The sequence below is a fragment of the Cobetia sp. PDI-12MA genome, assembly GCF_059507695.1.
In genome coordinates, this window is the sequence record NZ_CM183351.1 from 1 (window position 1) to 56,950 (window position 56,950).

At 63.4% G+C, this 56,950-nt stretch carries 49 protein-coding genes and 1 other RNA gene; 32 read left to right on the forward strand and 18 right to left on the reverse strand.

Annotated elements, in window-relative coordinates; translation table 11 throughout:
• From dnaA to gyrB, 4 genes are all read left to right on the forward strand, one after another.
• On the forward strand, window positions 1-1,488 hold the full coding sequence (dnaA, locus tag AC5WNI_RS00005; RefSeq protein ID WP_175088924.1) for a chromosomal replication initiator protein DnaA: 1,488 nt from the start codon (window positions 1-3) through the stop codon (window positions 1,486-1,488).
• A gap of 145 nt (window positions 1,489-1,633) precedes the next feature.
• Window positions 1,634-2,737, forward strand: coding sequence for a DNA polymerase III subunit beta (dnaN, locus tag AC5WNI_RS00010; protein ID WP_175088925.1), 1,104 nt, complete (start codon window positions 1,634-1,636; stop codon window positions 2,735-2,737).
• Between the two features lie 175 nt (window positions 2,738-2,912).
• Window positions 2,913-3,998, forward strand: a complete 1,086-nt coding sequence (gene recF / locus AC5WNI_RS00015; protein WP_153636738.1) for a DNA replication/repair protein RecF — start codon at window positions 2,913-2,915, stop codon at window positions 3,996-3,998.
• A 19-nt stretch (window positions 3,999-4,017) separates the two neighbouring features.
• Window positions 4,018-6,435, forward strand: a complete 2,418-nt coding sequence (gene gyrB, locus AC5WNI_RS00020) for a DNA topoisomerase (ATP-hydrolyzing) subunit B (protein ID WP_175088926.1) — start codon at window positions 4,018-4,020, stop codon at window positions 6,433-6,435.
• 146 nt (window positions 6,436-6,581) lie between these two features.
• On the opposite strand, the gene AC5WNI_RS00025 is transcribed toward gyrB, so the two are convergent.
• The 5 genes from AC5WNI_RS00025 to glyQ all read right to left on the reverse strand — a co-directional run bounded on the left by AC5WNI_RS00025 (window position 6,582) and on the right by glyQ (window position 12,351).
• On the reverse strand, window positions 6,582-7,511 hold the full coding sequence (locus AC5WNI_RS00025; RefSeq protein WP_175088927.1) for an alpha/beta hydrolase: 930 nt from the start codon (window positions 7,509-7,511) through the stop codon (window positions 6,582-6,584).
• A gap of 155 nt (window positions 7,512-7,666) precedes the next feature.
• A complete protein-coding gene (gene luxS, locus AC5WNI_RS00030; protein ID WP_175088928.1) occupies window positions 7,667-8,179 on the reverse strand; it encodes an S-ribosylhomocysteine lyase in 513 nt (170 codons plus the stop codon).
• Window positions 8,180-8,316: 137 nt separating this feature from the next.
• A complete protein-coding gene (gene gmhB, locus AC5WNI_RS00035; RefSeq protein ID WP_175088929.1) occupies window positions 8,317-8,946 on the reverse strand; it encodes a D-glycero-beta-D-manno-heptose 1,7-bisphosphate 7-phosphatase in 630 nt (209 codons plus the stop codon).
• Window positions 8,947-9,322: 376 nt separating this feature from the next.
• Window positions 9,323-11,392 (reverse strand): glycine--tRNA ligase subunit beta, encoded by a 2,070-nt coding sequence (glyS, locus tag AC5WNI_RS00040; protein ID WP_175088930.1) that lies wholly within the window; start codon window positions 11,390-11,392, stop codon window positions 9,323-9,325.
• A 2-nt stretch (window positions 11,393-11,394) separates the two neighbouring features.
• Window positions 11,395-12,351 carry a glycine--tRNA ligase subunit alpha gene (gene glyQ / locus AC5WNI_RS00045; protein WP_107335756.1) on the reverse strand — a complete coding sequence of 319 codons (957 nt, stop codon included), beginning with the start codon at window positions 12,349-12,351 and terminating at the stop codon, window positions 11,395-11,397.
• A gap of 169 nt (window positions 12,352-12,520) precedes the next feature.
• On the opposite strand from glyQ, the gene rfaD reads away from it, so the two are divergent.
• The 3 genes from rfaD to AC5WNI_RS00060 all read left to right on the forward strand — a co-directional run bounded on the left by rfaD (window position 12,521) and on the right by AC5WNI_RS00060 (window position 15,522).
• Complete coding sequence (rfaD, locus tag AC5WNI_RS00050; RefSeq protein WP_175088931.1) at window positions 12,521-13,477, forward strand: ADP-glyceromanno-heptose 6-epimerase; 957 nt, start codon at window positions 12,521-12,523, stop codon at window positions 13,475-13,477.
• Between the two features lie 117 nt (window positions 13,478-13,594).
• The gene (waaF, locus tag AC5WNI_RS00055; RefSeq protein ID WP_175088932.1) at window positions 13,595-14,614 is read left to right on the forward strand and encodes a lipopolysaccharide heptosyltransferase II; all 1,020 of its coding nucleotides are present in this window, start codon (window positions 13,595-13,597) and stop codon (window positions 14,612-14,614) included.
• On the forward strand, window positions 14,611-15,522 hold the full coding sequence (locus AC5WNI_RS00060) for a hypothetical protein (RefSeq protein WP_175088933.1): 912 nt from the start codon (window positions 14,611-14,613) through the stop codon (window positions 15,520-15,522). The genes waaF and AC5WNI_RS00060 overlap by 4 nt, the downstream gene beginning before the upstream one ends.
• 148 nt (window positions 15,523-15,670) lie before the next feature.
• On the opposite strand, the gene AC5WNI_RS00065 is transcribed toward AC5WNI_RS00060, so the two are convergent.
• The 3 genes from AC5WNI_RS00065 to AC5WNI_RS00075 form a co-directional block, all read right to left on the reverse strand.
• Window positions 15,671-16,804, reverse strand: a complete 1,134-nt coding sequence (locus AC5WNI_RS00065; protein WP_175088934.1) for a glycosyltransferase family 4 protein — start codon at window positions 16,802-16,804, stop codon at window positions 15,671-15,673.
• A gap of 2 nt (window positions 16,805-16,806) precedes the next feature.
• Window positions 16,807-17,652, reverse strand: a complete 846-nt coding sequence (locus tag AC5WNI_RS00070) for a glycosyltransferase family 2 protein (RefSeq protein ID WP_175088935.1) — start codon at window positions 17,650-17,652, stop codon at window positions 16,807-16,809.
• 202 nt (window positions 17,653-17,854) lie between these two features.
• Window positions 17,855-18,643: a 3-deoxy-D-manno-octulosonic acid kinase gene (locus AC5WNI_RS00075; protein ID WP_175088936.1), complete on the reverse strand. Its 789-nt coding sequence runs from the start codon at window positions 18,641-18,643 to the stop codon at window positions 17,855-17,857.
• Here AC5WNI_RS00075 and AC5WNI_RS00080 point away from each other — a divergent pair.
• The 3 genes from AC5WNI_RS00080 to waaA are packed head-to-tail and all read left to right on the forward strand — an operon-like array spanning window position 18,642 to window position 22,560.
• Window positions 18,642-19,805, forward strand: a complete 1,164-nt coding sequence (locus AC5WNI_RS00080) for a glycosyltransferase family 9 protein (protein WP_175088937.1) — start codon at window positions 18,642-18,644, stop codon at window positions 19,803-19,805. The two genes, AC5WNI_RS00075 and AC5WNI_RS00080, sit on opposite strands and share 2 nt — an antisense overlap.
• Window positions 19,805-21,235, forward strand: coding sequence for a bifunctional D-glycero-beta-D-manno-heptose-7-phosphate kinase/D-glycero-beta-D-manno-heptose 1-phosphate adenylyltransferase HldE (gene hldE / locus AC5WNI_RS00085; RefSeq protein ID WP_175088938.1), 1,431 nt, complete (start codon window positions 19,805-19,807; stop codon window positions 21,233-21,235). Before AC5WNI_RS00080 ends, hldE begins: the two co-directional genes overlap by 1 nt.
• Before the next feature lie 2 nt (window positions 21,236-21,237).
• The gene (waaA, locus tag AC5WNI_RS00090) at window positions 21,238-22,560 is read left to right on the forward strand and encodes a lipid IV(A) 3-deoxy-D-manno-octulosonic acid transferase (protein ID WP_175088939.1); all 1,323 of its coding nucleotides are present in this window, start codon (window positions 21,238-21,240) and stop codon (window positions 22,558-22,560) included.
• Window positions 22,561-22,709: 149 nt separating this feature from the next.
• Here waaA and AC5WNI_RS00095 read toward each other — a convergent pair whose 3' ends face one another.
• Window positions 22,710-23,486: a DeoR/GlpR family DNA-binding transcription regulator gene (locus tag AC5WNI_RS00095; protein WP_175088940.1), complete on the reverse strand. Its 777-nt coding sequence runs from the start codon at window positions 23,484-23,486 to the stop codon at window positions 22,710-22,712.
• A 319-nt stretch (window positions 23,487-23,805) separates the two neighbouring features.
• Here AC5WNI_RS00095 and AC5WNI_RS00100 point away from each other — a divergent pair, with 319 nt between their 5' ends.
• Window positions 23,806-25,074, forward strand: coding sequence for a NupC/NupG family nucleoside CNT transporter (locus AC5WNI_RS00100; RefSeq protein ID WP_043331634.1), 1,269 nt, complete (start codon window positions 23,806-23,808; stop codon window positions 25,072-25,074).
• Window positions 25,075-25,422: 348 nt separating this feature from the next.
• Window positions 25,423-26,292, forward strand: a complete 870-nt coding sequence (locus AC5WNI_RS00105; RefSeq protein WP_175088941.1) for an outer membrane protein OmpK — start codon at window positions 25,423-25,425, stop codon at window positions 26,290-26,292.
• A gap of 103 nt (window positions 26,293-26,395) precedes the next feature.
• Here the strand turns inward: AC5WNI_RS00105 and AC5WNI_RS00110 are convergent, their stop codons facing one another.
• A complete protein-coding gene (locus tag AC5WNI_RS00110; protein WP_175088942.1) occupies window positions 26,396-27,121 on the reverse strand; it encodes a DUF3157 family protein in 726 nt (241 codons plus the stop codon).
• Window positions 27,122-27,130: 9 nt separating this feature from the next.
• Window positions 27,131-27,802, reverse strand: a complete 672-nt coding sequence (gene rpiA / locus AC5WNI_RS00115) for a ribose-5-phosphate isomerase RpiA (RefSeq protein ID WP_175088943.1) — start codon at window positions 27,800-27,802, stop codon at window positions 27,131-27,133.
• Window positions 27,803-28,038: 236 nt separating this feature from the next.
• Here rpiA and ilvA point away from each other — a divergent pair, with 236 nt between their 5' ends.
• Window positions 28,039-29,562, forward strand: coding sequence for a threonine ammonia-lyase, biosynthetic (gene ilvA / locus AC5WNI_RS00120; protein ID WP_279878201.1), 1,524 nt, complete (start codon window positions 28,039-28,041; stop codon window positions 29,560-29,562).
• Window positions 29,563-30,327: 765 nt separating this feature from the next.
• Here ilvA and AC5WNI_RS00125 read toward each other — a convergent pair.
• The 3 genes from AC5WNI_RS00125 to AC5WNI_RS00135 form a co-directional block, all read right to left on the reverse strand.
• Entirely contained in the window at window positions 30,328-31,044 is a 717-nt protein-coding gene (locus tag AC5WNI_RS00125) for a 5-formyltetrahydrofolate cyclo-ligase (RefSeq protein WP_175088945.1), read from the reverse strand.
• A gap of 22 nt (window positions 31,045-31,066) precedes the next feature.
• A non-coding RNA gene (gene ssrS / locus AC5WNI_RS00130) (6S RNA) lies at window positions 31,067-31,249 on the reverse strand.
• Window positions 31,250-31,322: 73 nt separating this feature from the next.
• Complete coding sequence (locus AC5WNI_RS00135; protein ID WP_175088946.1) at window positions 31,323-31,700, reverse strand: cell division protein ZapA; 378 nt, start codon at window positions 31,698-31,700, stop codon at window positions 31,323-31,325.
• A 260-nt stretch (window positions 31,701-31,960) separates the two neighbouring features.
• On the opposite strand from AC5WNI_RS00135, the gene AC5WNI_RS00140 reads away from it, so the two are divergent.
• The 4 genes from AC5WNI_RS00140 to AC5WNI_RS00155 all read left to right on the forward strand — a co-directional run bounded on the left by AC5WNI_RS00140 (window position 31,961) and on the right by AC5WNI_RS00155 (window position 36,971).
• Complete coding sequence (locus AC5WNI_RS00140) at window positions 31,961-32,602, forward strand: UPF0149 family protein (protein WP_064503223.1); 642 nt, start codon at window positions 31,961-31,963, stop codon at window positions 32,600-32,602.
• Window positions 32,603-32,778: 176 nt separating this feature from the next.
• Entirely contained in the window at window positions 32,779-34,122 is a 1,344-nt protein-coding gene (gene pepP, locus AC5WNI_RS00145; protein ID WP_175088947.1) for a Xaa-Pro aminopeptidase, read from the forward strand.
• 4 nt (window positions 34,123-34,126) lie between these two features.
• Window positions 34,127-35,389, forward strand: a complete 1,263-nt coding sequence (gene ubiH, locus AC5WNI_RS00150) for a 2-octaprenyl-6-methoxyphenyl hydroxylase (RefSeq protein ID WP_175088948.1) — start codon at window positions 34,127-34,129, stop codon at window positions 35,387-35,389.
• A gap of 256 nt (window positions 35,390-35,645) precedes the next feature.
• Window positions 35,646-36,971 carry a UbiH/UbiF/VisC/COQ6 family ubiquinone biosynthesis hydroxylase gene (locus AC5WNI_RS00155; RefSeq protein ID WP_175088949.1) on the forward strand — a complete coding sequence of 442 codons (1,326 nt, stop codon included), beginning with the start codon at window positions 35,646-35,648 and terminating at the stop codon, window positions 36,969-36,971.
• Between the two features lie 210 nt (window positions 36,972-37,181).
• Here AC5WNI_RS00155 and AC5WNI_RS00160 read toward each other — a convergent pair whose 3' ends face one another.
• The 3 genes from AC5WNI_RS00160 to gpmI all read right to left on the reverse strand — a co-directional run bounded on the left by AC5WNI_RS00160 (window position 37,182) and on the right by gpmI (window position 41,653).
• Window positions 37,182-38,567, reverse strand: a complete 1,386-nt coding sequence (locus tag AC5WNI_RS00160) for a S41 family peptidase (RefSeq protein ID WP_175089067.1) — start codon at window positions 38,565-38,567, stop codon at window positions 37,182-37,184.
• 235 nt (window positions 38,568-38,802) lie between these two features.
• Window positions 38,803-39,972, reverse strand: a complete 1,170-nt coding sequence (locus AC5WNI_RS00165; protein WP_175088950.1) for a murein hydrolase activator EnvC family protein — start codon at window positions 39,970-39,972, stop codon at window positions 38,803-38,805.
• A gap of 118 nt (window positions 39,973-40,090) precedes the next feature.
• On the reverse strand, window positions 40,091-41,653 hold the full coding sequence (gene gpmI / locus AC5WNI_RS00170; RefSeq protein WP_175088951.1) for a 2,3-bisphosphoglycerate-independent phosphoglycerate mutase: 1,563 nt from the start codon (window positions 41,651-41,653) through the stop codon (window positions 40,091-40,093).
• A gap of 444 nt (window positions 41,654-42,097) precedes the next feature.
• Here gpmI and AC5WNI_RS00175 point away from each other — a divergent pair, with 444 nt between their 5' ends.
• The 11 genes from AC5WNI_RS00175 (at window position 42,098) to AC5WNI_RS00225 (ending at window position 50,710) form a co-directional block, all read left to right on the forward strand.
• Complete coding sequence (locus tag AC5WNI_RS00175) at window positions 42,098-42,517, forward strand: rhodanese-like domain-containing protein (protein WP_043331622.1); 420 nt, start codon at window positions 42,098-42,100, stop codon at window positions 42,515-42,517.
• 126 nt (window positions 42,518-42,643) lie between these two features.
• A complete protein-coding gene (secB, locus tag AC5WNI_RS00180) occupies window positions 42,644-43,147 on the forward strand; it encodes a protein-export chaperone SecB (RefSeq protein ID WP_043331620.1) in 504 nt (167 codons plus the stop codon).
• Between the two features lie 165 nt (window positions 43,148-43,312).
• Window positions 43,313-44,059, forward strand: a complete 747-nt coding sequence (locus AC5WNI_RS00185; protein WP_495928564.1) for a 16S rRNA (uracil(1498)-N(3))-methyltransferase — start codon at window positions 43,313-43,315, stop codon at window positions 44,057-44,059.
• Window positions 44,060-44,271: 212 nt separating this feature from the next.
• Window positions 44,272-45,243 carry a glutathione synthase gene (gene gshB / locus AC5WNI_RS00190; protein ID WP_495928565.1) on the forward strand — a complete coding sequence of 324 codons (972 nt, stop codon included), beginning with the start codon at window positions 44,272-44,274 and terminating at the stop codon, window positions 45,241-45,243.
• A gap of 107 nt (window positions 45,244-45,350) precedes the next feature.
• Window positions 45,351-46,265, forward strand: coding sequence for an energy transducer TonB (locus AC5WNI_RS00195; protein WP_175088954.1), 915 nt, complete (start codon window positions 45,351-45,353; stop codon window positions 46,263-46,265).
• Between the two features lie 15 nt (window positions 46,266-46,280).
• The gene (locus AC5WNI_RS00200; protein WP_043331610.1) at window positions 46,281-46,838 is read left to right on the forward strand and encodes a YqgE/AlgH family protein; all 558 of its coding nucleotides are present in this window, start codon (window positions 46,281-46,283) and stop codon (window positions 46,836-46,838) included.
• Window positions 46,831-47,286: a Holliday junction resolvase RuvX gene (gene ruvX / locus AC5WNI_RS00205; RefSeq protein WP_175088955.1), complete on the forward strand. Its 456-nt coding sequence runs from the start codon at window positions 46,831-46,833 to the stop codon at window positions 47,284-47,286. The genes AC5WNI_RS00200 and ruvX overlap by 8 nt, the downstream gene beginning before the upstream one ends.
• A 98-nt stretch (window positions 47,287-47,384) precedes the next feature.
• Window positions 47,385-47,918, forward strand: a complete 534-nt coding sequence (pyrR, locus tag AC5WNI_RS00210) for a bifunctional pyr operon transcriptional regulator/uracil phosphoribosyltransferase PyrR (RefSeq protein ID WP_175088956.1) — start codon at window positions 47,385-47,387, stop codon at window positions 47,916-47,918.
• Entirely contained in the window at window positions 47,915-48,967 is a 1,053-nt protein-coding gene (locus AC5WNI_RS00215; protein WP_175088957.1) for an aspartate carbamoyltransferase catalytic subunit, read from the forward strand. The genes pyrR and AC5WNI_RS00215 overlap by 4 nt, the downstream gene beginning before the upstream one ends.
• Complete coding sequence (locus AC5WNI_RS00220; RefSeq protein WP_175088958.1) at window positions 48,964-50,229, forward strand: dihydroorotase; 1,266 nt, start codon at window positions 48,964-48,966, stop codon at window positions 50,227-50,229. Before AC5WNI_RS00215 ends, AC5WNI_RS00220 begins: the two co-directional genes overlap by 4 nt.
• A 295-nt stretch (window positions 50,230-50,524) precedes the next feature.
• Window positions 50,525-50,710: a tautomerase family protein gene (locus AC5WNI_RS00225; protein WP_043331603.1), complete on the forward strand. Its 186-nt coding sequence runs from the start codon at window positions 50,525-50,527 to the stop codon at window positions 50,708-50,710.
• Window positions 50,711-50,998: 288 nt separating this feature from the next.
• On the opposite strand, the gene serA is transcribed toward AC5WNI_RS00225, so the two are convergent.
• Window positions 50,999-52,249, reverse strand: coding sequence for a phosphoglycerate dehydrogenase (gene serA / locus AC5WNI_RS00230; RefSeq protein ID WP_043331602.1), 1,251 nt, complete (start codon window positions 52,247-52,249; stop codon window positions 50,999-51,001).
• A gap of 321 nt (window positions 52,250-52,570) precedes the next feature.
• On the opposite strand from serA, the gene xseB reads away from it, so the two are divergent.
• From xseB to AC5WNI_RS00250, 4 genes are all read left to right on the forward strand, one after another.
• On the forward strand, window positions 52,571-52,855 hold the full coding sequence (gene xseB, locus AC5WNI_RS00235) for an exodeoxyribonuclease VII small subunit (protein WP_175088959.1): 285 nt from the start codon (window positions 52,571-52,573) through the stop codon (window positions 52,853-52,855).
• Entirely contained in the window at window positions 52,855-53,787 is a 933-nt protein-coding gene (locus tag AC5WNI_RS00240; RefSeq protein WP_487885833.1) for a polyprenyl synthetase family protein, read from the forward strand. Before xseB ends, AC5WNI_RS00240 begins: the two co-directional genes overlap by 1 nt.
• A 12-nt stretch (window positions 53,788-53,799) precedes the next feature.
• Window positions 53,800-55,722, forward strand: coding sequence for a 1-deoxy-D-xylulose-5-phosphate synthase (gene dxs, locus AC5WNI_RS00245; RefSeq protein WP_175088961.1), 1,923 nt, complete (start codon window positions 53,800-53,802; stop codon window positions 55,720-55,722).
• 239 nt (window positions 55,723-55,961) lie between these two features.
• Window positions 55,962-56,591 (forward strand): glutathione S-transferase family protein, encoded by a 630-nt coding sequence (locus tag AC5WNI_RS00250; protein ID WP_175088962.1) that lies wholly within the window; start codon window positions 55,962-55,964, stop codon window positions 56,589-56,591.
• The last annotated feature ends 359 nt before the right edge of the window (window positions 56,592-56,950 follow it).

The window sequence follows — 56,950 nt, forward strand, 5'->3', positions numbered from 1 at the left end:
GTGTCGCTCGCACTTTGGCAACAATGTCTTGACGCCCTGCAAGACGAGCTGAATTCACAGCAGTTCAATACCTGGGTTCGTCCCCTGCAGGCCGAGGAAGGCGACAGCGGAGAGCTGTGCCTGCTCGCCCCCAACCGCTTCGTGCGTGATTGGGTCAATGACAAGTACCTCAAACGAATCCACGAGCTGCTGCGTGAGCTGGCACCGGGCAAGCCGCCCAAGGTCGAGCTGAGCGTCGGTAGCCGTCGGACCGTCTCGAACCCGCGTCCGGAAGGCGCGGCTGCGTCGCCGGTATCTGCCCAGGCGCCGGCGCCGGGTCAGATGCCGAGCCCGCGTGCCCCTTCCGTGCATACGCCACCGCGAGGCAATTTTGCGGAAGAGCGTGAGATGGCCGGCGATGGCGCCCAGGAACAGGCACCGCGTCGCAACACGCGCCAGGTGCAGGTAGAAGGTAGCCTCAAGCATTCCAGTGGCCTGAATCCGAACTTCACCTTCGAAACCTTTGTCGAAGGCAAGTCCAACCAGCTGGCTCGCGCGGCTTCGCGCCAGGTCTCCGAGAATCCCGGCGGCGCCTACAACCCGCTGTTCCTGTATGGCGGCGTGGGTCTGGGCAAGACCCACCTGATGCACGCGGTGGGCAATCATCTGGCCAAGCAGGGCGGCGAGAATGCCAAGGTTGTCTACCTGCACTCCGAGCGCTTCGTGGCGGACATGGTCAAGGCGCTGCAGCTCAATGCCATCAATGACTTCAAGCGTTTCTACCGTTCGGTGGATGCGCTGCTGATCGATGACATCCAGTTCTTCGCTGGCAAGGAGCGCTCCCAGGAGGAGTTCTTCCACACCTTCAATGCGTTGCTCGAGGGCGGGCAGCAGATGATTCTGACCTCGGACCGCTATCCGAAGGAGATCAATGGGGTCGAGGAGCGTCTCAAGTCACGCTTCGGCTGGGGGCTGACAGTGGCCATCGAGCCGCCGGAGCTCGAGACGCGCGTCGCGATCCTGATGAAGAAGGCCGATCAGGCCAAGGTCGATCTGCCTCACGATGCTGCCTTCTTCATCGCGCAGAAGATCCGCTCCAACGTTCGCGAGCTGGAAGGTGCCTTGAAGAAGGTCATCGCCGACTCCCACTTCATGGGGCGCGCGATCAATCAGGACTTCATCCGTGAATCCCTGAAGGATCTACTGGCACTGCAGGACAAGCAGGTGGGGGTGGACAACATCCAGCGCACCGTGGCCGAGTACTACAAGATCAAGATTTCCGATCTTCACTCCAAGCGTCGCTCGCGCTCCGTCGCCCGACCGCGTCAGGTCGCGATGGCGCTCGCCAAGGAGCTGACCAACCACAGCCTGCCGGAAATCGGCGATGCCTTCGGTGGACGAGACCACACCACCGTGCTGCATGCCTGTCGCAAGGTGGCCTCGCTGCGAGAAGAGAATGCCGATATCCGCGAGGACTACAAGAACCTGCTGCGTCTGTTGACCAGCTGATCGAATTGCAGCGGCAGGTCGGGTTGGCGACAATCACGCTATCGACCTGCTGTGCTCCGGGCTTGCCTGTCGCGGCCCCGAATTTCTTTTGCGTGCGCGCTGCCTGTCAGCGAGCATTGCCCCGTTTCCAGAGAGTGGAGTCTCCATGAAATTTTCCATTTCGCGTGAAGCCCTGCTGCGCCCGCTGTCCCTGGTGGCGGGTGTCGTCGAGCGTCGCCAGACACTGCCTGTGCTGTCCAATGTGCTGCTTGAGGTGTCCGATCAGCAGCTGTCGCTGACCGGGACTGACCTTGAGGTCGAGCTGATCGGGCGTGTCGAGCCCAGCCGTGTCGATGAGCCGGGTTCCGCGACGGTACCGGCACGCAAGCTGATGGATATCTGCAAGTCACTGCCCGAAGGCAGCGAGATCATTCTCGCGCTGGAAGAAGGGCGTGCCATTCTGCGCAGCGGCCGCTCACGCTTCACCCTGTCGACCTTGCCGGTGGCCGAGTTCCCGAACATCGATGATGGTCAGGGCGATATCACCGTCAGCCTGCCGCGCGGTACCCTCAAGCATCTGATCGACGCGACCTCCTTCGCGATGGCGCAGCAGGATGTCCGTTATTACCTCAACGGCATGCTGCTGGAACTGACCAGCAACCTGGTGCGTACCGTGGCGACCGATGGTCACCGCCTGGCCGTCTGCGAGCAGGCCGCTGACATCAGCGTGCCGGAAGCGCAGAAGCTGATCATTCCGCGCAAGGGTATCCTCGAGCTGACGCGCCTGCTCGACGGCAGCAACGAGCTGATGACATTGACGGTCAGCGGGACGCACGTGCGCGCCCAGACCGGCGACTTCACCTTTACCTCCAAGCTGGTGGACGGCAAGTTCCCGGATTACGAGCGCGTTGTCCCGCGTGGCGGTGACAAGGTCATCGTGGCCGAGCGTGCCGAGCTGCGTCAGGTACTGTCGCGCACCGCGATCCTCTCCAATGAGAAGTACCGTGGCGTGCGCCTCTATCTGGAGGCAGGCAACTTGCGCGTGCTGGCCAACAACCCCGAGCAGGAAGAAGCCGAAGAGAATATTGCCCTTGATTATCAAGGGGCTGGCCTCGAGATCGGCTTCAATGTCGGTTACCTGATCGATGTGCTGGGAGTGCTGGATGCCGATCGCGTGCAGCTGACGCTTTCCGATGCCAACAGCTCAGCGCTGCTGGAAGAGCCGGGCGGAGGTGATGCACGTTACGTAGTGATGCCGATGCGTCTGTAATATCGTAATTGTAAGAAAATCAGAAACTTGAATCGTAATTGCGGTGCAGTTGATGCACGCAATCGCAGAATGAGCCTCGACAACACCCGCCATTTTCACTCCTGAATGGCGGGTGTTGTCGTATTTGAGCCCCGAAGGCGGCCATGGCTCTTTCTCTCTATCGAATGAGGCCGTCATGGCGCTTGAACGACTCCAATTCCAGAATCTGCGTAACCTGGCGACAGTCGATATGGCGCCAGGAAAAGGAGTGAATCTGGTCAGTGGTGCCAATGGCAGTGGCAAGTCGAGCCTGCTGGAAGGTATCCATGTGCTGGGGCTGGCGCGCTCTTTTCGCACGCACAAGCTCAAGCATGCCATTGCGCATGACACGGCGGGAATGACGCTGTTTGGCCGCCTGGCAGGCGATCCGCCGCGCCCCTTGGGGGTAAGGCGCGATCAGGCCGCAGATGGGCTGGAGATGCGGCTGGATGGCGAGAAGGTCGAGCGAGTCGCCCAGCTGGCTCAGGCCTTGCCATTGCAGCTGATCAACCCTGATGCCTTCCGTTTGCTGGAAGGTTCGCCCTCTGCCCGACGTGAGTTCCTCGACTGGGGTGTGTTTCACGTGAAACACGACTTCTTCGACGTCTGGCGTCGCGTGCGTCGGGCGCTCAAACATCGGAACGCACTGCTCAGGCATGGTAAGATGGACGTTCAGGCACTTAACGTCTGGGATCGAGAGTTTGCTCACTGGAGCGAGCGTCTTGATGCCCTGCGCATGGAATATATGCAGGCGCTGGCGCCTTTGTTTCAAGCCACGCTTGCCGAGCTGATTGATTTACCCGAGCTGACTCTGCGCTATCAGCGCGGTTGGGATGCCAAACGCCCTCTGGGCGACGTGCTGGCAGCAGGGCGCGACAGTGATAGCCATATGGGCTTTACCCAGACCGGCCCACAACGCGCCGACCTGCGTATTCGCCTGGGGCGACGCCCTGCAGTCGAGGTGTTGTCTCGCGGCCAGCAGAAGCTGGTGGTCAGCGCTCTCAAGCTGGCTCAGGGTCGCTTGCTTGAAGAAATGAACGGACGTACCTGTGTCTACCTGATCGACGATCTGCCGGCGGAACTGGATGGCGAGCATCGCCGTCTGTTCTGCCAGCTGTTGGCAGGCCTCGAGTGCCAGGTCTTCGTGACCTGCGTCGAACCCGAAACATTGGATCGGGTATGGTTGCCGAACACTGATGTCAGGATGTTTCACGTGGAACACGGGCGACTGCACACGGAATGATTTCACGACGGAGAAGCCAATGAGCGAACAGGCTTACGACTCATCAAGCATCAAGGTCCTCAAGGGCCTGGATGCCGTACGCAAGCGCCCCGGCATGTATATCGGTGATACCGATGACGGCACGGGGCTGCATCATATGGTGTTCGAGCTGGTGGATAACTCCATCGACGAGGCGCTGGCCGGTCACTGTAGCGAAGTCCGGGTCGTTATTCATGCCGACGAGTCAGTTTCCGTCAGCGACAACGGTCGTGGTGTGCCGACCGAGATCCATGAAGAGGAAGGCGTCAGCGCAGCGGAAGTCATCATGACCGTGCTGCACGCAGGCGGTAAGTTCGATGACAACTCCTACAAGGTCTCCGGCGGTCTGCACGGTGTGGGTGTCTCGGTCGTCAACGCGCTATCCGAAGAGCTCAAGCTGACCATCTGGCGTCAAGGCAATGTCCACGAGCAGATCTATCGCCATGGCGAGCCGCAGTCGCCGCTGGGCATCGTGGGCCAGACCGAGAAGACTGGTACCCTGGTACGCTTCAAGCCTTCGCCGCTGACCTTTGCCAATATCGAATTCCACTACGAGGTGCTGGCCAAGCGCCTGCGCGAGCTGTCCTTCCTGAATTCCGGTGTCGCCATCCGTTTGATTGATGAGCGCAGCGGCAAGGAAGAGCTGTTCCATTACGAAGGTGGCCTCAAGGCGTTTGTTGACCATATCAACACCAACAAGGCGCCCTTGAATCCGGTGTTCCATTTCGAGATGGAGCGTGAGGATGGCATTGCCGTCGAAGTGGCGATGCAGTGGAATGAAGGCTTCGCCGAGAATATCTTCTGCTACACCAACAATATTCCTCAGCGTGATGGCGGGACTCACCTGGCCGGCTTCCGTGCGGCACTGACGCGTACGCTCAACAGCTATATCGAGGCGGAAGGTCTGCTCAAGAAATCCAAGGTCGGTACGACCGGGGATGATGCCCGTGAAGGTTTGACTGCGATCATCTCGGTCAAGGTGCCGGACCCGAAGTTCTCCTCGCAGACCAAGGACAAACTGGTCTCTTCCGAGGTCAAGACAGCGGTCGAGCAGGAGATGGGCCGGTTGTTCTCCGAGTACCTGATCGAGAAGCCCAACGAAGCCAAGGCCATCGTCAACAAGATGCTGGATGCGGCTCGCGCACGTGAAGCCGCCCGCAAGGCGCGTGACATGACGCGACGCAAGGGGGCCCTGGATATCGCAGGCCTGCCGGGCAAGCTGGCTGACTGTCAGGAGAAGGACCCGAGCCTCTCCGAACTGTATCTGGTCGAGGGTGATTCCGCCGGTGGTTCCGCCAAGCAGGGCCGTGATCGTCGTACTCAGGCGATCCTGCCGCTGAAGGGCAAGATCCTCAACGTCGAGAAGGCGCGCTTCGACAAGATGCTGTCGTCTGCCGAGGTCGGCACGCTGATCACCGCGCTGGGGTGCGGTATCGGTCGTGAAGAGTTCAACCCTGACAAGCTGCGCTATCACTCCGTTATCATCATGACGGATGCCGACGTCGATGGTTCGCACATCCGTACGCTGCTGCTGACCTTCTTCTTCCGCCAGATGCCGGAACTGATCGAGCGCGGTCATATCTTCATTGCCCAGCCGCCGCTCTACAAGATCAAGCGTGGCAAGCATGAGCAGTATCTGAAGGACGAGCAGGCGCTGCAGGACTATCTGACCGCCACAGCGCTGGACGGCGGCAAGCTGCACGTCAACGCCGATGCCCCGGGCATCGCGGGCGCTCAGCTGGAAGCACTGGTCAACCAGTATCGTGGCGTGATGAAGCGCATCGATCGTCTGGCGCGTGTCTATCCATCTGCCGTGCTGCGCAAGATCGTGCATGCTCCGCATCTGGATGAGGCCGCACTCGCGGACCAGTCTCAGGCGCAAGGCTGGATCGACGGTCTCCAGAAGGAAATGGATGACCTGATCGCCTATGAGGGTGGCCCGCACTACAGCTTCACTCTCAGCCACGACGGCGAGCGCAATCTCTATCTCCCAGCAGTGACGCTGACGGCACATGGTGTCAGCAGTGATTACCTGTGGGATGTCGATTTCTTCAAGTCCGCCGATTACCGCGAGATGAGTGAGCTGGGCAGCATGCTGGAAGGCCTGCTGGAAGCTGGCAGCTACGTCTCGCGCGGTGAGCGCAAGAAGGAAGTCGTTACCTTCTACGAAGCCCTCGACTGGCTGATGAAGGAAGCGGCACGTGGCTTCAGTATCCAGCGCTACAAGGGGCTGGGCGAGATGAACCCGGATCAGCTGTGGGAAACCACCATGGATCCGGAGTCCCGTCGCATGCTGCGTGTGACCGTCGAGGATGCGATCGGTGCCGATCAGATGTTCAACACCCTGATGGGTGACGAAGTCGAACCGCGCCGTGACTTCATCGAGCGCTTCGCGCTGGTGGCCAACCTCGACGTATGATGGCGTTGAGCTAGCGCTTGGCGGATGTCTTGCCAAGTCAAGCCAGAAAAACGGCCCCTGATCTTCGATCAGGCGCCGTTTTTGCATGTGCGTGTTGCTGCAATCATTAACAAGGATGACAGTGCGGGACAGGGCTTGGCTCAGTCTCAGCCGGCGCGTTGCTCGTTCAGCCAGGCGATGATTCGCTCTGCCGTGATAAAGGCTGTCGCAAGCCCCAGGTGATTGATCGTCTCGAGGATTTCCACCTGCGCCACGGGATGGTGGGGTTGCAGACATTGGGCAAGACGTTCGGCATGAAATGCCTCGTCATGCTCGCCGATCAGCGCCATCACTGGCACCTGATGATGGGCGAGCGCCTTGAGGTCACCTTGATAGTCGCGAGGATTGAGGCCCGTCATCAGGCGCCACGAGTAGGCGTCGGTGGTATGTGCATCGCGGTACTCTGGTGGGATACTGAAGCCAAGCACCTCAATATGATCCAGGCGATGGATGCCGAGCCGGTTCAGGAGTGCGCAGGCCAGCATCCGCGCGATGCGTGGCTGTGCCCAGCGTGAATCACGTCGCATGTTGGGTGCGAGGTGATGCAGGTACGGCGCCAGCAGTATCACGCCGTGCAACGGAATATCGGCACGCTGGTGCTGACAGACAGCGGCCGAGAAGCGCAGTGCCAGGCCGCCTCCGGCAGAGTGACCAGCGACGATGACCCTGGCATCGGCTGGTAACTCGAGCGACAGGATCAGGTCCTCGAGATCTTCCTCGAGCTGGAGCAGGTGGTCGATGTCGCCACGTCGTTGTGGAGCTGGGCCGTGGCCGCGCAAGTCCGGCGTATGCACATGATGGCCGGCCTTAGCCAGGCGCGTTGCCAGCGATGCGAGATAACGGCTGTCAGCACTGGAGCCATGCAGCAGGATGAGGTGTGAGCGGCTCCCTGACATGCCTGCTGCGGGATAATGGCGACAGCCCAGGCTACTGTCATCGCGGCAGCGGTAGGGGACGAGTTCATTCGGCGCTGACCACGCTTCCTTGTCTGCCAGGAAGGTCGTGAAATCAAAGGCATGGCTGCTGGAATCTGGCATTGGCTACACTCGCTCGGAGGCCACGTCATGAAAAAAGCCCGCTATCTGAACCGGTCAGATAGCGGGCTTTTTCGTTCAAGTGCTCGGCGCACTCGACAGGCTGATCAAGCCCGGTACCTCAAGGCTCGATGTTTCAAGGCTTGCTGCCTCAAGACTCAGTGCGCCTGATTGAGGAAGCCTTCATCCAGCTTCAGCTCGTCATTGCGGTTGACGCCGATATCGCGGGACAGGATGTTGCTGGCGATCTGCTTGGCTTCTTCCAGAGAGTGCATCTGTGCGGTGCCGCACTGATAGATGTTGAGCTCCGGAATCTCTTCCTGACGCGCCACGTTGAGCACGTCCTGCATGGCAGCAGACCAGGCTGCGGCAACGCGAGCTTCTTCCGGTTCACCGATCAGGCTCATGTAGAAGCCGGTACGGCAACCCATCGGTGAGATATCGATGATCTCGACATCATCACCGTTGAGATGCTCGCGCATGAAGCCGGCAAACAGGTGCTCGAGGGTGTGAATGCCTTTCTCGGAGAGAATCTCTTCATTCGGCACGCAGAAGCGCAGGTCGAAGACGGTGATGTTGTCGCCTTTCGGGGTGCCCATCTTCTTGGCCACGCGCACGGCAGGCGCCTTCATGATGGTGTGATCGACAGTGAAGCTATCCAGCAGTGGCATGTGAAGCCTCCAGCATGAGGAAGTGAGACAGGCAGGCAGTTGCCCGCCCGGATTCATGTCTGAAGGGTAGCATATCGCCGCTGTTGATTAGAGAGGCAAGCGCGCCGTGCGCAGGGTTCTCGCCGGGCAGGCGCGCCTCACAGATAGCTTTCGGCAGCGGCTTCACAGCTCACGCAGCGGCGCTGGGACTTTCCCGGCTCACCATCCGATATGGGGTGGTTGAGCTCACCATCGAGCAGGCGGTTGGTGAAGTCGGCCAGGTTGGCCACTACCAGCACGTCCTTGAGGCCCTCGCCATCTGCCAGCGTCTTCTGGCCCTTGCCGGTCATCACCAGCGCGGCGTGACAGCCGGCCTTCTGGCCCGCGATGAGGTCACGCAGGCTGTCGCCCAGCATCCAGGCTCCTTCAAAGTCGGGAATCTGCAGGGCATCCTGGATCTGGTGGAGCAGGCCGGGTTCGGGCTTGCGGCAATCGCAGCCGTCGTCCGGGCCATGCGGGCAGTACGCAATGTGAGCGATATCGCCACCGGCTTCCTTCACCAGCTGCATCATCTTGGTGTGCATCTGGTCGAGTTCGCGGTGGCCGAAATGGCCACGGGCGATGCCGGACTGATTGGTCGCCACGGCCACGGTATAGCCAGCGCGAGTCAGACGGGCGATGGCCTGGATGGAAGTGGGGTATTCGATCCACTCCTCGGCGTTCTTGACGAAGGCATCGGAGTCTTCATTGATGACACCATCACGGTCGAGCACGATCAGTTTTTGCATGGTCAACTCTTCACTTCAGGGCAGTCAGGGGCGTCAGCCGGGCTGCTTGTCAGGGGTCGCCGCTTTGCCTGGGAAATTGTGAGCCGAGTCACAAGATGACGCTCGCACGTGGGGATGGGCAAATGGCGCCGAGTGCTCGAAGTGCGTGGTGCGACAGGCTGCCGCGCTTTTCGAACACTGTTTCTATACTGGAATACTAGTGCGACTTAGGTAGGGGATCAAGGCAGAAATTGTGACATCGCTGCCGTGTTGCGTGAAATCCTGTCACGCAACACGGCATTTCAGGACCCCGGATACAAAAGAACCCCGCCGTGGCGGGGTTCTTTTGCAGAGGCTGCGGTTCAACGATGTCAGGGACACCGTGGATCGGCAGATCTCATTGGGTCAGCAGACTGATGTCGGCCACACCCATGAACAGGCCTTGCAGACTCGCCAGCATCGCCAGACGATTGGCACGCACGGCGGCATCGTCGGAATTGACCATCACCTGATCGAAGAAGGCATCGACCGGTTCGCGCAGGCTGGCCAGTGCATCGAGGGCCTCCTGGTAGCGCGCCGCTTCGAACAGTGGTGCCACTTCCGCGCCACGTGCCGTCAGGGCGTCTGCCAGTGCCTGCTCGGCCGGCTCGCTCAACAGGCTTGCGTCCACTTCGGTGCGACCATCGTGCTCGGCCTTGGCGAGGATGTTGGAGACTCGCTTGTTGGCTGCCGCCAGAGCAGCGGCTTCCGGGCGTTCGCCGAAGGCGTGCACGGCACGCAGACGCCGCGCGAAGTCCAGCGGGTTGCTGATCTTCAGGGTACGCACGGCCAGGTACAGCTCGGCACCCATGCCTTCGTCGCTGGCCCAGGCGCGGAAGCGATCGAGCATGTACTCGAGCACGTCCTCGACCAGTCCTTCGGCCTTGGGCAGATCACGATGCTGCTCGGCGCTGACGGTCAGCAGCTCGCGCAGGTCGAGGTCCAGCTCACCCTTGATCAGGATGTTGAGCACCCCGATGGTGGCGCGACGCAGCGCGAACGGGTCCTTGGCGCCGGTCGGACGCTGACCGATACCGAAGATGCCGGTCAGGGTGTCGAGACGGTCGGCCAGGGCAATCGCCATGCCGGCCTTGGTCGTGGGGATCGCATCGCCGGCGAAGCGCGGCAGATACTGTTCTTCCAGCGCGAGAGCGACGGTGGCATCTTCGCCATCGTGACGGGCGTAGTAGTGGCCCATGATGCCCTGCAGTTCCGGGAACTCCAGCACCATCTCGGTGACCAGGTCGGTCTTGGCCAGCTGTGCAGCACGTGCGGCGTGGTCGACATCGGCGCCGATGCGTTCCGCGATGTGACGTGCCACGGCTTCGCTGCGACGGGCCTTCTCGGCCATGCTGCCCAGCTTCTGCTGGAAGACGACGCTCTCGAGCTTCTCGCGACGCGATTCCAGCGTGCTGCGCAGGTCGGTCTCGTAGAAGAAGGCGGCGTCGCCCAGACGCGGACGAATCACCTTCTCGTTACCGGAGATGACCTGTTGCGGGTCCTTGCTCTCGATATTGGAGATGGTGATGAAGGCCGGCTTGAGCTTGCCGTCATTGTCCAGCAGGTGGAAGTACTTCTGATTGGCCTTCATGGAGGAGATCAGACACTCCGCCGGCACTTCCAGGAAGCGCTCGTCGAAGGTACCCGTCAGTGCCACCGGCCATTCCACGAGGCCGTTGACCTCGTTGAGCAGGGCTTCCTCGATGACGGCGTTGGCACCATAGACTTCCGCCTCGGCTTGGACCTGTTCGCGGATACGCTCACGACGCACCTCACGGTTGGCCAGCACGCGGGCACCTTCCAGCGCGTCGAGGTAGTCCTCGGCGTGCGCCAGCGTGATGGCCTGCGGCGCATGGAAGCGGTGACCGAAAGTGGTACGACCGGAGTCGAGGCCGAGCACGCTGGCCTCGATCACTTCGCTGCCGTAGAGCGCGACCAGCCAATGCACCGGACGCGAGAACTCGATGCGTGAGGCACCCCAGCGCATGTTCTTCGGCACCGGCAGGCGAGCCACTACCTGCTCCAGCATGGCCGGCAGCAGGGCGGAGAGGTGCTCGCCCGGCTGGGTGTAACGATAGCCGAGCCAGGTGCCCTTGTCGGTTTCCAGCTCGATCAGGTCACTGACTTCGACACCGCAGGAGCGGGCGAAGCCCTGCACCGCGCGAGTCGGTTCGCCATCCTTGAAGGCGGCGGCCTTGGCCGGTCCGCGCTTCTCGATCTCGCGGTCCGGCTGGCGCTCGGCCAGGGATTCGATCATCACCGCCAGACGACGCGGTGTGGCGTAGGCACGTACCTGACCGAAGGCGACTTCGGCGTCGCGCAGGCCCTCGGCAAGGCCGTTGGCGAGGCTGTCAGCGAGTGCGTCGATGGCGCCCGGCGGCAGTTCTTCGCAGCCCAGTTCGATCAACAGGGTATTCACGGAGGCCATGCTTACGCGTCTCCCTCGGTAGTGGTGTCATCGGCGGCGAGCAGCTCATCACGCAGCGCCTGCGGGGCCAGCGGGAAGCCGGCGGCCTTGCGCGAATCGTAATAGGCGTGGGCCACATCACGGGCGAGAGTGCGCACGCGCAGGATGTAGCGCTGACGCTCGGTGACGGAGATGGCGTGGCGCGCATCCAGCAGGTTGAAGGTATGCGATGCCTTCAGGACCTGCTCGTAGGCCGGCAGCGGCAGGTTGGCGGTCAGCAGCTTCTGGCACTCGCTCTCGCAGTGATCGAAGGCAGCGAACAGCTCCGGCACGGCAGCGTGCTCGAAGTTGTAGGCCGACTGCTCCTTCTCGTTCTGCAGGAAGACGTCGCCATAGGTCACGACGGAGCCGTCCGGCGCGGTGGTCCAGATCAGGTCGTAGACGCTGTCCACGTCCTGCAGGTACATCGCGATGCGCTCGAGGCCGTAGGTCAGCTCGCCGGTGACCGGGAAGCATTCGATGCCACCTGCCTGCTGGAAGTAGGTGAACTGGGTCACTTCCATGCCGTTGAGCCACATTTCCCAGCCGAGGCCCCAGGCGCCCAGCGTCGGAGATTCCCAGTTGTCCTCGACGAAACGGATGTCGTGGACCAGCGGGTCGATGCCCAGACGCTCCAGCGAGCCCAGATAGAGCTCCTGCAGGTTGGCCGGTGACGGCTTCATCACCACCTGGAACTGATAATAGTGCTGCAGGCGATTGGGGTTTTCGCCGTAGCGGCCGTCGGTGGGACGGCGGGAAGGCTGCACGTAGGCAGCGTTCCAGGTTTCAGGACCGATGGAACGCAGGAAGGTCGCCGGGTGGAAAGTCCCCGCGCCAACCTCCATATCCAATGGTTGCAGGATGATGCAACCCTGTTCGGCCCAGTATTGCTGCAGGGCCAGAATCAGGCCCTGGAAGGTTTTCACGTCTGGCTGTGTCATTGGTGAAGCCCGTTGGCCCATGAATTCGAGAACTGCCGAGTATACAATCCCCGCTTATCGGGTTATAGGCCGCAGACGAAACCGAGTGCGTGCCATTTCCAAATTCTGATGTGTCGCGTTCCTGAACGCGCGCGTTGCCTACAAGCCTCTAGAGGCTCTGGGAGCTCAAATGATCGTCGTTACCGGAGGCGCCGGTTTCATCGGTGCCAATATCGTCAAGGCACTCAATGACCGCGGCCGTACCGATATCCTGGTGGTGGATGACCTGAGTGACGGCACCAAGTTCGTCAATCTGGCGGACCTGACCATCGCCGATTACCTCGACAAGGACGACTTCCTGATTCGTGTCCAGTCGAGCCTGATGGGCGAGTATGCCGAGTTGCCGAAGATCGAGGCGATCTTCCATGAAGGTGCCTGCTCGGATACCACCGAGTGGGACGGCCAGTTCATGCTCGAGAACAACTTCGAGTACTCCAAGGTGCTGCTCAACTTCTGCGAAGCGAACCGGATTCCCTTCCTCTACGCGAGCTCCGCGGCGACCTACGGCGACAGCCAGGTCTTCAAGGAAACGCCAGAGTTCGAAGGTCCGCTCAACGTCTACGGCTACTCCAAGCTGCTGTTCGATCAGCACGTGCGCCAGCGCTGGGACAGCCTGACCACCCAGGTCGTCGGCTTCCGCTATTTCAATGTCTACGGCCCGCGTGAGCAGCACAAGGGCAAGATGGCCAGCGTTGCCTATCACCATCACACCCAGGTGAAGGCGGGCGAGAACCCCAAGCTGTTCGGTGCCTACGATGGCTTTGAAGCCGGCATGCAGAGCCGTGACTTCGTCTATGTCGGTGATGTGGTCGACGTGAACCTGTGGTTCCTCGATCACCCGGAAGCCTCCGGCATCTTCAATCTGGGTACCGGCCGCGCCGAGCCGTTCAAGGCGATCGCCGAGACCGTCATCGAGTACTACGAGAAGGGCGAGATCGAGTACATCGACTTCCCGGAAAACCTCAAGGGCCGCTACCAGAGCTTCACGCGTGCCGACATCGGCAAGCTGCGCAAGGCCGGCTGCAACGTCGAATTCAAGACCGTTGCCCAGGGCACCCGCGCCTATCTCGAATGGCTGAATCGCTGAGTTCGAGCACGTATGGACTGAGCACGGGTGGACTGAGTGCGAGCGCCTGCCTCGCAAGGGTGACGAGGCAGGGCAAGCGCACCCGCAAGGAGGATTGGCCGTGAAGAGGAGCAAGGCATGAGTGAGCGCATTCTGGTGGTCGGGCCCAGCTGGGTCGGCGACATGGTGATGGCGCAGAGCCTGTTCATGACGCTGAAGCAGCGCTCGCCCGGCTGCCGGATCAGTGTGCTGGCGCCCGCCTGGTCGCAGCCGATCATCGAGCGCATGCCCGAGGTCGAGGAGGTACTGGCGCTGCCGGCGGGGCATGGTGACTTTGCTCTCAAGGCGCGCTGGCAGCTCGGGCGTTCGCTGCGAGGGCGCTTCGACCGCGCCATCGTGTTGCCGCGCTCGTGGAAGTCAGCGCTGGTACCGTTCTTCGCGCGCATTCCAGTGCGCGTCGGCTTCACTGGTGAGCAGCGCTACGGCCTGCTCACCGAGTGCCGCAAGCTCGACAAGTCGGTGCTCGATCAGACCGTCAAGCGCTTCACGTCGCTGGGCCTGCCCGTTGAGGAGGCCAATCCGCCAGTGGGCATTCCGGAGCCCGCTCTGGTCACCGACAGCGCCAATCAGTTGCGCTTGCGCGGCGAGTTGGGGCTGATGGCGCCGCCAGCGCCCATCATCGGCATGATGCCGGGGGCGGAGTATGGCCCGGCCAAGCAGTGGCCACTGGCGCACTTTCGCGCGCTTGCCGAGTCATTGACTCGCCAGGGGGCCGAGGTGCGCATCTTCGGTGGCCCCAAGGATGTCGCGGCGGGGGAGGAGATCGCCCAGGGGCTTGCGGGCGTTCATAACCTGTGTGGCAAGACGCGGCTGGCGGATGCGGTGGACCTGATCGCCGAGTGTCGGGAAGTGGTCAGCAATGATTCCGGCCTGATGCATGTCGCGGCCGCGGTAGGGGCCCGTATTCAGGGCATCTACGGCTCCTCGTCGCCGCATTACACACCACCGCTGACGGCCAATCGCGAGATCCACTGGCTGGCGCTGGAGTGTTCCCCCTGTTTCAAGCGCGTCTGTCCGCTGGGGCATACCAATTGTCTGAACCATATTGCTCCCGAGCGTCTGTTGACGGCGATCTCGCTGGATGAGGATGCGCGGTGAACCTGCCGAGAAACCGCACGACGGATGATCTGATCCACCCGCGCATGCGCGGGGCAATGCAGCGTGCTCAGCGGATAGAGGCGCTGCGTGCCTGGTGCGAGCACCACCTGATTCTGCCGTTCAGTCGTTGCTGGTTGATGCGTTGGAAACGCCAGCGTGCACGCCATCAGTCCCTTGAGCGCCGTGGCCTGCCGCGTCATGCGCTGGAAGACGTGATGGGGCATGAGGCGTTGACGGTCTGGGTCAATCCGCGTGAGCTGGTGCGTGACGTCAACTTCGGGCGTGACAAGCGCAACCGGCCTTCCTCCAACGCCTTCATCTGGAATGGCGACTGGGACCTGCGGCGCGGTGCCTTCCGCTTCGGTTCACGCTCGCGTCTTATGCGGGACTTGATCGAGCATGGCGATGACCTGACGGTGACGGAGCGCTATCAGCACTTGAAGGCCTTGCTGGATGCAGGCAAGCCGTGGTCGTCACCGCGTGATGGGCTATTGATGGACAGCGAAGAGAAGATTCTCGGCTATCTGCGTTGTTATCGCGGTTATCTGCAGGACATGGCCGCCAATGGCTTCCGCCAGGGCATCACCAAGGACGAGATGGGCGTCGCGGTGACGCGCGATGGCCGTCTGCTCAAGATCAATCGTGGCCTGCATCGCCTGGCGATGGCGCAACAGGTTGGTGTACCCAGCGTGCCTGTCGTCATCAAGGCGGTGCACCGCGAGTTCTGGGACAGGGTGACCGCCGGTGCCGAAGGCGATGAGGCTCTGCAGCGTCTGCAGGCTGTGCTGCAAGAGTGTCGTCCCGAAAGCGAGCCCGGCCCGCTGGACCCCAGAACCTATCCCGTGCTGGGTGTGGACGAAGGCTGGCCGGATCTCCGCGGTCTGGAGGACGGTGACTCGCGCGCTTGAGCTGCTGACCTGCTGTCTGGAAAAGCGAAAAAAGCCCTGTTTCATTGTGATGTTTCACATGAAACAGGGCTTTTTTCGTTCTCTAGCCGGGTGATGGGTGCCTGCATGATAGGTGCTTGTGGGCCAGGTGTCTGGGATGAAAAGCGGTCTAGCGTGCCAGCCGTTGATAAAGCCCCAGATAGGCCTCGCCCATGGCGCTGGGAGTGAAGCGTGCCAGATGCGCCCGTGCCCCCTCGACCAGTCGCTCCCGACGTGGTGCATCAGCGACGAGTGCCTCGATGGCGGCAGCCAATGCCTGTGCATCGCCGGTGGGCACCAGCACGCCGGTGCTGTCGTCATGCACGATATCGGGGATGCCATCCACATCGCTTGCGATGATCGGTACACCGTGATCCATCACGTCGAGCAGAATCGAGCCGAGGCCCTCATTGCGTGATGGAAAGGCGAACAGATCGAAGGCTTCCAGATAGTCGCCGACATTGGTGTGGAAGCCTTCCCAGACCAGATTGTCGAGATCGGCACTTTCCGCCTTGAAGGCCGCTTCGTCCTCGCCGGCACCCAGGCAGACGAAGAGCAGCTGCGGGTGGCTGTCGCGCAGCCTGCGGGCCGCCTCGATCAGCACTCGCTGGCCCTTGTGGCGGTCCACCAGTGCGCCGACATGCCCGATGACGATGCGCCCCCCCGCGGACGTATTACCGAAGCGCTGGCGTAGCTCGGCCACGGCTTGCTTGTCGCTGGGCAGGTGGGCGAGAGTGCTGGGGATCAACGCCGTCTCACCCCATTGGCGCTCCCGCAGGTGAGATTCGATCACCGACGAAATCGCCACCCGGCAGGCGGCCGCACGATAGGTCAGGCGATTGAACGGCTTGTCCTTCACCGGCTGGGGCACCCGGCGTGTCAGCAGGTAAGGCGTGCCGGTGAGGCGCTGATGCAGCCATGCCCAGTGCACGGCCTTGGCTTCATGAGCATGCACGATATCGGCGCGGGGCTGGCCGAGATGGCCCTTGAAGCGTCCGCTGACCTCGATCACGTCCACCGTGACGGCCAGCTCAAGCGCCGCCAGTTCGCTGATCAAGGGCGAGCCCTGCAGGCACACCAGTGACTGGCGGATCGGCGCGCCGGCTTCCCCGTCTTTCCCCGGGCTTGCGCGTCGCGCCAGGTCCGCGATCAGGTTGAGCGTCTGGCGCTCACCGCCGCGAAAGCCGCGTGCCAGATTGACATGGCGTACGTGAAGCGGGCGCGTCACACCTCGCGCGGCAGTCGGCTCACAGCTAGAGGTCATGGTCACCATACCTTGTTGAAATCTTCGGCCTCACGCACCTTGGCGTCGCGCTGGAATTCCAGCAGCTTGGCGTATTTCAGGTAGGCATTGACGCTGGCCGACAGCGCCACCGAGAAGCCATCGACGCCATCGCGGAAGCCGGCCTGGAAGACGAACTTGCGCATGAAGGCATTGCTGGCATGTAGGAAGGGAGTCAAGGCGTTGGCGCGTTTTCCCTTCTGATACATGATCTTGGCGGCGCGGTTCGAGAAACGGCCACTGGCCTTGACGAACAGTTCACCGAGATTGGCGAAGCTGTAATGCTCGAGATCGGCGTCCAGCTCGCAGGGATGGTTGGCCTGCACCGAGCTGTGCTGACGCGAATCGCGGAAGGCGAGTTTCTCGCGGTCATACAGGCGCAGGCAGTAATCGGGATACCAGCCGGCATGCCGTACCCAGCGCGAGCCGATGAAGTTGCGACGGCGCAGCGCGAAGCCATCGTGAGGCGTGCTGTCGAGTGCCAGTGCCCGGATGGCGCTGACGGCGCCGTCGGTCAGGCGCTCATCGGCGTCCAGTGACAGCACCCAGCGGTGGCTGGCATGGCTCGGCCCGACATTCTTCTGCGGCCCGTCGCCCAGGTAGGGTTGATCGATCACCACGGCGCCCATGTCGCGCGCCAGCTCGCAGGTGGCATCGGTGGAGCCGGAGTCCACCACGATCAACTCATCGCAGACCTGGGCCAGCGAGCGCAGGCAGTCCTCGATGTTGTGGGCTTCATTGAGGGTGATGACGCAGCCGGTGATGGGCACCGCAGTGCGCAGCTTGCCATCGGGTGAAGGGGCGGCCGAGGCCTCGTCGCTCGTGTTCATGACGGTCTCTGTCTTGAGAGCGCCTGCAGCACGACGGGGTGTGGCAGGCGCCGATGGGACGCAGTGGCAGGCTCGCCTGGGCGAAGCGTCTGCCGACGATTCATGTCGCTATCGTACACCGCATGGCCGACGATGCCTTGCCGGGCGGTGTTCTGAAGTGCCGATCGGAAGCGCCATGCGTGAAGGGGCAGTCCTGGTCGGCTCAGGCTTGATAGGCGCTGCGGATGCGTGCCAGGCACGCCGCATGATGTGTCGGGGTGAAGCGGGCCAGCGAGCGGCCCAGGCGGGAGAGGTTGCTTTCGCGCCAGCGTGCATCCCAGGGAGTCTTGGCATGCAGCTGGCAGCGATCTAGATCGATCACGTAGACGCGTCCGCGTTCATCGATCAGTAGGTTGCGTGCGTTGAGATCGACATGCTCAAGCCCCGCGTCATGCACGGCACGGATGGCGTGGCCAGCCGTATCGAGCAGGCGGAGCAAGGTGTCGGGCAGCTCGGCCCCGGCAGGCAGGCGCTGTGCTTCGAGGGCGATCAGGTCATCGGCGAAGGCGCGTGCGCCGGGAATCAGCACCGTGATCAGGGCGGCCTCGTAGGTCAGGCCATGCCGCCACACGCAGGCGCCGACGGGCTCTGGCACCGGCAGCCCCTGGCGATACAGACGCTCCGTCAGGCGCAGTTCGGCGAAGGCGCGGGTACGCTCAAGGCCGGTATAGAGGTAGCGCTGACTGGCGAGCTTCGCGATCAGGCCGCCGCGACGATAGGGGCGCAGTGCCCAGCGGCGAGCCGGTGTCGCGGTGGTATTGGCGGGTTGCAGCTCGGCTGGCAAACGACAGACATCAAGGAACAGACTCGCCCCGCGCCCCGGCGCTTCGCCGGTCACGGCGTCGTGTTCACGCCAGAACGATGGCATGAACCAGTCCGGCGTCATTTGTGGCGCTGTTTCGCCATCATATAGAATGTGGGCATTCTCATTTCGGAAAACTGCCATCCGCATGAAGCATCCTCTCCCTGCCCAGCCCGCACATATCTGCGTGCTCCGGCTCTCCGCTCTCGGCGATGTCTGCAATCTTGTGCCAACGGTACGCGCCTTGCAGCGTCAGTGGCCTGAGGCCCGCATTACCTGGATCGTCGGCAAGGGGGAGCACAGTCTACTGTCCGGCCTGACCGGGGTCGAGTTCGTGGTCTACGACAAGTCCACCGGTCTTGCGGGCATGCGTGCCATCTGGCGACAGCTCAAGGACACGCACTTCGATGTGCTGCTGCACATGCAGCAGGCGCTGCGCGCCAGTGCGCTGTCGCTGGGCCTCAAGGCCAAGGTGCGCATCGGTTACGATCGTGCGCGCGCCAAGGACTGGCAGTACCTCTTTACCACCCATCAGCTGGCCCCGCGAGAGCGCGCCCACGTGCTGGAGTCGTTCATGGACTTCGCGCGTACGCTGGGTGTCGAGGACTGCCGCCTCGACTGGCGGCTCGATGTGCCGTCCGAGGCCTACACCGAAGCCGCACGCGTCACCGGCGAGGCGCCGTATCTGATCATCAGCCCGTGTGCCAATCCGCGACTGCGCAACTTCCGCAACTGGTCGCCGGAAGGCTATGCGGCGGTCGTCGATCATGCCTGGCAGCAATATGGCATCCGCAGCGTGATGACCGGTGGCGGCAGCCCGCAGGAGCGTGAAATGGGCGCACGCATCAAGGCGCTGGTCAGCGAAGGCGCGGTCATCGATGCCATCGGTGGCACCTCGCTCAAGGGCCTGCTGGCGATGATCGATCGCGCAGTGGCGGTGATCGCGCCGGATTCCGGCCCGGTGCACATGGGCAATGCGCTCAACACTCCGGTGATCGGCCTGTACGCCACCACCAATCCCGAGCGTGCGGCGCCGTACTGCTGGCAGCATCTGGTGGTCAATCGCTATCCGGACGCCGTGAAGACCTATCTTCACAAGCAGATGGACGAGATCAACTGGGGCCAGCGCGTGCGCCATCAGGACGCCATGAGCCTGATCCGCGCCGAGGATGTCATCGCGCGTCTCGCTGAGCTGCTGGCGGACACCGATGGCGTCATTCGCGGCCAGAGCTGCGAACGTCTGCCGGTCGCGGCTGTCTCCTCTACGGATACCTCTTCTTCCCAATCCCCCTCTGCACGCGGAGACGCCTGATGAAGCTTGATCTGACTGCGCTTGAACAGGCTCGCCTGCTGGTCGTGGGTGATGTGATGCTCGACCGCTACTGGCACGGTGGCACCTCACGCATCTCGCCGGAAGCGCCGGTACCGGTGGTACGAGTCGGCGAGAGCGAAGACCGCCCCGGCGGTGCTGCCAACGTCGCGCTCAACATCGCCTCGCTCGGCGCACACGCCACCCTGGCCGGTGTCGTCGGTCAGGATGACAACGCCGCCATCCTTACCCGCGCATTGGAAAACGCCAATGTCATCACGCGCTTTCAGGCCAGTCACAGCGTGCCGACCATCACCAAGCTGCGCGTGATGAGCCGCAACCAGCAGCTGCTGCGCCTCGATTTCGAGGAGCCGCTGCACGAGGTGGATACCAGCGCGCTGGTGAGCCAGGTCGAGGACGAACTGGGCGCCAGTGGCGTGATGATTCTCTCCGACTACGGCAAGGGCTCGCTGAATCAGGTCGAGGCGCTGATCGCCGCCGCGCGTGCGGCGGGCAAGCGTGTGCTGGTCGACCCCAAGGGCAGTGATTTCTCGCGCTATCGCGGCGCCAGCATCATCACCCCCAACCTGACCGAGTTCGAGACCATCGTCGGGCCGTGCCGCAGCGATGAGGAACTGGCCGAGAAGGGCGAGGCGCTGCGTGCCGAGCTCGAGCTGGAAGCCCTGCTGGTGACCCGCAGCGAAAAGGGCATGACCCTGATCCGCGAGGGCTATCAGCCGCTGCACCTGCCGACGCATGCGCGTGAGGTCTACGACGTCACCGGTGCCGGCGATACCGTGATCGGTGTGCTGGGTCTGGCGCTGGCGGCCGGTCACGCCTTCCCGGAAGCCGTGATGCTGGCCAACCTGGCCGCGGGTCTGGTGGTTGCCAAGCCGGGTACCGCGACCCTGTCGGTGGCGGAGCTCTACACCGCACTGCACGGCGACAAGCTGGCGGAATTCGGCGTGATCCAGGAAGCGGCGCTCATCCCGGCAGTCAAGGCCGCCCAGGCACGCGGCGAGCGCGTGGTGATGACCAATGGCTGCTTCGATATCCTGCATGCTGGTCACGTGGCCTACCTGCAGGAAGCGGCGCGCCATGGCGATCGCCTGATCGTGGCCGTCAACGACGACGGCTCGGTAGCACGCCTCAAGGGGCCGACACGCCCGATCAACCCGGTGCTGCGGCGCATGCAGGTGCTGGCGGGCCTCGGCGCGGTCGCTTGGGTGGTGCCCTTCAGCGAAGACACCCCGGCACGTCTGATCGAAGCCGTGCTGCCGGATGTGCTGGTCAAGGGCGGCGACTATCGCCCCGAAGAGATCGCCGGGGGAGAGGCGGTGATCGCCAATGGCGGTGAAGTCCGTGTGCTCGGGTTCGAGGATGGCGTCTCCACCACCGCGATGATCGCCACCATTCTCGATCGCGAGGACTAGGCGTGAGCCTTGCCCGTGGCCTTTACAGCACCGCGCTGACCTTGCTGTCGCCCCTCATCTGGCAGCGGGTCTGGCGCGAGCACGATGCCCAGCACCCGCGCCTGGAGCGGCTGGGTATCATCCCCTCCACGCCGAACACTACGCCCGACAGTGAGCGCCCCATCTGGCTGCACGCCGCCTCGCTGGGCGAGGTGGTGATGGTGGCGAGTCTTGTCGAGGCGCTGCGTCAGCGCTACCCACGGCGCCCGCTGGTGCTGACGACCATGACGGCCACCGGTGCTGCGCAGGCCGCACGTCTGCTGCACACCCCGCAGGGCTCGTCGGAGCATGCCCCAGCCCGACACCATTACCTGCCGCTGGATTTCCCGTTGAGCGCGCGGCGCTTCGTGCGCCGGCTGCGTCCGGCGCTAGCGATCATGGTGGAAACCGAGCTGTGGCCCAACCTGATGGCCGCCTGCGCGCGGGATGGCATTGCGCTGTGCGTCATCAATGGCCGCCTGTCACCGCGCGCCTTCCAGCGCTATCGCAGGATCAGCGCCCTGATGCGCGACAGCCTCGCCCACGTCAGTGGTCTGTCGGCCAAGTCGCAGCAGGATCTGGAGCGTTTCATGGCGCTCGGCCTGCCGCCAGCGCGCGGCACGGCCGTCGGCTCGCTCAAGTTCGAACTGGACATTGCTGAACAGGTCGTTGCCGACGGACAGGCGCTGCGCCAGTCATTCGCGCAGCGGCCGGTATGGATCGCAGCCTCGACGCATGACGGCGAGGACGGCCAGATGCTCGCGGCGCATGCCGTGGTACGTGACCAGCATCCTCAAGCCTTGCTGCTGTTGGTGCCACGCCATCCCCAGCGCTTCGAGGCAGTGGCCGCTCAGGCGGCGCAGTGGTGTCAGGCGCGCGGCGAGAGCAGCCTGCGGCGCAGTGACATGTCAGAGAGCGGCACCGACGTGGCTGATGCCGTATCGGTACTGGTCGGTGACAGTCTCGGGGAATTGCTGACGCTGTATGCGGCCAGTGATATCGCCTTCATCGGCGGCAGTCTGGTACCCATCGGCGGGCACAACCTGCTCGAGCCCGCTGCGTTGGGGCTGCCACTGCTGAGTGGCCCATCGCTGGACAACTTCAGCGAGATTGCCGAGGCGATGGCCGCGGAAGGCGCGCTCCAGGTCGTCGCGGATGACGCGGCATTGGCCGAAGCGGTGAATGCGCTGTTCTCGGATCAGGCCGCGCAGCAGATGGCAGGCCTGGCGGCCAGTCAGGTCGTGGCGCGCAATCGTGGCGCGCTGAGCGGCACCTTGGCGATGCTCGAGCACCACCTGCCGCTGTGACGTCCCCGCGCACGCTAAGTGTGCATTGACTGTCTGGTCAGACAGAAAACGCCGCACAATCGTGCGGCGGTTATTCTATGAATCCAGGTGTTTGGCATTGGTCTGGCGCTGCGAGTGGCCTGGCTCCTTCCTGCAAGGCAATCAGCTGCTCAGCAGTCGACAAGCTCGGCCGTCACGCCCATTTCTGCCTCCAGCGCTCCCAGACAATCACGTGCGGCGGGGCTGGCATTGCTGATCACCACATCAAAGTCACTCAGTGGGGCGATGAAGGCGGGGCGCACCATCTCGAACTTGCGCGCATCGACGATCAAGAAGCGCTGCATCGCGCTTTCCAGCGCGGCCTGCTTGGCCGCGACCTCATGGAAATGGAAGCAGCTGACGCCTCGCTCGGCATGTACTCCGCCCGCCGAGAGAAAGGCCTTGTTGATGCCGAGACGGCGGATGGCCTCCGGCATGTCGGTGGCGGTGAATGACTGCGTGGCCGGGTGAAAAAGGCCCCCCAGCATCACCAGCCGCACCCCGGGCAGATGGCCGACCGCATTGGCCACATTCAGGGCGCAGGTCACCAGGGTCAGCGTCTGCTGGCGGTCGATGGCGGCCGCCAGATGGACCAGCGTGGTGCCGCAATCCACGTACAGGGTGTCGCCATCCTCGATATGATTGGCCAGTTGCTGGCACAGCGCTTGCTTGATCGGGGCGCTGGCGTCGATCTCGCGATCCAGGCGATAGACGCTGCCGGCGGATGAATCGACCAGCAACAGGCGGCCTCCCAGAATTTCCAGCAGTCCGTTGCTGTGCGCCACGTCGCGACGAATGGTCATCTCCGAGACGGCGCATAGCTGTGCGGCGTCGCTCAGTTGCAGAGGGCTGCCTTCGCGCAGAATGGCCTGCAGGCGGTCGAGTCGGGCGGCGCTGTGATTGTTCATGCGGCTTTTGTCCTTTGGTGCCGGTTCCGATGAGGGAGCGTTGGCGAAAAACTGGGCTGAAGCGCCACGTCCCACGTCAGAAGCAGATGATAAACCACTGACACACAGGGAGAACCTCAAAAATGCCCCTGTCATTGCCAGTCTGGCACTGGAAGACAAGTGGGCGTGAGGTAAAACGGACGTATTGACTATTTGGTCAGGCTGTGACTTTTTGAACATGGTGAGAATGCAGGATAACACTGCACGACGTTGAGAACGGGTCGTCGCAGCCCTGCACGCAGCACTCATAACAACCACAAGAACCCTCAGGATCTTCCCAATGAATCCCCTCATGAGTCTCGTCGGGATGGCTTCGCTCATCCTCATTGCCGTGGCGCTGTCGTCGAATCGACGCGCCATTCGCCTGCGTACCGTGGGTGGTGCCTTTGCCATCCAGCTGGCCATCGGCGCCTTCGTGCTCTACACCTCCTTCGGCCAGGGAGTGCTGGCCGGTGTCTCCGGTGCCGTCAGCCAGGTGGTCAACTATGCCGATCAGGGCATCAACTTCCTGTTTGGCAGCCTGGCCAATCCGGGCAGTGGTGTCGGCTTCATCTTCGCGGTCAAGGTGTTGCCGATCATCATCTTCTTCTCGTCGCTGATCGCGGTGCTCTACTACCTCGGCATCATGCAGTGGGTGATTCGCCTGCTGGGTGGCGGCCTGCAGCGTGTGCTGGGCACGTCACGTACCGAGTCACTCTCGGCCACGGCCAACATCTTCGTCGGTCAGACCGAGGCGCCGCTGGTGGTCAAGCCGTATCTGGCCAGCATGACGCGCTCCGAGCTGTTCGCCGTGATGTGCGGTGGCCTGGCCTCCGTCGCCGGTTCGGTGCTGGGCGGCTATGCGGCGCTGGGCATTCCGATGGAATATCTGGTGGCAGCATCGTTCATGGCCGCACCCGGCGGACTGCTGTTCGCCAAGTTGCTGTTCCCGGAGACAGAGAAGCCGGACGACTCGATCGCTCTCGCCGATGCCGCCCTCAAGGATGATGATGCGCCTTCCAATGTGCTGGACGCCGCGGCCTCCGGGGCGTCTTCCGGCCTCAAGCTGGCGGCCAATGTCGGGGCGATGCTGCTGGCCTTCATCGCGCTGATCGGCCTGATCAACGGCATTCTCGGCGGCGTGGGTGGCTGGTTCGGCATGGACACGCTGAGTCTCGACATGATTCTCGGCTGGTTGTTCGCGCCGCTGGCCTTCCTGCTGGGCGTGCCGTGGAGCGAGGCGACCCTGGCGGGTTCCTTCATCGGCCAGAAGCTGGTGGTGAACGAGTTCGTCGCCTACATCAATCTGGCGCCCTACCTCAGCGGTGACAGCATCGTCGCGGCCACTGGCGCGGTAATGACGCCCTACACCATGGCAGTGCTGTCCTTCGCGCTGTGCGGCTTCGCCAATCTGTCGTCGATCGCCATCCTGCTGGGGGGGCTGGGCAGCCTGGCACCGACACGCCGTCATGAGATCGCAAGCCTGGGGCTCAAGGCGGTACTCGCCGGCACGCTGTCCAATCTGATGTCGGCGGCGATTGCCGGTTTCTTCCTGGCGCTGGCGGCCTGATGCATTCCTCGCTCTCCGCCCGGTCAGTCGACGGAAGCCATCCTGCCGGCATGCGCCGGGCGGCAAGCGAGGAAACATCGGGACGTCATCTCGGGAAAGCCGGGGGTGACAAGCTGCCTGGCGAGAGTGTGAAACGGTTCACATTGTCGTCGATGGCACGTTGATCATCCTCGAAATGTCGCTCTGTCGTTTTTGCGAGGAAGTGCTAACATCGCCGCCTTTCCGGACTGGGCCCCTGCGAGTTTCACTCCCGCGCCTTCGTCGGACTTCATGGCGACAAGACCCGCTCAGCGGGCAAGACCACAAGAATTCGAACAGTCTCATCATTCAGGACAGGACCGTTACGCGATGACCATGCTCAAGACCCTCGCGGCCAGCACTCTGGCTGCCACCACGCTGTTGACTGCTGCAGCACCGGCGCAGGCTACTGACTTCAATGGCGATATCCACGCCAATGATTACAAGTGGCTGACCTTCAACCTGATGCGCAGTGAAGACAACCGCCTGCCGTTCCGCAACAGCGAAGATACCTACCTGGAGATGGAGTTCGGCGGCCGCTCAGGCATCGTCGATCTCTACGGGTATGTCGACTTCTTCGATATCTTCGATGATGGATCGGATGATCAGAACGGTAATGACAACTTCTTCGCCAAGCTGGCGCCGCGTTTCTCGCTGGACGCCATGACCGGTTACGACCTGTCCTTCGGACCGGTGGATGAGCTCTACATCGCCACCGTCACCAACATTGGTGATAATGCGAGAGATGAGAACGGTGTTGGTAGTGGCCTGTGGGAGCACTACGTCGGCCTGGGCAGCGATGTGCAGGTGCCGTGGTTCGGCAAGATGGGCTTCAACCTCTACGCGCGTTACGTGCGTGAGAACTACGGCGGTGAAGACGAGAAGAAATGGGATGGTTACATGGCTTCCACCAACTGGTTCAAGCCGTTCGTCAACTTCGAAGATGGCAGCTTCATCGCCTATCAGGGCTACCTGGACTACAAGTTTAAGGCTGACGAGGTGGGCAGTGCAGATGGCCGTAGTGTCAACAGCATGGAGTGGTTCAATGGCATCTACTACCACACCCAGCGTATTGCACTCGGTTACGGCCTGAAGTACTACAACAACATGGCGTTCTTCACCGATGGCTCCACTGCCACCGGCGTTCGCCAGGACACCACCGGCTTCGGCAACTACTTCAGCATCAACTACAAGTTCTGATCACCGCATCGCTCTCGCTGAGCGACCGGCGCTAAAACAGAAACGGGAAGCCCTCAGGGCTTCCCGTTTTTTCGTCTGGCGCCTGAAGACCGGCATCTGGAGATCAGCGGAACTCCACCTCGGTGACTTCCACGCGCACCAGCTGACGTGACCACTCTCCTTCGGGCAGCGAGACGCGTACCTCGCGGCTATCGCGTGTCTGGCCGGGGCGCAGGTAGGTCTGGGGCAGACGATATTCACCGACCCACAGTGGCACCTCACGCGTCGCGAGCAGATGGCCATCATCGGCGTACAGGCGGAGTCTGGCCTGCACGCCGATGACACTCTGGCCGGCGGTGTTGTCGAGGCTGAACTGCAAAAGCGCCTCGTCATCCTCTTCGCTCACCGAGGACAGACGCGCGACCAGACCATCGCGGTGGCCTTCACTCAACAGCCGCGGATTGGCCAGCGCGCTGCTGTTGAGGCGTGACGCGCTGTCAGGCGCCGCGTTGCTGCCGTTGGCGGCGGCCGCTCCGGCTGATGGTGAGGCCGAGTCGCCCGGCGCAATGACCGCCGCCGTCACCGGCACGGCCGTCGAGGTCGGCACCAGCGCGCTGCCAGCGCCAGCTTCCCCGGACGGTTGTGTGGTCGGGGCGGACGCGGCCTGCACCTCATCCAGCTGATATTCCCAGCTGTGGTCCGGCTTGAGCAGGATCTTGACGCCACTGTCGAGCGTCACGGTGACTGGCTGGCTGATCGGCAGGCTATCGGCCAGCGCCAGCGGACTTGCGCTGGCTGCCAGCAGCAGTGCGGTCGCCAGGCGCAGTCGTGGGCGCAGATTCATCGTCATGCCAGCTCCTCAGGCAGTGATGCGTTCGACGCCACTTTCGCGTCCCACCAGCAGCACATCAGCACCGCGTGCCGCGAACAGACCGTTGGTGACGACACCGACGATGGCATTGATGCGCGCTTCCATGGCGATCGGGTCCTCGATAAGGAAGTTGTAGCAATCGAGGATGCGGTTGCCGTTATCGGTCAGCACGCCATCGCGGTAGACCGGGTCGGCACCCAGCTTGACCAGCTCACGCGCGACATAGGAGCGCGCCATCGGAATGACTTCCACCGGCAGCGGGAAGCCGCCGAGAATATCCACCTGCTTGGAGCCATCGGCGATGCACACGAAGCGCTCGGCGCAGGCCGCGACGATCTTCTCGCGGGTCAGCGCGGCGCCGCCGCCCTTGATCATCGCCAGGCATGGGTCGATCTCGTCGGCACCATCCACGTAAACCGGCACGGTGCCGACATGGTTGAGTTCGAAGACGTCGATGCCATGGCCCTTGAGGCGCTCGGCAGTGGCTTCGGAGCTGGCGACGGCACCGGCGAAGTCGTGACGCACTTCCGCCAGCGCATCGATGAACAGATTGGCCGTCGAGCCGGTGCCGACGCCGATGATGGTGTCGCGGCTCAGCAGTGGGCGAATCTCGTCAAGGGCGGCGCGGGCCACGGCCTGCTTCAGCTCATCCTGGGTCATATGATACCTCGGGTTGGTGGGGCGGTGGTGAAAGTGGGTATTGGCGCGGTCTTCCCTGCGTGGCCAGCAGTTTATCGCCGACAGGCGCTGGAAACGGCTTGACGTGAAGCGCAACGCCGGAAAACGCCACATTATAACGGCAAACCCCGCGATGGCGCTGGACGCTCTCGCCAGCGGTCTGATAACAATGGGGGTTCGGTCGCGCTCATGCGGCCTGCGCTGTGACACATCAGGACATTCCTATAATGCTCGAACATTACGTCAAGAAAATCCTGTCGGCTCGTGTCTACGAGGCCGCCCATGAAACTCCGCTCTCGCCGGCACCCTTGTTGTCGCGCCGTTTCGGCAATCACATCTTCATCAAGCGTGAAGACCTGCAGCCTGTCTATTCCTTCAAGATTCGCGGCGCCTACAACAAGATGGCCCAGCTGACGGATGAACAGAAGGCGTGCGGTGTGATTGCGGCCTCGGCCGGCAATCATGCGCAGGGCCTGGCAATGGCGGCCAAGCTGATGGGCGTCAAGGCAGTAATCGTGATGCCGCGCATTACGCCGGAAATCAAGGTGCAGGCCGTGCGCGAGCGCGGCGCGCGGGTGATTCTCAAGGGCGATGCCTTCCCCGAGGCACTGGCCCACGCGCGTACCCTGATGGACGAGCACGGCTATACCTTCATCCCGCCCTATGACGACCCGGATGTCATTGCCGGCCAGGGCACCGTCGGCATGGAAATCCTGCGTCAGCACCCCGGCAAGATCGATGCGATCTTCGTGCCGGTCGGCGGTGGTGGTCTGATCGCCGGTGTCGCGGCCTACGTGAAGTACCTGCGCCCCGAGATCCGCGTCATCGGGGTCGAGGCGGAAGATGCCGCCTGCCTCAAGGCCGCCATGGAAGCCGGCGAACGCGTGGTGCTGGACCAGGTCGGCGTGTTCGCCGAGGGCGTGGCGGTCGCGCAGATCGGCGCGGCACCGTTCGAGCTCATCCAGCACACCGTCGATGAGGTCATCACCGTCAATACCGACGAGATGTGTGCAGCGGTCAAGGATATCTTCGAGGATACGCGCGCCGTCTCCGAAACCAGTGGCGCACTGTCACTGGCGGGCCTCAAGAAATACGTCCAGCAGTCAGGCGCGGAAGGGGAGACGCTGGTCTGCATCAACTCCGGCGCCAACACCAACTTCGATCGCTTGCAGCACATTGCCGAGCGCACCGAGCTGGGCGAGCAGCGTGAGGCGATTCTGGCCGTGACGCTGCCGGAGCGCCCGGGGGCCTACAAGCAGTTCTGCAAGGTGATCGGCAAGCGCATGGTCACCGAGTTCAACTATCGCTACGCCAATCCGGAGGAAGCGCATGTCTTCGTCGGCGTGCAGGTCAAGCCGGGTGGTGAGGACCGTGCGGCTGTGGTCGAGAAGCTGCGTGAGGCGGGCTATGCGGTGGAAGACCTGACCGACAATGAACTGGCCAAGCTGCACACGCGTCATCTGGTCGGTGGGCGAACGACCAGCGATCTCGAGGAAGAGGTCTATCGCTTCGAATTCCCGGAGCGCCCGGGAGCCCTGATGAATTTCCTCACTCACCTGCCGGCGGACTGGAACATCTCGCTGTTCCACTACCGTAACCACGGCGCGTCGCATGGGCGGGTATTGATCGGCATGCAGATCCCCAATGGCGACCGTGTGCGTGTCGAGGAATATTTCAATGAGATCGGCTATCGCTTCTGGAAAGAGAGCGACAATCCCGCCTATCGCCTGTTCCTGTCCTGAGCGATGGGGCGATGACGGCTATATGAGTCATTGGCGTTGAAGGCGGCGAGCTGAGGCGCGACCCATCATGCTGCATTGGTCACATTCGTGGATAGAAAAGCCCCGTCCTTCACGTGGAAGGCCGGGGCTTTTTCATGCGTTTCCGGCGGGCATGCCGCAGGAAATTCCACATTTCATGCCAGGTGCGAAAAAGAACGGTGTTTCTGACTGAAGCTCTGGTCGGCAGGGGTGACCAGACATCAAAAGCTGCGTGGAAAAGCGTCCATTCAAACGATTGCATGGTGATTGTCATACAGAAGTCAGATGCCTATCATCTGGTCACTGTCAGGAAGACAGTCATCGACAACCGTCACGCGAAAGCCACTGACGATATAAGAAGAAGCCCGCTCTCATGAAACGTAAGCCCGATCTGGTCATGGCCCTGGTATTCATTTTCGGGATTGGTGTAGTGGCAACCGGCTACGCCCAGACCGTAATGGGTTCCTGAATCCTGCGCTGCTGCCCTCACCGGCGGTAGCGGTGCTGCTGGCGCCAGTCTCTCTGGCGCCACGCCCCGATGACATGACCTTCCTTCTGTCAGGCTTTTCAACTCCCAGCTTTCCAGCTCCCCGACTTCCCCTCAGCTTGCCCCCATCTGACTTCACTGAGTTGCTGCTTCGCCTCCTCGCAAACAGCCCCCTTTCTGCCTGCTTTTCCCCCTCGCGCTCTACTGTCTCTCAGTCGCCTCGTGGTCGTGCCATCGATCTCGTCAAAACGCCCAGCGTCTCATTCAGCACGAGCAGGGCGTACGACTTCGCGATCACTGACGATGGCATCCAGCGGAATGTCCCAGGGCTGTACCGGCAGGGCGGGGACCTTCTGGCAGTGATGGGCGAGACCGATCAGCAGTGGCCTTGGGCCGGGGCGGCGGGTAAAGGCGAAGCTGCGATCATAGAAGCCGCCCCCCATGCCGATACGAGCCCCGCGCCCATCGAAGCCGACCAACGGCATCAACACGATATCCAGCGCCCAGGCAGGCAGGCGCCGCGCCCTGGAAGCACCATGACGGGTGTCCGGTTCGGCGATGCCGAAGCGATTGCTGACCAGGGGTGTCTGGCCGTCGTAGCGCACGAACCATAGCGAATTGGCCGCGAATGGACGCAGTACCGGCAGATAGACCTTCGCCCCTCGTCGCTGCAGCCAATCGCACAGGCGCGTGGCATCGATCTCGCCATCGTAGGGCAGATACAGGGCGACGTGGCGGGCGCGCAGCAGTTCCGGCAGCCGTTTCAGCTGACGCAGGAGCGCATCTTCGGCTTGCAGGCGAATGGCAGGCGGTAGCTGACGGCGGCGTTGGCGCAGCAGACGGCGAAGCGCACGACGGTCGGCCTGAGGGTGATCGAGCTCGCTGGGCAGCGCCCAGAGCGTGGTATCGAGTGCTGCAGAAGGGAGTGGCGAGCGTGGGCTCGCGGGTGCGGCATAGACCGCGGGGGGCTTGTGCATGCCTGACAATCTCCGTCAGACAGGGTTCTCCAAGGTGCCGGTGTTACCGGGGGCCCTTGAACCCAGCGGTTCAAGGTGGGTAGTCCCGCGCAGCGCATCAGGCGTTCCGACGCACGGACATGCACACAGCACTGCGCAGTGGACTCCCTGGGAATAGCTTATAAGCTCGAGGGACATCGGCAACTGTCGTACACCCCAGAGAACTCATCCAGTCTACCAAACCCCGCCTGCCTGCCCAAGGGCTAATCCTGTCGGGAACAATCTGTTGCCTGAATGTATCAGTTGTTTGATTCTGAAGCGTTTTTACGCTCAGCAGCGCGCGCCTTCGCCTGATCGGCATAGTCGGCTGGCAGCTGACTGAGCGCGGCATCCAGTTGACGGTCCAGCGCGGTGAGGCGAGTCTCGAAGTCGTGCTGCAGGGCGCGCTCGCTGTCACGGCTGTTGATCAGCTCATGTGAGATATTGAGCGCGGCCATCAGGGCGACCTTGTCGGCGCTGATGGTGTTGCCGCGCTGCTGGATGCCTTGCATGGCGAGATCCAGATAAGCCGCCGCACGGGTCAGGCCATCTTCCTCGCCGGGCTGACAGCTGACGGTATAGCTGCGGCCGAGCAGGCTGATCTCGGTGGTATTGCGTGGGGTGGCGGAATCGCTCATGTAGATCCTCTCGGGCCTTGTCCGGCGTCATCCAGATTGATGCCGACGTCCTGCTGTCAGTGCGTCACCGTCGCAGTCAGGACGGCAAGCCAGAAGGAGGGCCAGTGCGGTAAGATGGGGGCATTCTCGAGCCACTATAGAGAGCCGCTTCTGGAGGGTCAACGCGCCGCGCGGCGCGGCTGCCTTGTGTTGCAGCACATCCTCCAGATGCCATTCTCCCGCTACAGAACCACTTCTCACTGACTCAATGGGGCCGCATCATGGCGATCATCAACGATACCTTCGACTTCTCGCTCGTCGCTGACCACTTCCTGGCTCACGGCAGCCTCAACAATCCCTCCTTCCTCGACGGTCAGCTGGTAGCCGCACTGGCGCTGGATGACATCAGTGCCGAGGATTGGCTGGCGCGTGTCTGCGCCTCGCTGGGGGTAGAGCAGCCGGCCACGCGTGAAGCTGGTGAAGTCTTCCTCACCTGGCGCACGCGCAATCAGGAGCGTCTGGCCGCCAGCGAGATGAGCTTCGAGCCGCTGCTGCCGGATGACATGTTCTCGCTGGCCGAACGCGGTCAGAGCCTGCGCGAATGGACGCTGGGCTTCCAGGAAGAACTGGCCGGTGCCGATGACGATGTCCGCAGTGGCTGGAGCCAGGCGCTCAAGGATGCGCTGAGCGATGTCGAAGCCATCTCGAGTGGCCTCGCCAACGCCGAAGACCTCGACGACGACAACGCCGAGGACGAGGCCGACCTGTTCGCGCTGGCTGACCATGTGCGCATGGCGGCCTTGCTGCTGTATACCGAGCAGCACCCGGGCAACCCGGACGTCGAGAAGCCCAGCGATGACCAGCTGCCGGAAGGCGGTCTCGAGGGCAGCCTTGGCGTCAGCTCGCGTACCGACACCCACTGAGTCAGTATCTGTAGCAGCATCTGCTCAATCGCTAGCCACTGAATCGATGGTCACCCACCACTTGCACCGCGTCCGACGCAGGGCTGGTGCAAGAGGGCGGGTGACCCCATCTACAGCATCACGCCTGTTTGTCATTCGAACGCGCCATGCCCGGCGGGTTCTCGACGGAGATTGCCATGACTGCCCCAGCCATCCTGCCCGCACCTGCTGCCCTGACGGCAGAGGATTTTCGTGCACGCCGCCAGCGCCTGATCGCGCAGCTGCCGCAGGGGGCTGCCGCATTGGTGGTCTCGTCGGGCCTGGCCCAGCGCAACCGCGACAGTGAATACAGCTTCCGTCAGAACAGCGACTTCCACTATCTGACCGGCTGGCCGGAACCCGAGGCCGCCTTGCTGATGCTGCCCGGACGCGCCGAAGGCGAGAGCGTGCTGTTCTGTCAGGAGAAGGACCCGCTGGCCGAAGCCTGGACCGGCATCCGCATCGGCGCCGAAGGTGCCGTCGCCACGGCAGGCTTCGATCAGGCCTTCACCAATGAGGCCCGTGATGAGGTGATGGCTAGCCTGCTGGATGGCCGCGAGCGCCTTTATGTACTGTTCGAGGATGATGAAGCTCTGGCGCTGGCTCAAGCGCTGCGCGATGAGCTGGCCGCCGCGGTGCGTCGCGGAGCACGACCGCCGGCCGCCTTCGAGGATCTCGCGCCGCTGCTGCATGAGCAGCGCCTGATCAAGGATGAGCGTGAACTGGCACTGATGCGTCACGCCGCCGAGATTTCTGCGCGCGCGCATGTGCGTGCGATGCAGATCAGCCGTCCCGGCCTGCACGAGTATCATCTGCAGGCCGAGATCGAGCATGAATTCCAGTGGCAGGGCGCGCCGGCTCCGGCCTACACCAGCATCGTCGGGGCGGGCGTGAATGCCTGTGTGCTGCACTACATCGAGAATCGCGCGCCTCTGGAGGATGGTCAGCTGGTATTGATCGATGCTGGCGCCGAGTACGCCCTGTATGCCGGCGACATCACGCGTACCTTCCCGGTCAATGGCCGCTTCAGTGAGCCGCAGCGCCGTCTGTACGAGATCGTGCTCAAGGCGCAGGAGCGCGCGGTGGCCGCCGTGGTGCCGGGTGCAACGTTGGTGGGCATTCACCAGCAGGTGGTGCATGACCTGACCACGGGGCTGGTCGAGCTGGGCCTGTTGCAGGGCGAGGTTGAGGAATTGATCGAGAGCGATGCCTACCGTCGTTTCTATCTGCACTCCACCTCGCACTGGCTGGGGCTGGATGTGCACGACGTGGGCAGCTATCGCGAAGCGGGTGAGCCACGCCCGCTGGTGCCGGGCATGGTGCTGACCATCGAGCCGGGTCTCTACATTCCGCAGGACGGCGACATTCCCGTCGAATATCGCGGCATCGGCATTCGCATCGAGGACGACGTCGCGGTGACTGCCTCTGGTCACGAGGTGTTGAGTCATGGCGTGCCCAAGTCCGTCGAGGCCATCGAGGCGCTGATGCGCGCGGAGGCCTGACGTCATGAGCGAGCCTGACGCCATGAGCGGGCGTGATGCCGAACACTTCGACATCGTGATCATCGGCGGCGGCCTGGTGGGCGCCAGCCTGGCCTGTGCGCTGGCGCCGCTGATGGCGCGTGTGTCCGACGAGAAGGGCCGTGAGGCCGCAGCGTTGCGTGTCGCCGTGATCGAGGCCAATGAGCTGCCCGCCGCGACGGCAGATGCCCGGCGCTTCCAGCCAAGTTTCGATGCACGTGCCAGCGCCATCGCGGCGGGCTCACGTCAGCGGTTCACCGACTTCGGGGTCTGGGAGGCGATGTGCGAGCACGCCACGCCGATTCGCACCATCCATGTCAGTGAGCGTGGCCTCCTGGGTGCGACGCGCATGCGAGCCTCCGAACTCGAGGTGGCCGCGCTCGGCCACGTGATTCCCAATGCCTGGATGGGCCAGGTGCTGCATCGCCAGCTGGCCGAGCTACCGCTGGCCTGGTATTGCCCGGCGCGCGTGGCAGAGATTGCTGTCACGGCACAAGGCCATCGCCTCACGCTCGAGGATGGTCGCCTGATCGAGGCTGAGCTGACCGTGCTGGCGGATGGCGGTCGCTCCGGACTCAAGGAGCGCCTCGGCATCCACAGTGCGGCGCAGGACTATGAGCAGCATGCCTTGATCGCCACGGTGGAGATGAGCCAGCCTCACCTGGGAGTCGCCTATGAGCGCTTTACCAGTGAAGGCCCGATGGCCCTGCTGCCGCTGGCCGGCAAGCGCATGGAGCTGGTGTGGACGCGCTCCCCCGCTGACACGGAAAGCCTGATGGCGCTGCCCGACAGCGACTTCCTGCAGGCGCTGCAGCGCGCCTTCGGTGAACGCGCCGGACGCTTTCGCCGTGTCGGGCAACGCCACGCCTATCCGCTGTCGTTGGTGCGTGCCAGCGAAGGCACACGCCCCGGCCTTGCGGTGCTCGGCAATGCCGCCCACGCCCTGCACCCGGTGGCAGGGCAGGGCTTCAATCTGGCGCTGCGCGGCGTGACCGACCTGGTCGCGGCCATCGAGGCGGGCCTGACGCGTGGCGAGTCGCCGGGGGCCACCAGCGTGCTGAGTGACTTCGAGGAGCGTCGCGGAGCGGATCGCGACAATGTGGTGCTGTTCAGCGATGGCCTGATCCGCCTGTTCGGGGTCGAGAGTCGCTGGTTGGGGCATGCACGGGCAGCGGGCCTGATCGGACTCAATCTGGTCTCGCCGCTCAAGCGCCTGTTGGCCAGGCGCTCGATGGGTATTGAGCGCTGAGGTTGGTAAGTGCTCGCTGACTTGGCTCGTGGGCAGAGCCTCGCAGACAGGGCGTCACTGACAGGGCCTCACTGACAGCGCCTTGATATCTAACCACGAGACAGGGCTTCGAAATCAGGGCACGAGATTGGTCTTCGAGATCAGGCTACGAGACAGAACTTCGAGACAGTACTACGAGACAGTACTACGAGACAGTACTACGAGACAGTACTACGAGACAGTACTACGAGACAGTACTACGAGACAGGGAGCAGGCATGAAGGACGGTCGATCAGCAGGTAGCGCACATGATGCCGATGTCGCCATCGTCGGTGCCGGTATCGTCGGTGCCACCCTGGCGTTGCTGCTGGGGCAGGCGGGGCTGCGGGTCATGCTGGTCGAGGGTCGCGAGTCCGCGACCCGCTGGCAACCAGATAGCGCCCCCGAGCCACGGGTGAGTGCCTTGACGCCGGTCTCTCAGCAGCTGTTGAGCGGCCTGGGTGTGTGGCCGACCATCGCCGCCAGTCGTCTGATGCCCTATACCGGCATGCAGGTGTGGGACGCGGAGGGCAATGGCGAGATCCAGTTCAGCGCCGAGGACAGCGGCGTGCCGGTGCTGGGTCATATCGTCGAGAACCGGGTCACGCTCGCCGCGCTGGAGCAGGCCATCGATACCTGCCCTGCGATCACGCGCTGCTTCGGGGCACGTGTAGCAGGTATGGCGCTGCCACGCTCGGGCGCCACCTCAGTAGTGAATGCTTACCAGCTAGAAGCGGCGGAAGTGACCAGCCTGACGCTGACCGATGGCCGGACAGTCACTGCGGCGCTGGTGGTTGCGGCGGATGGTGCGCGCTCACGGCTGCGCGAGCTGGCCGGGATCGCCACGCGGGAACACGACACCGGCCAGGTTGCGCTGGTGGCCACGGTGCGCACCGAACTCGCGCATCAGGCCGTCGCGCGTCAGCGCTTCCTGCCGACCGGGCCGCTGGCCTTCCTGCCGCTGGCCGTCAATGACGCCCTGGCTCAGCCGGCTGAGGGAGCCTCGGCTGCAGAGCGGCATTGCTCCATCGTGTGGTCGACCACACCAGAAGAGGCTGAGCGCCTGCTGGCACTGTCACCAGCGGCATTCTGCAGTGAGCTGGAAGACGCCTTTGAAGGCCAGCTGGGCGCCATCGAATGGGCGAGTGAGCGCTTCAGTTTCCCGCTGCATCAGCGCCACGCCGAAGACTATGTGCTGCCGGGGCTGGCGCTGGTGGGGGACGCCGCGCATGCCATTCACCCGCTGGCAGGGCAGGGCGTCAATCTGGGCTTGATGGATGTGGCGGTGTTGGCAGACGAGCTGTTGGCAGGGCATCGCCGCGGGGTGGCGCTTGGCGATGAGCGCTGGCTGGCGCGCTATCGTCGCCGGCGTCGCAGCGACAATGCCATGATGCTCAAGATGATGGATGGCTTCCGGCTGTTGTTCGGCAGCCGTCAGCCGGGCGTACGTCTGCTGCGCAACTTCGGGCTTGGTTTCGTCGACGGCCAAGGCGAGTTGAAGCGTATCCTGATGCGTCAGGCAATGGGGCAGCGGGGTGAGTTGCCTGCCAGCTGCAGGCCGTAACAAGAATGAAGGTGATGTAGTATCTGTGTTGCCGGGTATGTGGGCGCAAACTATCATCGCTTGGGCGCAGGATTGACCGACCGCTGCCACACATGCCGCTGCATGTTTCTATACAAGTGCGTATGTCATGCCCCCTGCAACGACAAGGCCCCGCCAGATGGCGGGGCCTTGTCGTTGTGGCCTGATGATCTGGTGACCATGGCGTGATGCTTACTCGTCGCTTGTGGGCACGGTGGCCTTGAGCGCCGCGCTGCGCCCCAGCACGTTCATGCCCTTGAGCAGATTGAGCGCCTCACCCAGCTGATAGTCGCTTTCCGCCACTACCGGGCTGTCGGGTGCCTTGCTGCTGGCGGACTCGCTGGCGGCGTTGGCATTGTCGAGGCGCCCCTCGAGGTCAGCCTCACGCACGCTGAAGTCACGCCGCGTGTCGCGCTCGAGACGACCTCGCACGACCTCCACATCCGGGCGAATGCCCTCGGCCTGGATCGAGCGTCCGCCGGGCGTGAAGTAGAGCGCGGTGGTCAGCTTGAGCCCATCGCCATTGCCCAGCGGCATCACTGTCTGGACCGAGCCCTTGCCGAAGCTGTCGGTGCCCATGATGATGGCGCGGTGCTGGTCCTGCAGCGCGCCGGACACGATTTCCGCGGCCGAGGCCGTGCCGCCATTGATCAGCACCACCAGCGGGGTGTCGCCCGCCGGGGTATCGGGTCTGGCCGAGAAGGAGAGCTCGCTGTCGGGCAGGCGGCCTTCGGTGTAGACGATGCGGCCACTGGACAGGAACAGGTCACTGATCTCGACGGCGGCCGAGAGAAGCCCGCCGGGGTTGTTGCGCAGATCCAGCACCAGCCCCTTGAGCGGCTCACCATCGTTGTCTTCCTGCAGTCTGGCCAGCGCCGTGTGGGCCTCGTCACCGGTCGCGCTCTGGAACTGGCTGATGCGCAGATAGCCATAGCCCGGATCCAGCAGGCGCTGACTGACGCTGCTGCTCTTGATGATGGCCCGTTCCAGCACCACTTCGCGCGGCATGTCGGCGCCCTCGGACAGAATCAGCAGCCGAATGCGAGAGCCTGCCTCACCGCGCATCAACTTGACCGACTCCGACATCGACAGGCCATCCAGCGGCGTATTGTCGATCTTGAGGATGACGTCTCGCGGCTGCAGGCCCGCGCGGGCCGCCGGGGTGTCATCGATGGGGGCAATGACGGTCAGCTGACCATCGTCGCCGGTGCCGACCTCGATACCGATGCCGCCAAACTCGCCGTCGGTATTCTCGCGCAGGTCCTGCCAGTCCTCCTGATCCAGATAGGCGGAGTGCGGGTCCAGCCCTTCGAGCATGCCGCGCATGGCATTCTTGAGCAGCGTGCGGTCATCGACCTGATCGACGTAGGTGCGCTTGATGCGTTCGAAGATCTCGGCGAAGGTGCGCAGCTCATCCAGCGGCAGGTCAGTGCCCTGACGGGCGTCCTGAGCGCTGTCGACCGGCGCGGTGACATCTTCTGCACTGGCCGGCAGTCCGCCACCCAGCAGGGCAAAACTCAGCGGCACGCTGACCGCCAGCTGACGCAGGCGGCGCGGGGCAGGACGGAACGGCGACATTGCAGACATGCGATTTCCTTCTCAACGGATACTGACTCGACTGGTACCGAAATGCGCTGAGCGCCGGGGCCGGATGTCGAGGCATGTCAGGGGACACACCTCCCAGCATGCTCGCAGTCACAGGCTACTGCGAGCATATCCCGCGCGAGTGCCTGGCGACTAGCCCGCTGGGTAGCGGTGGCATTCAGCGTTGTCTGACAATCAGACGATGCGCGAGGTGCCGCTGCCAGGCACTTCAGCGGCGCGAGAGCCAGCGACTCGGGTCTGTCGGCTGACCGCTGCGGCGCACTTCGAAATAGAGCGCCGGGCCATCGCGCCCGCCGCTACTGCCGACGCTGCCCAGCTGCTGGCCACGTGACAGGCTGTCGCCCGGGCCCACGCTGAAGCTTGCCAGGTGGGCGTAGAGCGTCAGCACGTTGTCACCATGATCGAGTATCAGCAGGTTGCCATAGCCGCGCATCCAGTCCGCGAAGACCACGCGACCGGCGTGCGGCGCCGTGACGGCGGTACCCTGCGTCGCGCGAATCAGCACGCCATCACGGTTGACGCCCTCGCCACGCCCATAGGCGGAGATCACCTTGCCTGGCGCCGGCCAGTCCATCTTGCCCATTGCACGCGTGATGCGGGTCTTGGGCGGCGGTGCGCTCTTGATCGACTTGAGGCGCTTCTCGAGGGTCTGTATCAGCTGATTGGCATGTGCGCGGTCCTGGTCCAGTTCGGCGATCTTCGCCTCATGGCTGGCATAGCGTGCATCCAGTTTGCGCAGCAGGGCGGCGCGTTCATTCTGTTGCGCGATCAGCTGACTGGCCTGCCGCTTGAGGTCTGCCTGTACGTCATCCAGGCGCGTCTGGCGGGCCAGCAGCTGCGCGCGGGTGTCGGCCAGTGACTGGTTCAGCTCGGCCAGGCGCTCCAGCGCCGCGCGCCGTGATTCGCTCAGGTGGTTCAGATAGATCTGCAGGCGCTCAAGGCGTGCGGGGTCATCCTGGTTGAGCAGCAATTTCAGTTCAGGCTGACGACCGAGGCGATAGAGGGCAGCCATCTCTTCGGCGACCGCCGCCTTCTGGGCCGTCTGCTGCTGACTGAGGGCTTCACGCTTGCGCGTCAGCGCCACCAGCTGCTGCTGGATGTCATCGCGCTCATCCTCGAGCTTGCCGGTCTGCTGGCGCGTGGCGTTGAGCTGGCGCTCGATCTTCTCCAGCCCGTTGCGGGTGTCACTGCGCCGCGCTGCCGTGGCCTTGAGCTCGCCCTGCATCGCCTGGATCTCGCGCTTGAGGCGCTTGAGGTCCGCCTCGGAGGCCTGCTTCTTCTGGGTCAGAGTGGCGGTGTCGTCAGCGGCCAGCGCAGTGGCGGACGTTACGGGGGCGAGTGCCAGCGGGGCGAGACTCAGCAGCCAGGCAGACAGCACAACGCCGGAGACTCGGCTCCGGCGCTTTGAGATTCGGGGGCGGTCGCCCTGCCCGAGCGATGTGCTCGGGCAGGGCGAGAGGCATGACGCACCGAAGGGCGCGCCATGCAGCCTGCTATCAGGCCTCGGCATAATCGACCAGCACCTTGCCATCCATCTCTTCCGGCACCGACTGGCCCATCATGGTCAGCAGGGTCGGGGCGAGATCGCACAGACGCCCGTCGGCGGCCAGTTTGGCATCGCGCTGCGTCACGTAGATCAGCGGCACCTCGAAGGTGGTGTGCGCAGTCTGCGGATTGCCGGTTTCCGGGTGCACCATCTGCTCGGCGTTGCCGTGGTCGGCGGTGATCAGGCATTCGCCACCGACCTTCTCCAGCGCCTCGACCACGCGGGCCACGCACTTGTCGAGGAACTCGACGGCCTGGGCGGCGGCGTCGAACTTGCCAGTGTGGCCGACCATGTCGCCGTTGGCGTAGTTGCAGACGATGAGGTCGTAGCTGCCGGATTCGATGGCTTCCACCAGCTTGTCGGTGACTTCGCCGGCGCTCATTTCCGGCTTCTCGTCGTAGGTCTTCACGTCCTGCGGGGACGGCACGAGGATGCGCGTCTCGCCGGGGTATTCCTCTTCGCGGCCACCGGAGAAGAAGAAGGTGACGTGCGCGTACTTCTCGGTCTCGGCGATGCGCAGCTGGGTCAGGCCACGGTCGGACACGACCTCGCCCAGGGTGTTGTGCAGCTCGGTCGGCGGAAAGGCTGCCGGCGCCGGGATGTCGGCGGCGTACTGGGTCATCATTACCAGGCCGTCGTGGGCCAGCTTGGGCGGCGTGCGCTCGAAGCCTGCGAAGTCCGGCTCGACGAAGGCGCGGGTCAGCTCGCGGGCACGGTCGGCGCGGAAGTTCATGAAGATGGCCGCATCGCCTTCCTGCATGGCGACGGAATCGCCGATACGGGTGGCGGTGACGAATTCATCGGTCTCGTCGCGCTCGTAGGCGGCAGCCAGACCGGCGACCCCGGTGGCGGCTTCATGCTCGGCCTCGCCGTTGGCGATCAGGCGGTAGGCCTGCTCGACGCGGTCCCAGCGGTTGTCGCGGTCCAGTGCGAAGTAGCGACCGACCAGCGTGGCGACACGGCCGTCTTCCAGGCCCAGGCCCGCGAGGTGCTCATCGGCACGCGCGATGGAGGCCTCGGCACTCTTGGGCGCGGTGTCACGGCCATCGGTGATGGCGTGGATATAGATGCGCGTGGCGCCCCGCTCGGCGGCCAGGTCGGCCATGGCCAGGGTGTGGTCTTCGTGGGAGTGGACGCCACCCGGTGACAGCAGGCCGATCAGGTGCACGGCACGCCCGGCCTTGACGGCGGCATCGATGGGCGCGGTCAGGACCTCATTGTCCTTGAGGGCATTCTCACGCACCGCCTTGGTGATGCGCGTGAAGTCCTGATAGACGATGCGTCCGGCACCGAGGTTCATGTGGCCGACTTCGGAGTTGCCCATCTGGCCGTCCGGCAGGCCGACGAAGCCACCATCGGTGTGAATCAGTTCGCTGGGATATTCACGACGCAGGCGGTCCATCACCGGCGTGTCGGCGGCGAGGATGGCGTTGTCCTTCTCCTCTTCGCTATGACCGTAGCCGTCCAGAATGATTAGGGCGACGGGACGCGGACCTTGTGCTTGAGCTGCCATGACTTCCTCGCTGTGATGACGAATGATCTGGGGTGAGCAGGGGCCGGGATACCAGGATGATGCTCGGCGGGAGACACATCATGCAGCTGTCATGTCCTGTGGCCATGCTGTGGCGCATCCGCGAGGCAGAGTCCTCGGCGGAGACGACATGTAGTGATAAAACTACCTGCTCGTTCTGCCCTCTATTAGAGGGGTGGTAAGGTGCCGAGTGCAAGTGTCGCAAGTGTATCGCCGGGATTGGGTCGCGCTATCGGTGGATCGCTCCGGCCCGGCTGAGCTGACAGCAGCCGGCGCATCGCTCGGCTACGCCTTTTTGATGCCATGCAGCGGCATTCATGCTTGGGCCTGTCATGTATAATGCTGGCTCCGTTACCTCAGGTAGCGGTCTATTTCCTTTGCCGCGTACGCGTCGGCATGCACGTCACAGCGGAGTTAGCCCGTCTCATGATCGAACAGCTGCTTCAGTTCGCGCAGAATCATCCCTTGCTGGTCGGTGCCTTCGTCGCCCTGCTGGTCGCCCTCATTGTCATGGAAACCATGCGTGGCAACCACGGCGTCAGCGTCAGCGAGGCCACGCGACTGGTCAATCGCGAAGAGGGTGTCTTCATCGACATCCGCGACAGCAAGGAATTCAAGGCAGGGCATATCGCCGGTGCCGTCAACGTTCCCAGCAGTCAGCTGACCAGCGAGACCACTCCGCTGGCCAAGTACAAGGAACGCCCGGTGATCATCGTCTGCAAACACGGCCAGACGGCGGGACCGCTGGTAGCGCGCCTCGAGAAGGATGGCTTCAAGCAGGCCGTCAAGCTCAAGGGCGGCATGGGCCAGTGGGAAGCCGACAGCCTGCCGGTCGTGACTCGCTGAGTCGCAGGCTCGCTCGCCGAGTGTCTGCCAGCTGTCATTGCCTCCGCTGGCTGGGCAAGTTTGCGGGCCTGCTGGAAGCCGGCTCGCAACCAAGAATAAATCTCCGAACCCTCAAGGATATGTCTCATGGCTGAAGAACAGAACGCACAGGCTGCAGCAGGCGCAGAACAGGCTCAGGATCAGCTCCAGTTTGCCCTGCAGCGCATCTACGTGAAGGACGTGTCCTTCGAAGCCCCGAATTCTCCGGCGGTCTTCTCCCAGCCGTTCCAGCCGAAGGTCGCGCTGGAGCTGGATACCGAGCACCAGCAGGTCGGTGAGGAGCTGTTCGAAGTTTCCATCAAGGTCACCGCTCAGGTCACCAACGGCGAAGACAAGACCACTGCCTTCCTGGCGGAAGTCGAGCAGGCTGGCCTGTTCCGTATCGCTGGCCTGTCTGCCGAGCAGCTGGACCACACCCTGGGCGCCTTCTGCCCGAACGTGCTGTTCCCGTATGCGCGTGAAGCCATCGACAACCTGGTCAACCGTGGCAGCTTCCCTCCGCTGATGCTGGCTCCGGTCAACTTCGAGGCCATGTACGCGCAGCGCAAGCAGCGTGAAGCCCAGGGCGCCGCCGAGGCGACCGCTCACTGATCAGTGAGCCGGCCTTGATGGGCCACATGACAGGTACGACCAGCGACGGGCCCCAGTGGCCCGTCGCTGCGTTTCTGGGCGACAATGGCCGCCGCCTTGCCTGCGATGCTGCATTGACTCATCGCGGCTCACTTTCACTGCTTCTCTGTCCGCGAGACCCCGCCCATGGCCATTCGTCTGCACTGCCCCGATCTTGATCTCAATGTCAGCGCCGGGGCGTCCTTCGCCCTCCCCGAGGGGCCTGCACGCCACCTCGGGCTGGTGCTGCGTGCCAAGGTCGGCAGTGAGGCGCAGCTGTTCAATGGGCGTGGGCAGGAGGTGCGCGTGGTGCTGGAGGAGGTGACCCGCAAGGGCGTCAGCGTGAAGGTGATCGAGGCGGTGCCCAATGACCGCGAGGCGCCGCTGGCGGTGCATCTGGGACAGGCGATCTCCAAGGGCGATCGCATGGATTACGCCATCCAGAAGGCCTGTGAGATGGGCGTGGCTGCCATCACGCCACTCTATACCGCGCGTGGCGACGTCAAGCTCAAGGGCGAGCGCGCCGACAAGAAGCTGGCGCACTGGCAGGGCGTGGCGGCCAGCGCCTGCGAACAGTGCGGAAGAAGTGTCGTGCCGGTCGTGCATGCCCCGGTGGCGATGACGCAGTGGCTGGCCGAGCGTGATGAGCCGCTGCGCCTGATTCTGCAGCCGGGCGGTGCCGAGGCGCTGAACGTGGCCGAGGCCGAGGGCGGCGTTGCCCGCGCCAGCCTGCTGATCGGACCGGAAGGCGGCTTCACGCAGGAGGAGGTGGCAGAAGCGGCCGCCGCCGGTTGTGAGGTGCTCGGCCTGGGGCCGCGTATCCTGCGCACCGAGACGGCGCCGGTGGTGGCGCTGACCTTGCTGCAGCAGCGATTTGGTGACCTGCCGCGCTGATCTCCCAACATCGGGCGCCCGGGCGGAATTGTTTATCTGCCGGCAACACAGCGTGCGCCGGCAAGGGCGTTTCGCCAGTGGTGAGCAGCACGGCGCTGCTGCATACTTGTCCCATCGCTCCCGCGCCATGGTGTCATGTCGCGACGGGAGTCTCCGTTATCCCCGCTGCCGGCCGCGTTCCGGGCTGGCAGTGTCGTCACAAGGTTGCCTCAATGACTGTTCGCAAGCTCAAGATCGGCGTGGTGATGGACCCGATGTCCAGCGTCGCCTACAAGAAGGACACCACTCTGGCCATGTTGTGGGCCGCCAGCCAGCGTGGCTGGTCGCTGCACTATCTCGAGCAGGAAGATCTCTATCTCGAGAATGGTCGCGCCATGGGCCGGATGCGTGATCTGGAGGTCTACCACGACCCGGACAACTTCTATCAGCTGGGCGAGGTCGTCGCGACTCCGCTGGCCGAGCTTGACGTGATCCTGATGCGCAAGGATCCGCCCGTCGACGAACACTTCCTGAATGCCGTTCACCTGCTGGGCTTTGCCGAGCGGGAAGGCGTGCTGGTGGTCAATCCGACAGCTGCGCTGCAGACCTGCAACGAGAAGCTCTTCGCTCAGCAGTTCCCGCAGTGCATCCCGCCGACTACCGTGTCGGCCAACGCCAAGGTGCTGCGTGCCTTCCATGCCGAGCATGGCAACGTGATCTTCAAGCCGCTGGATGGCATGGGAGGCAGTGGTATCTTCCACGTCGCCGAAGATGGCCGCAATCTCGGCTCGGTGATCGAGCAGCTGACGCTGCAGGGCACCCGTCAGATCATGGCCCAGCGTTATGTGCCGGAAATCAGTGCCGGCGATACGCGCATTCTGCTGGTGGATGGCGAACCGGTACCGTTCGGTCTGGCGCGCATTCCGAGCGCCGGCGAGACACGCGGCAACCTGGCGGCTGGCGGACGTGGCGAATCGCGTGAGCTGACCGACCGCGATTACTGGCTGATCGAGCAGGTCAAGCCGGTGGTGAAATCATTGGGTCTGATGTTCGTCGGCCTGGACGTGATCGGCGACTACATCACCGAGATCAACGTCACCAGCCCGACCTGCGTGCGCGAGATCGATACCCAGCGCGGCACTGATATCGCCGGTCTGTTGATGGATGCCATCGAAGCGCGTCTGGCGGCGCAGCCCCCCGCCTGAGCAATATCGCGGTGAGGTCGGCGCCAGTGGCTGACCCGCAATGGATTCGCAGTAAACGGCAGGGAAGCCGAAGCTGCCAATGAGGTTCCGTGGACAGGGAGTGGGGTATGGCAGCACCCGTCGAGTGGTGGGCAGGCAATCATGGCGTCACCGACCCGATCACCTATGTTCCGGTGACGCGGGGGCATCGCCGTGTGGTGGCATGGGGCGCGGCACTGGCCGTTCATGCCGTCATCGGCTGGTGGTTACTGGGCAGCGGCCTGCTCACGCCGCCCGAGGTGCCGCCGATGCCCAAGCCGGTGATGCTCGATGTGACGCTGGTCAGTCAGGCCAGCGCCACTGCCGTCGACTCGCAGGTGGTGGCCGAGCAGGACCAGCAGGCCAGTGGCAGCGGGCGCGAGGCAGCGGTGCAGGCCGGGCCAGTCAATCTGGCGCCCCCGCAGCCGGGCGAGCAGAGTGCGTCCGAGGCCAGCGAGCCGGCCGTGGCGGAAGCCCAGGCTCCGGCTACGCAGGCGCTGGTGCTGCCGGAGCGCATCCCCGAGGTCATCGCGACCCAACAGGCATCGTCACAGCAGGTGGCGCGTTCCGAACTGCTGCCGGATACGCCGGACAACGAACAGCAGGCCAGCGAGCAGGACGTCCAGCGAATCCAGGCCTCCGGCCAGTCACGTGAGGTGGTGGGTGACACCGCCTCACGCAAGGCGGCGCGTGCCTCGGCCCGTGCGCGCTATATCAACGACTGGACCGGCACGGTGCAAACGTTCGGCAACCAGCACTATCCGGCGCCTGCTCATCTGAGCGGCGAGCTGCGGATTCGCGCCGTCGTGCTGCCCAGCGGTCAGCTTGAGTTCGCGGAAGTGTTACAATCCTCGGGACATGCTGAACTCGACCAGGCGGCTCTGGATACGGTCTACGGCGCGGCTCCTTATGCGCCCTTTGATGAAAGTCTCAAGGGGATGAGCCAGCTGACCATCACCCGCATCTGGCGATTCGGCCCCGGCAACGATTCTGGCGCGCCCTGACGCCTCGGGAGGACCATGCAAAGTCTGCGAGACTATTTCCTGCTGGCGATGCCGCATCTCGATGATGACAATTTTTCCGGCTCGCTCAGTTACCTCTGTGATCATGATGACAAGGGCACCCTCGGTGTCATCGTCAACAAGCCGATCAAGCTGACCATGCGCGGTCTGTTCGAGCAGCTCGAGATCGCTGCCGACAGCTGTGAACGCCTCGATGAGGTGGTCTATTACGGCGGCCCCGTCCACAAGGACCGCGGCTTCATCCTGCATCGCGGCAAGGCCAGCGAGTGGGATTCCAGCCTGCAGGTGACCGACGAGCTGGCGCTGACCACTTCGTTGGACATCTTGAAGGCGATAGCCGGCAACGAAGGCCCTGATGATTTCATGGTCTGCCTCGGCTGCGCTGGCTGGGAGCCGGACCAGCTCACCAACGAGCTGAAGGAGAACAGCTGGCTGATCGTCGAAGGCGACAGTGGCATCCTCTTCGATGCCGACAGTGAGTCCCGTCTCGAAGCGGCTGCCAGCAAGCTGGGCGTCGACATGAATCTGATGTCGCGGGAGATCGGGCATGGCTGAGCGGAAAGTCAGCCGTACGGCGCTGGCGTTCGACTTCGGCACGCGCCGTATCGGTGTCGCGGTGGGCACCGAGATGCTCGGCACCGCGACGCCTCTGGTACCGCTGCATGTGCGGGACGGCATTCCGGACTGGAATGTCGTCAATCGCCTGATCGAGGAATGGCAGCCCGATCTGTTCGTGGTCGGCCTGCCCCTCGAGCTGGACGGCAGCGAGACACTGATGTGCAGCCGAGCCCGCAAGTTCGGCAAGCGCCTGTATGGCCGCTACGGCAAGCCGCTGGAAATGTGGGACGAGCGCGGCTCCACCAAGGCGGCCAAGGGCTTGGCGCGTGAGCGCGGCCACCGCGGCAATTATCGCGATGATGGCGTGGACGGCCTCGCCGCTCAGCTGATTCTCGAAAGCTGGTTTGCAAGCCAGCGAGGCGAGGGCGACCTTGTCGGTTACTGAATACTCCACCCGCTTCCTTTCCGGAAGCGGGTTTTTTTTGTCTGTTTGCCGCCATCCGGCAGGGAAGATAGGAAGCGATATCCATGCAAGAGTCTGAGATGCACGAAGAACATGAAACGCTGCCAGAGGTCGAGGCATTGCTCGAGGCCATGACCGAAGAGCTCGAATTGCTGTTCGAGCGCCGTGAACTCGATCGTGAACGTCTGATTCCGGTCGGCATTCATACCGGCGGTGTCTGGGTCGCCCAGGCACTGCGTAAGCGGCTGGGGCTTGAGGAGCCCCTCGCGACACTGGATATCGGTTTCTGGCGCGACGACTTCGGCCACAAGGGCCTGCCGGATGGCGGCCAGGGATCACAGCTGCCGGATATCGAGAATCGCGATCTGCTGCTGGTGGACGATGTGCTGATGAGCGGGCGTACCGTGCGCGCGGCGCTCAATGAGCTGTTCGACTACGGCCGTCCGCGCCGCGTGCTGCTGGCCTGCCTGGTAGAGCTGCCAGGGCGTGAGCTACCGGTGCAGCCGGACGCCCTGGGAGCCAACCTGGCGCTGGCGCCCGGCAAGCGCATCAAGCTGGAGGGCCCCGACAACCTGCGCCTGACGCTGGTCGATACCACAGAGGTGACGGCATGAACCTGTTTGATCTCTCGCAGGCCAGCGCGGAGGTGCGGGCTGCCTCGCCGGCACAGGTCCAGCTGGATGAGCAGGGTAGACTGCGCCACTTTCTGGATATCGAAGGCCTGCCGCGCAGCGTGCTGACCGAGATTCTCGACACCGCCGATCACTTCCGTGGCATCGGCGATGCCGAGGTCAAGAAGGTGCCGTTGCTGCGCGGGCGTACGGTGGCCAACCTGTTCTTCGAGAACTCGACCCGGACGCGTGCCACCTTCGAGCTGGCCGCCAAGCGTCTGTCGGCGGATGTGCTCAATCTGGACATCAAGACCTCGTCGGCCGCCAAGGGCGAGTCGCTGATGGACACCCTGGTCAATCTCGAGGCCATGCAGGCGGACGCCTTCGTGGTGCGTCATGGCGACTCCGGCGCGGCGCACTTCATCGCCAGCCAGATCACCCCGCATGTGGCGATCATCAATGCCGGCGATGGTCGCCATGCACACCCGACTCAGGCGATGCTCGACATGTTGACCATCCGCCGTCACAAGGGCGAGTTCGCCAATCTACGCGTCGCGATCGTCGGTGACATCCTGCATTCGCGCGTCGCTCGCTCGCAGATTCAGGCGCTCAATACGCTGGGCGCAGCGGAGGTGCGTGTGGTCGCGCCGCAGACGCTGCTGCCCATCGGGGTCGAGACGCTGGGATGTCAGGTCTTCACTGAGCTGTCAGCAGGGCTGAAGGATGTCGATGTCGTCATCATGCTGCGCCTGCAGAAGGAGCGCATGGATGGCGCACTGTTGCCCTCGGAATCGGAATACTACCGTCGCTATGGTCTGACCCGCGAAAGCCTGGCACACGCGCATCCTGACGCCGTGGTAATGCATCCGGGGCCGATCAACCGGGGTGTCGAGATCGAATCCGCCGTCGCGGATGGCCCGCGCTCGCTGATACTCGATCAGGTCACCAACGGTATCGCGGTGCGCATGGCGGTGCTGTCGATGGCGGTCTCCGGACAGATGAAGGCGCGCGCCGAGCGCAGGGGTGAACGTTCACGAGGAGCTGGCGCATGAAACGCAGCCTGATCAATGCACGGGTGATCGACCCGACCAACGGCCGCGATGGCCAGTACGACCTGCATCTCGATGGCGGCCGTCTGATCGCGATCGGCGAAGCACCGGCGGATTTCAGTGCCGAGCAGCGTGATGAGCTGGCGGGCAAGCTGGTCACGCCGGCCTTCATCGATCTTGGCGCGCACCTGCGCGACCCGGGCCCGCGCTACAAGGGCAGCCTGGTCAGTGAGTCGGCCGCCGCTCTGGCGGGTGGTTACGCGACCATCCTGCCGCGCCCCGACACCAGCCCGGTGCTCGACAGCGCCTCGCATATTCGTACGCTGCTGGACCGCGCGCGTGATGTGGCGGGGGTGCGTCTTGCGCCCTTGGGAGCGCTGACGCAGGGGCTGGAAGGTGAGCTGCTTGCCAATATGGCCGCGCTCAAATCCGCAGGCTGTGTGGCACTGACCAACCTGCGCCAGCCGATACGCGATCTCGGTGTACTGCGGCGTTGTCTGGAATACGCGCGGACCTTTGATATCACCGTCGTGTTCCAGGCCCAGGAGGCCGCCTTGGCCGGGCAGGGCTGCGCCCATGAGGGCGCCATAGCCTCGCGTCTCGGGCTGGCCGGCATCCCGGAATCTGCCGAAACGGTCGCTCTGACCCAGTGGCTGCTGTTGATCGAGCAGACCGGCGTGCGGGCGCATGTGTCGCTGCTCTCCAGCGCACGGGCCGTCGAGCTGGTACGTGATGCCAAGGCCAGAGGGCTGGATATCAGTGCGGATGTGTCGATGGCGCAATTGCACTGGACCGATGAGCAACTGGAAGGCTTCAATGCCAACTTCCATCTGGAGCCGCCACTGCGTAGCGCGGCAGACCGGGATGCGCTGCGGGCCGGTGTGATCGATGGCACCATCGATGCCATCGTCAGTGATCATCTGCCCCATGAAGCCGCTGCCAAGAGCGCACCCTTCGCAGTATCCGAGCCCGGCATGACCAGCCTGGAAACCATGCTGCCGCTGGGGCTGGCGCTGGTGAAGGCCGAGCTGCTCAGCCTGCCTCGCCTGATCGAGACATTGACGTTCAGTGCCAGACGCTTCGGGCTCAAGGGCGGCATGCTGAAAGTGGGTGAGTACTGTGATCTGGCGGTGATCGATATGGAGCAGGAATGGCATGTCTCAAGCGAGACGCTGGTCAGTGCCGGCCATAACACACCACTGCTTGGCATGCTGTTGAAGGGTCGCGTCGAGGAAGTGCTGCTGGGCGATACCTGCTACGTCTAAGCAGTGTTTCACGTGGAACATGATGCTTGAGATATCTGGCTCAAGCTCGCCAACAGGCTGATATAAAAGCAATTCCTGGATGGTGTGTGGTGAGGATTGGCTGCTTTATCGTAAAGCAGCCAATTTCTTTACCAGCCTATGCCGCAGAGTGACACCGCTGGGCTGCGCTTATTGCTGCTGGTTGATGTTTCACGTGGAACATAGGCCGCAGCGCCATAAGGCGACTATGGCAATCGCGAGCCGAGGCTGGCCAGGCACGCTGAAAAAGAGACATGAATAACAAGGAGAGACAACCATGCCGATGATTCGTGCGGAATTTCTGACTGGCAAGACACAGGAACAGAAGCGAGAGCTGGTGGAGGCGTTGACGCGCGAGACGGCTCGCGTGCTGGGCGTGCGTGAGCAGTCCGTCTGGGTGGTGCTGCAGGAAGTGGAGCCGGAAAACTGGGCCGTCGCTGGTACGCCATTGTCAGAGCGGTGAGAGAAAATTTTCAATCGGGCGCTTTTTTCATCTATTTGATTCAAAAGGTGTTTTGCGAGGAATAAAGATGTTCCACGTGAAACACACCCTTGGTCCTGGTCGGCAGTGTCAGAGTATGGGAAGTCGGCTGATGGATGGCAGAGGCATGAAGGAGGGGAGTGGGAAGCAAGACACGCGAAGAGCCAACGCGCCTGATAATCCGCAACGAAAAAACGCCGCAGCCATTTCTGGCTGCGGCGTTTTCATTTGCCTGCCCTCTGCTCCACGGCCATGAAGCAGAGCACGGACTCAGTTCTCGAAATCAGCTTCCGAGTAGAGAGTCCGGATACGCAGGGTATGGTCGACGGTCTTGAGCGCTTCGAGCGCTTTCTTGCCGTAGGCCTTGTCGACATCGATGACCACATAGCCGACCGTGTTGTTGGTCTGCAGGTACTGGCCAGAGATGTTGATACCTTCCTCGGACAGCACCTGGTTGATGCGTGACAGCACGCCCGGAACGTTGTCGTGGATATGCAGCAGACGATGCTTTTCCGGGTGCGCCGGCAGGGCGACTTCCGGGAAGTTGACCGAGCCGATGGTGGTGCCGTTGTCGGAGTAGGTCACCAGCTTCTCGGCGACTTCAACACCGATGTTCTCCTGGGCTTCCATGGTGGAGCCACCGACGTGCGGCGTCAGGATGACATTGTCAAACTCGCGCAGCGGAGACACGAACTCTTCGCCGTTGCCTTTCGGCTCTACCGGGAAGACATCGATGGCGGCGCCCAGCAGCTTGCCGCTGGAGAGGGCTTCGGCCAGGTCTTCGATGACGACGGTGGTGCCGCGTGCCGCATTGATGAAGACGCTGTTCTGCTTCATCAGCGCGAATTGCTGCTTGCCCATCATCCACTTGGTGGAGGGGATTTCCGGCACATGCAGCGTGACGATGTCAGCGCGTGCCAGCAGCTCTTCCAGGCTTGCCACCTGACGGGCATTGCCCATCCCGAGCTTGGTGACGGCATCGTAGTAGATGACGTCCAGGCCCAGGGATTCGCTGAGCACGGACAGCTGGGAGCCGATGCTGCCGTAGCCCACGATGCCCAGCGTCTTGCCGCGGACTTCATGGCTGTTCTTGGCGGATTTCATCCACTGGCCACGATGTGCCTTGGCGCTCTTCTCCGGTACGCCGCGCATCAGCATGATGGCTTCGGCCAGAACCAGCTCGGCGACCGAGCGAGTGTTGGAGTAGGGCGCGTTGAACACGGGGATACCGCGCTTCAGTGCGGCTTCCAGGTCAACCTGGTTGGTGCCGATGCAGAAGCAGCCGATGGCGGTGAGCTTCTCGGCAGCGGAGATCACGCGCTCGTTGAGCTGAGTGCGGGAACGAATGCCGATGAAGTGCACATCGCGGATCTTCTCGATCAGTTCTTCCTCGGCCAGCGAGGTCTGAAGCAGTTCGATGTTGGTGTAACCCGCGTTGAGGAAATTATCCACGGCGGATTGGTGGACACCCTCGAGCAATAGAATCTTGATCTTGCTCTTGTCCAGGGACGTCTTGGCCATTGTCGGATCAACCCTCTCGCCGGTCATGCCGGCGTTTCTGTTCGTTTGGTCTTTTTCATGACCTGCTGGCGTGTCACACCTCAAGAAAATGCCAGAGAAACAGCGGGGCGTGCTGTCAACAGGGGAGCAAAGAATATCACAGCCGACGGGGCCTCCGGATGAAATGTCCGCGTGCCGGGCATGAAAAATTCACAGCACAGCCGTTTGATGTGACTCTTGCTGCACGCGCAGGGGGTGGGCAGCGTCGTGAAGCCCTTCGGGTTATACTGGCGCTCCACACAGAGACACCGGGCCCGCCCGGTCGGATGAGCGAGAGCACCCATGGCCGAAAAGGAAGTGCCACAGGATTTCGCCGCCACCCTGGCCCGTCTTGAAGGGTTGGTGACGCGGCTCGAGGCTGGCGACATGTCGCTGGAAGCGTCACTGGGCGCTTTTGAAGAGGGCGTGAGTCTGGCGCGCGAGGCGCAGCAGCGGCTAGACAGCGCCGAGTTGCGCCTGCAGGCATTGGTGGAAGGCCCGGAGGGAGCGCTGACGCCCACGGCGTTTACGGCGCCCGATGCCGCAGGCAGCATGGCGGGTGACGCGGACGAGGAGAAGGACTGGTGATGTCAGGTGGATTGAATACGCAAGTCACGCCGACTGCATCGCAGGCCAGCGAGCTGATCCGCTCTGGACAGGCCCGCAGTGAGGCCGTGCTTGAGGCGTTGTTGACACCCGGCAGTGCGGCGGTGAGTGAGCGTCTCGAGGACGCCATGCGCTACAGCGTGCTGGGTGGCGGCAAGCGTCTGCGCCCCGTGCTGCTGTATGCGGTGGGGCGTGCCCTGGGTTGCGATGAAGAGGCTGCTAACAGCGCTGCGCTGGACGCGGCGGCAGCAGCGCTCGAATTGGTGCATGCCTATTCGCTGGTCCATGATGACCTGCCGGCCATGGACGATGACGATCTGCGGCGTGGCCGTCCCACCGTGCATCGCGCCTTTGATGAGGCGACTGCCATTCTCGCGGGCGATGCCCTGTTGACGCTCTCCTTCGAAGTGATGGCGACGACCGGCCATGTACGCACCCCTGCCCTGGTGCGTACCCTGGCCGAGGCCTCCGGGCGGCGCGGCATGGTGGCCGGTCAGGCGCTGGATCTCGAGGCGGTCGGGCAGTTCCGCGAGGTAGAGGCGCTGTCACGCATGCATGCCTACAAGACCGGCGCACTGATTCGCGCCGCGGTCCGTCTGGGCGGATTGGTGGCAGTCGACGAGCAGGATTCGCGTCTTGCTGCCCTGGAGCGCTACGCTTCGGCTATCGGCCTGGCCTTCCAGATCCAGGATGACATTCTGGACGTGACGGGCGACACCGCAACGCTTGGCAAGACGGCCGGTGCTGACGCTGCGCGCGACAAGCCGACCTATCCCTCGCTGCTTGGACTCGAAGGTGCTCAAGAGCGAGCAGGTCAGCTACTGCAAGAGGCCCTGGATGCCCTGGCACCGTTGGGAGAGGCCGCAGAGCCACTCGCGGTGCTGGCGCGCTACATGATCGAGCGAGACCACTGATTCCTGACGCCTATGAAGCTGTTTGACGAGATACCTCAGGCGCGCCCCGCGACGCCACTGCTCGATGCGGTCGAGACACCTCAAGCGCTGCGCGCCATGAGCGCGGCACAGCTGCGCCAATTGGCTGACGAACTGCGCGCCTACCTGTTGTACAGCGTCGGCTGTACCGGCGGGCACTTCGGTGCCGGGCTCGGTGTGGTCGAGCTGACCGTGGCGCTCCATCATGCGCTGGAAACGCCCCATGACCGTCTGGTGTGGGACGTGGGTCATCAGGCCTATCCGCACAAGATTCTGACCGGCCGTCGTGAAGCCATGTACAGCATGCGCCAGTACAATGGCCTGTCTGCCTTCCCCAAGCGTGCCGAGAGCGAGTTCGACACCTTCGGGGTGGGCCATTCCAGCACCTCGATCAGTGCGGCGCTGGGCATGGCGCTCGGCGCCCGCACGGCGGGTGAGTCACGGCGTGCCTGTGCGGTGATCGGCGATGGTGCCCTGACGGCTGGCATGGCGTTCGAGGCGCTGGCGCATGCCGGGCACGTGAAGGCCAATATGCTGGTCGTGCTCAACGACAACGAGATGTCGATCTCCGAGAATGTCGGCGGCCTGGCAAGTTACCTGGCACGTATTCTGGCCAGCAAGCCGTATACCCAGATGCGTGCCAACGGCAAGCGACTGCTGTCGCCCTTGCCGGGCGCGCTGGAGCTTGCCAAGCGTACCGAAGAGCACATGAAGGGCTTCATCAGCCCGGCGACACTGTTCGAGGAGATGGGTTTCAACTACATCGGCCCCATCGACGGCCATGACCTGCCGGCGCTGGTGCAGACGTTGCGCAACATGCGTGATCTGGATGGCCCGCAGTTCCTGCATGTGGTGACGCGCAAGGGCAAGGGCTTCCTGCCGGCGGAGCGTGACCCGATCGGCTATCACGCCATCACCAAGCTCGAGAAGGCCGCGCCCCAGGCAGCCGAGCAGGCGCCTGCCGTCACCGACGCGCCGGCTCCCAAGCCGCAGAAATACTGCAGTGTCTTCGGCAACTGGCTGTGTGATGCCGCTAGCGCTGATGCGCGCGTCATCGGCATCACGCCGGCCATGCGGGAAGGCTCGGATCTGGTACGTTTCTCGAAGGAATATCCTGATCGCTACTACGATGTCGCCATCGCGGAGCAGCACGCGGTGACAGTGGCAGCGGGCATGGCCTGTGAGGGCATGAAGCCGGTGGTGGCGATCTATTCCACCTTCCTGCAGCGTGGCTATGATCAGCTGATCCACGATGTTGCGGTGCAGAAACTGGACGTGACCTTTGCCATCGATCGTGCCGGTCTGGTCGGCGAGGACGGCCCGACGCATCACGGCAGCCTGGACATGTCCTTCCTGCGCTGTGTGCCGGAGCTGGTGCTGATGGCGCCGGCCGATGAAGCTGAGTGCCGTGGCATGCTGAGCGCGGCACTGGCGCATCCCGGGCCGGCCGCGGTGCGCTATCCGCGCGGTACCGGGCCGGGGGTGGCCACCGATGCCGACCTGACGCCAATGGCCATCGGCCAGGGGGAATACCGTCGTCGTATCAGTGGCAGCCCCGAGGTGCGTGTCGCCATCGTCGCCGTGGGCAGCATGAATACGCCGGTGGCCGAGGTCGCCGAGGCGCTGGACGCGACCCACTTCAACCTGCGCTCCATCAAGCCGCTGGACCGTGAGGCATTGCTCGAGATCGCCGCGGAGCACGACCTGGTCGTGACCGTCGAAGAGAATGCCATCGCGGGTGGCGCGGGAGCCGGCGTGGCCGAGCTCTACCTGAACGCGGGACTGGCCCAGCCCATGCTGCTGCTGGGGCTGCCGGATGGCTTCGTCGAGCATGGCAAGCCGGTCGAGCTGCTGCGTGATTGCGGTCTGGATGCCGCCGGCATTCGCGCCAGTATCGAGGCTCGCCTCGCCAGCTGATCCTGGTGGCATGCAATACCGAAACGCCTGTGGATGACTCGAGCGTTCGAGTTGTCCACAGGCGTTTTTCGTTGCGTGACTGCCTGCGCCGAGACGGCGAAGGATGCATGGAATCTCCGCGACTTCCCGCCCATGCTGGATGACCATCAAGCCCTATGCTCAAGCAGCCAGGGCCTGGCCGGCGCGAAAGCCGTCACCTGCGCCAGTCACCACCGCAACGCCACGGAGTGCGCCCGACCATGTTGACTCTCTACAGCTACCCGAATTCCCGCTCGCTGCGGGTCGCCTGGACACTCGAGGAACTGGGACTCGAATACCGGATTCATGGTCTGGATCTGAAGGCCGGTGAGGGGTACAGCCCTGAATACCTGGCCATTCATCCCGATGGCAAGGCGCCAGCCCTGGTGGATGGTGAGCTGGTCCTGTTCGAGTCCAGCGCCATCTGCCGCTACCTGGCAGCGCGAGAAGGGCGACTGCTGCCACAATCGCTGGCTGGACAGGCACAGATGGATCAATGGCTCAGTTTCCTCACCACCGAGCTTGAGCAGCCGCTGTGGACATTGGCCAAGCACACCTTCGCGCTGCCGGTGGACCAACGCTGTGATGCCATCAAGCAGACAGCCCAATGGGAATTCCAGCGTGCTCTCAAGGCACTTCAGCGCCGCTTCGGTGGTCAGGGTTGGCTGGTGGCCGATGAATTCAGTGTCGCCGATATCTTCCTCGCCCAGACCCTCAGCTGGGCGCAGATGGCCGGGCAACCTCTGCCGGCCGTGCTTGAGCAGTGGGGCGAAGAGGTGCGGGCGCGTCCGGCCTGCGAGCGGGCCCGTCAGCGAGAGCAACAGGCCGCCGAGGAGCGTCAGCAGCACTGAGCCCTGTTGCCAGAACTGATGTCGAAAGCCGTCATGGAACGCCGCCACAGGCCAAGCTGACGGGCTGATCTGTCCTGCATGTCCTGCAATGAAGCCATGAGAGCGCTCTGAGAGCGAGTACACGCTACGAGGCGCCATCCTGATATCAGGGTGGCGCCTTTTGCGTTTCTGGGCCTTGGAGGCGCTTGCAGGATGCCTGGCGAGGTTGAGAGGTCGCCTTGCGCGTTCAGCGACGTCAGCCGCCCGGGGGCACCCCTGGCTGTCTGGTGACGGCTGACTCAGGTCGGCTCGAGGCAGTCAGTTCGAGTCAGGTCAGTTCGAGACAGTGCGGTGCGCCAGGGCGGCGCGAGGCAAGCCAT

Coding starts and splice junctions, on each gene's coding strand:
- dnaN (WP_175088925.1), top strand. CDS start 1,634: ATGAAATTTTCCATTTCGCGTGAAGCCCTGCTGCGCCCGCTGTCCCTG.
- recF (WP_153636738.1), top strand. CDS start 2,913: ATGGCGCTTGAACGACTCCAATTCCAGAATCTGCGTAACCTGGCGACA.
- gyrB (WP_175088926.1), top strand. CDS start 4,018: ATGAGCGAACAGGCTTACGACTCATCAAGCATCAAGGTCCTCAAGGGC.
- AC5WNI_RS00025 (WP_175088927.1), bottom strand. CDS start 7,511: ATGCCAGATTCCAGCAGCCATGCCTTTGATTTCACGACCTTCCTGGCA.
- luxS (WP_175088928.1), bottom strand. CDS start 8,179: ATGCCACTGCTGGATAGCTTCACTGTCGATCACACCATCATGAAGGCG.
- gmhB (WP_175088929.1), bottom strand. CDS start 8,946: ATGCAAAAACTGATCGTGCTCGACCGTGATGGTGTCATCAATGAAGAC.
- glyS (WP_175088930.1), bottom strand. CDS start 11,392: ATGGCCTCCGTGAATACCCTGTTGATCGAACTGGGCTGCGAAGAACTG.
- glyQ (WP_107335756.1), bottom strand. CDS start 12,351: ATGACACAGCCAGACGTGAAAACCTTCCAGGGCCTGATTCTGGCCCTG.
- rfaD (WP_175088931.1), top strand. CDS start 12,521: ATGATCGTCGTTACCGGAGGCGCCGGTTTCATCGGTGCCAATATCGTC.
- waaF (WP_175088932.1), top strand. CDS start 13,595: ATGAGTGAGCGCATTCTGGTGGTCGGGCCCAGCTGGGTCGGCGACATG.
- AC5WNI_RS00065 (WP_175088934.1), bottom strand. CDS start 16,804: ATGACCTCTAGCTGTGAGCCGACTGCCGCGCGAGGTGTGACGCGCCCG.
- AC5WNI_RS00070 (WP_175088935.1), bottom strand. CDS start 17,652: ATGAACACGAGCGACGAGGCCTCGGCCGCCCCTTCACCCGATGGCAAG.
- AC5WNI_RS00080 (WP_175088937.1), top strand. CDS start 18,642: ATGAAGCATCCTCTCCCTGCCCAGCCCGCACATATCTGCGTGCTCCGG.
- AC5WNI_RS00075 (WP_175088936.1), bottom strand. CDS start 18,643: ATGCGGATGGCAGTTTTCCGAAATGAGAATGCCCACATTCTATATGAT.
- hldE (WP_175088938.1), top strand. CDS start 19,805: ATGAAGCTTGATCTGACTGCGCTTGAACAGGCTCGCCTGCTGGTCGTG.
- AC5WNI_RS00095 (WP_175088940.1), bottom strand. CDS start 23,486: ATGAACAATCACAGCGCCGCCCGACTCGACCGCCTGCAGGCCATTCTG.
- AC5WNI_RS00100 (WP_043331634.1), top strand. CDS start 23,806: ATGAATCCCCTCATGAGTCTCGTCGGGATGGCTTCGCTCATCCTCATT.
- AC5WNI_RS00105 (WP_175088941.1), top strand. CDS start 25,423: ATGACCATGCTCAAGACCCTCGCGGCCAGCACTCTGGCTGCCACCACG.
- AC5WNI_RS00110 (WP_175088942.1), bottom strand. CDS start 27,121: ATGACGATGAATCTGCGCCCACGACTGCGCCTGGCGACCGCACTGCTG.
- rpiA (WP_175088943.1), bottom strand. CDS start 27,802: ATGACCCAGGATGAGCTGAAGCAGGCCGTGGCCCGCGCCGCCCTTGAC.
- AC5WNI_RS00125 (WP_175088945.1), bottom strand. CDS start 31,044: ATGCACAAGCCCCCCGCGGTCTATGCCGCACCCGCGAGCCCACGCTCG.
- AC5WNI_RS00135 (WP_175088946.1), bottom strand. CDS start 31,700: ATGAGCGATTCCGCCACCCCACGCAATACCACCGAGATCAGCCTGCTC.
- AC5WNI_RS00140 (WP_064503223.1), top strand. CDS start 31,961: ATGGCGATCATCAACGATACCTTCGACTTCTCGCTCGTCGCTGACCAC.
- pepP (WP_175088947.1), top strand. CDS start 32,779: ATGACTGCCCCAGCCATCCTGCCCGCACCTGCTGCCCTGACGGCAGAG.
- ubiH (WP_175088948.1), top strand. CDS start 34,127: ATGAGCGAGCCTGACGCCATGAGCGGGCGTGATGCCGAACACTTCGAC.
- AC5WNI_RS00155 (WP_175088949.1), top strand. CDS start 35,646: ATGAAGGACGGTCGATCAGCAGGTAGCGCACATGATGCCGATGTCGCC.
- AC5WNI_RS00160 (WP_175089067.1), bottom strand. CDS start 38,567: ATGTCGCCGTTCCGTCCTGCCCCGCGCCGCCTGCGTCAGCTGGCGGTC.
- gpmI (WP_175088951.1), bottom strand. CDS start 41,653: ATGGCAGCTCAAGCACAAGGTCCGCGTCCCGTCGCCCTAATCATTCTG.
- AC5WNI_RS00175 (WP_043331622.1), top strand. CDS start 42,098: ATGATCGAACAGCTGCTTCAGTTCGCGCAGAATCATCCCTTGCTGGTC.
- secB (WP_043331620.1), top strand. CDS start 42,644: ATGGCTGAAGAACAGAACGCACAGGCTGCAGCAGGCGCAGAACAGGCT.
- AC5WNI_RS00185 (WP_495928564.1), top strand. CDS start 43,313: ATGGCCATTCGTCTGCACTGCCCCGATCTTGATCTCAATGTCAGCGCC.
- gshB (WP_495928565.1), top strand. CDS start 44,272: ATGACTGTTCGCAAGCTCAAGATCGGCGTGGTGATGGACCCGATGTCC.
- AC5WNI_RS00195 (WP_175088954.1), top strand. CDS start 45,351: ATGGCAGCACCCGTCGAGTGGTGGGCAGGCAATCATGGCGTCACCGAC.
- AC5WNI_RS00200 (WP_043331610.1), top strand. CDS start 46,281: ATGCAAAGTCTGCGAGACTATTTCCTGCTGGCGATGCCGCATCTCGAT.
- ruvX (WP_175088955.1), top strand. CDS start 46,831: ATGGCTGAGCGGAAAGTCAGCCGTACGGCGCTGGCGTTCGACTTCGGC.
- pyrR (WP_175088956.1), top strand. CDS start 47,385: ATGCACGAAGAACATGAAACGCTGCCAGAGGTCGAGGCATTGCTCGAG.
- AC5WNI_RS00215 (WP_175088957.1), top strand. CDS start 47,915: ATGAACCTGTTTGATCTCTCGCAGGCCAGCGCGGAGGTGCGGGCTGCC.
- AC5WNI_RS00220 (WP_175088958.1), top strand. CDS start 48,964: ATGAAACGCAGCCTGATCAATGCACGGGTGATCGACCCGACCAACGGC.
- AC5WNI_RS00225 (WP_043331603.1), top strand. CDS start 50,525: ATGCCGATGATTCGTGCGGAATTTCTGACTGGCAAGACACAGGAACAG.
- serA (WP_043331602.1), bottom strand. CDS start 52,249: ATGGCCAAGACGTCCCTGGACAAGAGCAAGATCAAGATTCTATTGCTC.
- xseB (WP_175088959.1), top strand. CDS start 52,571: ATGGCCGAAAAGGAAGTGCCACAGGATTTCGCCGCCACCCTGGCCCGT.
- AC5WNI_RS00240 (WP_487885833.1), top strand. CDS start 52,855: ATGTCAGGTGGATTGAATACGCAAGTCACGCCGACTGCATCGCAGGCC.
- dxs (WP_175088961.1), top strand. CDS start 53,800: ATGAAGCTGTTTGACGAGATACCTCAGGCGCGCCCCGCGACGCCACTG.
- AC5WNI_RS00250 (WP_175088962.1), top strand. CDS start 55,962: ATGTTGACTCTCTACAGCTACCCGAATTCCCGCTCGCTGCGGGTCGCC.